Origin of the sequence: Leptospira barantonii, assembly GCF_002811925.1 — a bacterium.
Taxonomy (GTDB): Bacteria; Spirochaetota; Leptospiria; order Leptospirales; family Leptospiraceae; genus Leptospira; species Leptospira barantonii.
The window spans coordinates 1-57,671 of sequence record NZ_NPDS01000007.1 but is presented as its reverse complement, the minus strand read 5'-3'; the positions used below and the strand labels follow the sequence as shown (position 1 = coordinate 57,671).

General features: G+C 43.6%; 55 protein-coding genes and 2 pseudogenes (1 of these 57 running past the window's edge). 28 read left to right on the top strand and 29 right to left on the bottom strand.

The annotated features are described in order from the left end of the window. Positions 1–990, top strand: partial view of a mucoidy inhibitor MuiA family protein gene (locus CH367_RS15315; RefSeq protein WP_244284593.1) — the 3' portion only. It extends 648 nt beyond the left edge of the window; the window shows 990 of its 1,638 coding nt (coding positions 649–1,638); the start codon falls outside the window, past its left edge; the stop codon is at positions 988–990. 12 nt (positions 991–1,002) lie between these two features. Here CH367_RS15315 and CH367_RS15310 read toward each other — a convergent pair whose 3' ends face one another. From CH367_RS15310 to CH367_RS15280, 7 genes are read right to left on the bottom strand one after another with little or no spacing between them, the layout of a single operon-like run. Next, positions 1,003–2,073: a vWA domain-containing protein gene (locus CH367_RS15310; RefSeq protein WP_100763382.1), complete on the bottom strand. Its 1,071-nt coding sequence runs from the start codon at positions 2,071–2,073 to the stop codon at positions 1,003–1,005. A gap of 51 nt (positions 2,074–2,124) precedes the next feature. Then, positions 2,125–2,712, bottom strand: coding sequence for an alpha-ribazole phosphatase (gene cobC / locus CH367_RS15305; RefSeq protein ID WP_100763381.1), 588 nt, complete (start codon positions 2,710–2,712; stop codon positions 2,125–2,127). Beyond that, positions 2,697–3,494, bottom strand: a complete 798-nt coding sequence (locus CH367_RS15300; protein WP_100763380.1) for an adenosylcobinamide-GDP ribazoletransferase — start codon at positions 3,492–3,494, stop codon at positions 2,697–2,699. The genes cobC and CH367_RS15300 overlap by 16 nt, the downstream gene beginning before the upstream one ends. Next, positions 3,491–4,525 (bottom strand): nicotinate-nucleotide--dimethylbenzimidazole phosphoribosyltransferase, encoded by a 1,035-nt coding sequence (gene cobT, locus CH367_RS15295; RefSeq protein WP_100763379.1) that lies wholly within the window; start codon positions 4,523–4,525, stop codon positions 3,491–3,493. Before cobT ends, CH367_RS15300 begins: the two co-directional genes overlap by 4 nt. Continuing rightward, positions 4,522–5,127 (bottom strand): DUF6580 family putative transport protein, encoded by a 606-nt coding sequence (locus CH367_RS15290; RefSeq protein WP_100763378.1) that lies wholly within the window; start codon positions 5,125–5,127, stop codon positions 4,522–4,524. The genes cobT and CH367_RS15290 overlap by 4 nt, the downstream gene beginning before the upstream one ends. Positions 5,128–5,142: 15 nt before the next feature. Continuing rightward, entirely contained in the window at positions 5,143–5,982 is an 840-nt protein-coding gene (locus CH367_RS15285; protein ID WP_100763377.1) for an LIC_13355 family lipoprotein, read from the bottom strand. 60 nt (positions 5,983–6,042) lie between these two features. Next, positions 6,043–6,609 carry an LIC13354 family exoprotein gene (locus CH367_RS15280; protein WP_100763376.1) on the bottom strand — a complete coding sequence of 189 codons (567 nt, stop codon included), beginning with the start codon at positions 6,607–6,609 and terminating at the stop codon, positions 6,043–6,045. 476 nt (positions 6,610–7,085) lie between these two features. Between CH367_RS15280 and CH367_RS15275 the strand changes: the two genes are divergently transcribed. After that, entirely contained in the window at positions 7,086–8,432 is a 1,347-nt protein-coding gene (locus CH367_RS15275; RefSeq protein WP_100763375.1) for a flavin monoamine oxidase family protein, read from the top strand. Between the two features lie 277 nt (positions 8,433–8,709). On the opposite strand, the gene CH367_RS15270 is transcribed toward CH367_RS15275, so the two are convergent. Together CH367_RS15270 and CH367_RS15265 are read right to left on the bottom strand one after the other, a co-directional pair. Then, a complete protein-coding gene (locus CH367_RS15270) occupies positions 8,710–10,845 on the bottom strand; it encodes a toprim domain-containing protein (protein WP_100763374.1) in 2,136 nt (711 codons plus the stop codon). Continuing rightward, complete coding sequence (locus CH367_RS15265) at positions 10,842–12,230, bottom strand: DNA gyrase subunit A (RefSeq protein ID WP_100763373.1); 1,389 nt, start codon at positions 12,228–12,230, stop codon at positions 10,842–10,844. The genes CH367_RS15270 and CH367_RS15265 overlap by 4 nt, the downstream gene beginning before the upstream one ends. 202 nt (positions 12,231–12,432) lie before the next feature. On the opposite strand from CH367_RS15265, the gene CH367_RS15260 reads away from it, so the two are divergent. The 9 genes from CH367_RS15260 (at position 12,433) to CH367_RS15220 (ending at position 20,438) form a co-directional block, all read left to right on the top strand. Beyond that, a complete protein-coding gene (locus CH367_RS15260; protein ID WP_100763372.1) occupies positions 12,433–13,365 on the top strand; it encodes an LIC_13346 family putative lipoprotein in 933 nt (310 codons plus the stop codon). Beyond that, complete coding sequence (gltX, locus tag CH367_RS15255) at positions 13,362–14,924, top strand: glutamate--tRNA ligase (protein WP_100763371.1); 1,563 nt, start codon at positions 13,362–13,364, stop codon at positions 14,922–14,924. The genes CH367_RS15260 and gltX overlap by 4 nt, the downstream gene beginning before the upstream one ends. A 72-nt stretch (positions 14,925–14,996) precedes the next feature. Then, entirely contained in the window at positions 14,997–15,584 is a 588-nt protein-coding gene (locus CH367_RS15250) for an ATP-binding protein (RefSeq protein ID WP_100763370.1), read from the top strand. Positions 15,585–15,586: 2 nt separating this feature from the next. Further along, positions 15,587–16,423, top strand: coding sequence for a ferritin-like domain-containing protein (locus tag CH367_RS15245; protein ID WP_100763369.1), 837 nt, complete (start codon positions 15,587–15,589; stop codon positions 16,421–16,423). A 56-nt stretch (positions 16,424–16,479) separates the two neighbouring features. After that, on the top strand, positions 16,480–17,628 hold the full coding sequence (locus tag CH367_RS15240; RefSeq protein ID WP_165783307.1) for an LIC13341 family surface-exposed protein: 1,149 nt from the start codon (positions 16,480–16,482) through the stop codon (positions 17,626–17,628). Then, entirely contained in the window at positions 17,625–18,275 is a 651-nt protein-coding gene (locus CH367_RS15235) for an FFLEELY motif protein (protein WP_100763368.1), read from the top strand. Before CH367_RS15240 ends, CH367_RS15235 begins: the two co-directional genes overlap by 4 nt. Then, positions 18,272–19,000: a flagellar motor protein MotB gene (locus tag CH367_RS15230; RefSeq protein ID WP_100763367.1), complete on the top strand. Its 729-nt coding sequence runs from the start codon at positions 18,272–18,274 to the stop codon at positions 18,998–19,000. Before CH367_RS15235 ends, CH367_RS15230 begins: the two co-directional genes overlap by 4 nt. Positions 19,001–19,011: 11 nt before the next feature. Continuing rightward, positions 19,012–19,437 carry an LA_2478/LA_2722/LA_4182 family protein gene (locus CH367_RS15225; protein WP_100763591.1) on the top strand — a complete coding sequence of 142 codons (426 nt, stop codon included), beginning with the start codon at positions 19,012–19,014 and terminating at the stop codon, positions 19,435–19,437. Positions 19,438–19,448: 11 nt separating this feature from the next. Beyond that, the gene (locus tag CH367_RS15220) at positions 19,449–20,438 is read left to right on the top strand and encodes a M14 family zinc carboxypeptidase (protein ID WP_100763366.1); all 990 of its coding nucleotides are present in this window, start codon (positions 19,449–19,451) and stop codon (positions 20,436–20,438) included. A gap of 10 nt (positions 20,439–20,448) precedes the next feature. Here CH367_RS15220 and CH367_RS15215 read toward each other — a convergent pair whose 3' ends face one another. The 5 genes from CH367_RS15215 to CH367_RS15195 form a co-directional block, all read right to left on the bottom strand. Continuing rightward, entirely contained in the window at positions 20,449–21,654 is a 1,206-nt protein-coding gene (locus tag CH367_RS15215; RefSeq protein WP_100763365.1) for a pyridoxal phosphate-dependent aminotransferase, read from the bottom strand. Next, on the bottom strand, positions 21,651–21,890 hold the full coding sequence (locus tag CH367_RS15210) for a DUF2905 domain-containing protein (RefSeq protein WP_100763590.1): 240 nt from the start codon (positions 21,888–21,890) through the stop codon (positions 21,651–21,653). The genes CH367_RS15215 and CH367_RS15210 overlap by 4 nt, the downstream gene beginning before the upstream one ends. A gap of 86 nt (positions 21,891–21,976) precedes the next feature. Beyond that, positions 21,977–22,702 (bottom strand): hypothetical protein, encoded by a 726-nt coding sequence (locus CH367_RS15205; protein ID WP_125226135.1) that lies wholly within the window; start codon positions 22,700–22,702, stop codon positions 21,977–21,979. 95 nt (positions 22,703–22,797) lie between these two features. Continuing rightward, complete coding sequence (locus CH367_RS15200; RefSeq protein ID WP_100763363.1) at positions 22,798–24,354, bottom strand: FAD-dependent oxidoreductase; 1,557 nt, start codon at positions 24,352–24,354, stop codon at positions 22,798–22,800. Continuing rightward, on the bottom strand, positions 24,351–24,920 hold the full coding sequence (locus tag CH367_RS15195; RefSeq protein WP_100763362.1) for a hypothetical protein: 570 nt from the start codon (positions 24,918–24,920) through the stop codon (positions 24,351–24,353). The genes CH367_RS15200 and CH367_RS15195 overlap by 4 nt, the downstream gene beginning before the upstream one ends. 87 nt (positions 24,921–25,007) lie before the next feature. On the opposite strand from CH367_RS15195, the gene CH367_RS15190 reads away from it, so the two are divergent. The 3 genes from CH367_RS15190 (at position 25,008) to CH367_RS15180 (ending at position 27,390) form a co-directional block, all read left to right on the top strand. Beyond that, positions 25,008–25,241: a ferredoxin gene (locus CH367_RS15190; protein WP_100763361.1), complete on the top strand. Its 234-nt coding sequence runs from the start codon at positions 25,008–25,010 to the stop codon at positions 25,239–25,241. Between the two features lie 219 nt (positions 25,242–25,460). Continuing rightward, positions 25,461–26,999 carry a PAS domain-containing sensor histidine kinase gene (locus CH367_RS15185; protein ID WP_100763360.1) on the top strand — a complete coding sequence of 513 codons (1,539 nt, stop codon included), beginning with the start codon at positions 25,461–25,463 and terminating at the stop codon, positions 26,997–26,999. Position 27,000: 1 nt separating this feature from the next. Continuing rightward, the gene (locus CH367_RS15180) at positions 27,001–27,390 is read left to right on the top strand and encodes a response regulator (RefSeq protein WP_100763589.1); all 390 of its coding nucleotides are present in this window, start codon (positions 27,001–27,003) and stop codon (positions 27,388–27,390) included. Here the strand turns inward: CH367_RS15180 and CH367_RS15175 are convergent. The 8 genes from CH367_RS15175 to CH367_RS15140 form a co-directional block, all read right to left on the bottom strand. Continuing rightward, positions 27,372–28,367 carry an NAD-dependent epimerase/dehydratase family protein gene (locus CH367_RS15175; RefSeq protein WP_100763359.1) on the bottom strand — a complete coding sequence of 332 codons (996 nt, stop codon included), beginning with the start codon at positions 28,365–28,367 and terminating at the stop codon, positions 27,372–27,374. The two genes, CH367_RS15180 and CH367_RS15175, sit on opposite strands and share 19 nt — an antisense overlap. Before the next feature lies 1 nt (position 28,368). Then, positions 28,369–29,835, bottom strand: a complete 1,467-nt coding sequence (locus CH367_RS15170) for an NADP-dependent isocitrate dehydrogenase (protein WP_100763358.1) — start codon at positions 29,833–29,835, stop codon at positions 28,369–28,371. A 336-nt stretch (positions 29,836–30,171) separates the two neighbouring features. Next, a complete protein-coding gene (locus CH367_RS15165; RefSeq protein WP_100763357.1) occupies positions 30,172–30,354 on the bottom strand; it encodes a hypothetical protein in 183 nt (60 codons plus the stop codon). A gap of 213 nt (positions 30,355–30,567) precedes the next feature. Next, the gene (locus CH367_RS15160; protein ID WP_100763356.1) at positions 30,568–30,981 is read right to left on the bottom strand and encodes a nucleoside-diphosphate kinase; all 414 of its coding nucleotides are present in this window, start codon (positions 30,979–30,981) and stop codon (positions 30,568–30,570) included. Positions 30,982–30,991: 10 nt separating this feature from the next. After that, positions 30,992–31,474: a pantetheine-phosphate adenylyltransferase gene (coaD, locus tag CH367_RS15155; protein WP_100763355.1), complete on the bottom strand. Its 483-nt coding sequence runs from the start codon at positions 31,472–31,474 to the stop codon at positions 30,992–30,994. Then, a complete protein-coding gene (locus CH367_RS15150) occupies positions 31,471–32,682 on the bottom strand; it encodes an argininosuccinate synthase (protein WP_100763354.1) in 1,212 nt (403 codons plus the stop codon). Before CH367_RS15150 ends, coaD begins: the two co-directional genes overlap by 4 nt. A gap of 75 nt (positions 32,683–32,757) precedes the next feature. Beyond that, positions 32,758–34,164: a DUF2779 domain-containing protein gene (locus CH367_RS15145; protein WP_208862008.1), complete on the bottom strand. Its 1,407-nt coding sequence runs from the start codon at positions 34,162–34,164 to the stop codon at positions 32,758–32,760. Positions 34,165–34,325: 161 nt separating this feature from the next. Continuing rightward, positions 34,326–35,483, bottom strand: coding sequence for an ACP S-malonyltransferase (locus tag CH367_RS15140; RefSeq protein ID WP_100763352.1), 1,158 nt, complete (start codon positions 35,481–35,483; stop codon positions 34,326–34,328). Between the two features lie 160 nt (positions 35,484–35,643). Between CH367_RS15140 and CH367_RS15135 the strand changes: the two genes are divergently transcribed. The 11 genes and pseudogenes from CH367_RS15135 (at position 35,644) to CH367_RS15085 (ending at position 47,191) form a co-directional block, all read left to right on the top strand. Then, positions 35,644–36,741, top strand: a complete 1,098-nt coding sequence (locus CH367_RS15135) for an AraC family transcriptional regulator (RefSeq protein ID WP_100763351.1) — start codon at positions 35,644–35,646, stop codon at positions 36,739–36,741. A gap of 42 nt (positions 36,742–36,783) precedes the next feature. Beyond that, a complete protein-coding gene (locus CH367_RS15130) occupies positions 36,784–38,691 on the top strand; it encodes an AMP-dependent synthetase/ligase (RefSeq protein ID WP_100763350.1) in 1,908 nt (635 codons plus the stop codon). Positions 38,692–38,946: 255 nt separating this feature from the next. Next, positions 38,947–39,876: an ABC transporter ATP-binding protein gene (locus CH367_RS15120; protein ID WP_100763348.1), complete on the top strand. Its 930-nt coding sequence runs from the start codon at positions 38,947–38,949 to the stop codon at positions 39,874–39,876. Positions 39,877–39,881: 5 nt separating this feature from the next. Next, positions 39,882–40,610, top strand: a complete 729-nt coding sequence (locus tag CH367_RS15115) for an ABC transporter permease (RefSeq protein ID WP_100763347.1) — start codon at positions 39,882–39,884, stop codon at positions 40,608–40,610. After that, positions 40,607–42,175, top strand: a pseudogene (locus CH367_RS15110) (hypothetical protein); the annotation flags it as partial. The gene CH367_RS15115 and the pseudogene CH367_RS15110, both read left to right, overlap by 4 nt. 72 nt (positions 42,176–42,247) lie before the next feature. After that, a pseudogene (locus tag CH367_RS21175) lies at positions 42,248–42,643 on the top strand (hypothetical protein); the annotation flags it as partial. Continuing rightward, entirely contained in the window at positions 42,640–43,737 is a 1,098-nt protein-coding gene (locus CH367_RS15105) for a hypothetical protein (protein WP_100763345.1), read from the top strand. The pseudogene CH367_RS21175 and the gene CH367_RS15105, both read left to right, overlap by 4 nt. Further along, entirely contained in the window at positions 43,734–44,351 is a 618-nt protein-coding gene (locus CH367_RS15100; protein ID WP_100763344.1) for a hypothetical protein, read from the top strand. The genes CH367_RS15105 and CH367_RS15100 overlap by 4 nt, the downstream gene beginning before the upstream one ends. Then, on the top strand, positions 44,348–45,745 hold the full coding sequence (locus tag CH367_RS15095; protein WP_100763343.1) for a UDP-N-acetylmuramate--L-alanine ligase: 1,398 nt from the start codon (positions 44,348–44,350) through the stop codon (positions 45,743–45,745). Before CH367_RS15100 ends, CH367_RS15095 begins: the two co-directional genes overlap by 4 nt. Next, complete coding sequence (pheS, locus tag CH367_RS15090) at positions 45,742–46,767, top strand: phenylalanine--tRNA ligase subunit alpha (RefSeq protein ID WP_100763342.1); 1,026 nt, start codon at positions 45,742–45,744, stop codon at positions 46,765–46,767. Before CH367_RS15095 ends, pheS begins: the two co-directional genes overlap by 4 nt. 1 nt (position 46,768) lies before the next feature. Continuing rightward, entirely contained in the window at positions 46,769–47,191 is a 423-nt protein-coding gene (locus tag CH367_RS15085; RefSeq protein ID WP_100763341.1) for an acyl-CoA thioesterase, read from the top strand. A gap of 131 nt (positions 47,192–47,322) precedes the next feature. Here the strand turns inward: CH367_RS15085 and CH367_RS15080 are convergent, their stop codons facing one another. Further along, positions 47,323–49,257 (bottom strand): gamma-glutamyltransferase family protein, encoded by a 1,935-nt coding sequence (locus CH367_RS15080; protein WP_100763588.1) that lies wholly within the window; start codon positions 49,255–49,257, stop codon positions 47,323–47,325. A gap of 180 nt (positions 49,258–49,437) precedes the next feature. On the opposite strand from CH367_RS15080, the gene CH367_RS15075 reads away from it, so the two are divergent. After that, positions 49,438–49,992: an MORN repeat-containing protein gene (locus tag CH367_RS15075; RefSeq protein WP_100763340.1), complete on the top strand. Its 555-nt coding sequence runs from the start codon at positions 49,438–49,440 to the stop codon at positions 49,990–49,992. Here CH367_RS15075 and CH367_RS15070 read toward each other — a convergent pair. From CH367_RS15070 to CH367_RS15045, 6 genes are all read right to left on the bottom strand, one after another. Continuing rightward, complete coding sequence (locus CH367_RS15070; protein ID WP_100763339.1) at positions 49,989–50,426, bottom strand: hypothetical protein; 438 nt, start codon at positions 50,424–50,426, stop codon at positions 49,989–49,991. The two genes, CH367_RS15075 and CH367_RS15070, sit on opposite strands and share 4 nt — an antisense overlap. Positions 50,427–50,428: 2 nt before the next feature. Then, a complete protein-coding gene (locus CH367_RS15065) occupies positions 50,429–51,694 on the bottom strand; it encodes an acetyl-CoA acetyltransferase (RefSeq protein WP_100763338.1) in 1,266 nt (421 codons plus the stop codon). 20 nt (positions 51,695–51,714) lie between these two features. After that, a complete protein-coding gene (locus CH367_RS15060; RefSeq protein WP_100763337.1) occupies positions 51,715–53,025 on the bottom strand; it encodes a 3-hydroxyacyl-CoA dehydrogenase family protein in 1,311 nt (436 codons plus the stop codon). Positions 53,026–53,327: 302 nt separating this feature from the next. After that, entirely contained in the window at positions 53,328–55,310 is a 1,983-nt protein-coding gene (locus CH367_RS15055) for a M48 family metallopeptidase (RefSeq protein WP_100763336.1), read from the bottom strand. Positions 55,311–55,442: 132 nt separating this feature from the next. Next, positions 55,443–56,039 carry a DUF4269 domain-containing protein gene (locus CH367_RS15050; protein ID WP_100763335.1) on the bottom strand — a complete coding sequence of 199 codons (597 nt, stop codon included), beginning with the start codon at positions 56,037–56,039 and terminating at the stop codon, positions 55,443–55,445. A 63-nt stretch (positions 56,040–56,102) separates the two neighbouring features. Beyond that, entirely contained in the window at positions 56,103–56,630 is a 528-nt protein-coding gene (locus CH367_RS15045; RefSeq protein ID WP_100763587.1) for a helix-turn-helix transcriptional regulator, read from the bottom strand. Positions 56,631–56,830: 200 nt separating this feature from the next. Here CH367_RS15045 and CH367_RS15040 point away from each other — a divergent pair, with 200 nt between their 5' ends. Continuing rightward, the gene (locus tag CH367_RS15040) at positions 56,831–57,361 is read left to right on the top strand and encodes an ankyrin repeat domain-containing protein (protein ID WP_100763586.1); all 531 of its coding nucleotides are present in this window, start codon (positions 56,831–56,833) and stop codon (positions 57,359–57,361) included. Beyond that, positions 57,361–57,671 (top strand): hypothetical protein (locus CH367_RS15035; RefSeq protein WP_100763334.1); only part of this gene is annotated, 311 nt, incomplete at its 3' end. The genes CH367_RS15040 and CH367_RS15035, both read left to right, overlap by 1 nt.

Here is a 57,671-nt window from a genome sequence, read left to right as displayed (position 1 = left end):
AACGGCGCGGAAAAAAAGGAAGCCAAGTTGAATCTTACGTATCAATCCGGAGGAGTTTCGTGGAAACCTTTCTATTCGGTGCGTATGGATGGAAGGGAGAAGATAGAACTCGAATATCTCGCCGAGATCAATCAGGAAAGTGGAGAAGATTGGAATAATATTAATCTTTTATTATCTACATCCAGCCCCGACGTAAGCGGTAGAAGACCTCGCCTTTCCAGTCAAAAGTTATACGATCAGAAAAAACAAACGAACAAAGACGGGCTCGTCGCAGTACAAAATCAAAGTTCAACCGCCGGAGAAGCGAACATCGCACCCGAAGTGGAATCTCCCGAAGCGGGAACCGATCCGACTACGGGAAACAGCGAAGAATCGGGAAGCGGCTTTTTGTTTCGTTATTCCAAACCTGTGACCCTTCTTTCCAGAAAAGAATCCAAAAAGTTATCCCTCGCTTCGTTTTCAACTGACGCAGTGTTTAGCGCTCTGTATGTTCCCGCGTTGAAACGTTATCCGCTCATTAAAGGAAGTTTTAAAAATCTTTCAGGCTTTCCGATTCTTCCCGGCGAGGCGGCCGTGTTTCGCCAAGCGGGAATGGTGGGAACATCCAGTTTCGGTTATATAAGTCCGGGTGAAAAAGCGGAAATATCTTTCGGCTCCGAAAACGAAATCCGCGCGATCTACAGAAAAGAATCGAATCAAACCAAAGAGGGTCTTCTTTCCGGAACCAAGGTGATCGAAAAGTTGATTCGAGTGGAACTTGAAAATTTCGGAAAAGAATCCAGATCGATTTCGTTTCAGGAATCGATTCCGGTTTCGGGCGTGGAAAGTGTAAAGATTTCGATCGATTCGGAAACAACTCCCGGTTACGCGGAAACAAGAAAGGATTCCGGAATTTTAGAATGGAAATTGGATCTAAAACCGAATCAAAAACGGGAAGTTAGACTGAAATATAAGGTGAGCTTTCCGGCTGAATTCGATTTACATCTGTGACGTCTAACGTTCTTAACGGAGTTCCTCTTCCTCGGAAACACCGAGCGCGGACGGAACTCCGGTCATATCCCACAGTTCTAAAACTCCGGTTAACGAATCTTCCGCCGGAACTTGGATTTCGATCTTTCCCTTACCTTCTGAAAGATCGAAACATACACTTTCGGTTCGGATTAAATTCTCCGGCGAAGAAATTCTTTTCGGACCTAAACTCTGACGGGGAGAATTCGCTTTCCGTTTTACGTTGAGCACTACACAATTCTTAGGACTGTTTCCCGCTTTAAAACCGAAGTCGATTATATACATAACTTGGGTGTCGGATATACGGGGTTTTCTATGGATCTTTTCAAACCAAACCATCAAATCGTTGTTAGGTTTTGGAATCGGATTCTTCTGCGGTTCTTTGACGGCCGCGACCGTATCGGATTGAGTTTTCAGGGAATCCAGGGCCGTATAAAACGAAGAATCGTCTTCGATTCCGAAATAATTTCCGTTTCCTTCTTCGGTAAGAATTCTCATTTGTTGTTCTTCGTTCGGTTTTAAACCGAGCCCGAAGATGTGAAATTTAAACGGAATTCCTTTTTGTTTTAGAACTTGAAGTTCCTTTTTCGGATCTCCGTAACAACTTTCCACTCCGTCGGTAACGAGAATGATTTCGGTTTCTTTTTTTCTTTGAGAGATCAATGTCCCCGCGATTCGAATCGATTCCGCGAGAGGAGTCGTACCGGAAGGTGTTAAACCGAATAGACGAGATTTGAATGCCTCGTGATTGCCCGCTTCCAAGGGTTGATACAAACGCGAAGAGGAACAACCGGGTACTCTGTTTCCGTATGCCATAAATCCGACGTCGGTTTCCGAAGGTAGGCCGGCGATATAATGACTGACGTGTTTTTTTGCGAGATGGATTTTCTGATAAATTCCGAGATATTCGTTCATCGATCCCGAAGCGTCTATGATAAAGAGTTTGGATCGTTCCTTATTTTCAGACGAGACTTCGTTTACGAAGGATAAAAAAAACAAGATCAACGCGAACGTATATGCGATCCTTTGAATCTGAATAAAAACGGAATGAACAAAAAGTCGCATGTTAAGAATTCTATCGGAAATTCGCGTAAAAACTATAGCGTTAAGGTCGTATCAGCGATTCCAAAAGATCAATTTGGAAAAAAATTCTGTCCCATTCTTTTGAATTACGATCTTACTCAAAGAGCCGTAGTTCAACTCGAATGAAAAACTTCGTTCCAAGGGAATCTCCAAAAGTTTACAAAGAATGATTCGAATCACTCCGGCGTGTGTGACGATTCCGATTTTACCGCTCGGATCGGATTTCAAAATTCCGTCCAAGAACTCGGAAACCCTTTGGAACATTTCAAGATAACTTTCCCCGTTTGGAGTTTTTTCGTTTACGAAGTTTTTCGTCCAGGAATCGGATTCTTCTTCCGAAATATCGGACCAGAGTTTTCCTTCCCAAATGCCGAAGTTCAACTCCATCAGACAAGTCGAATATTCTAATATACCTTTCGGTTCTTTTTCGATTAAGAATTCTGCGAGAAGTTTGCAACGCGAGCTCGGACTTGAGTAGATTCTTTCGGGAACGGTTCGGATTTTTTCGAAAACGGAATCGAACTCGGATTGAAAACCCGGAATCAAAGGAACGTCCGTTCTTCCGTAACAGGTTCCTTTGGGAACGTCGGGGGTCGTATGTCGGATTAAATAAAGTTCCAAGAAACGATCATTCCCAAATAGAGAAGGAGCTCGACGCCTTGTTGCGTGAAGCCGAGGCAATCCCCCGTAAAACCTTCGATCCATTTTTTGAAATAACTTCGAAAGTATAGAACGAATGCGAATGAAAGAAAAAATCCCAAAAGAATATTCGGCAATCGATCCTTATGTTGAAACGCAAAGTAAACCGCGGGTGAACATCCGAAAAATACGGAAAGAAGAAAGTCGGGCAACGGCAATTTCTTTACCATAGGTTTTGATTTGGAAAGATCGTTGTCCCTCGCATACGGAATCAACATCATCATCACGAGAGCGAACCATCGACTTGCGGCGTGTGCGAACCAGGAAGTGAACAAAAAGATCCAAGGAGAAATTTGAAACAACTTCACGAGCAAAAGATATTTCAAACCCAAAGAAAGAATCAAACCCAAGGAACCGAAGGTTCCGATTCGACTGTCTTTCATGATCTCCAGAATTTTTTCCTTACTCCAACCTCCGCCGAACGCGTCGCAAACGTCCGCAAGTCCGTCTTCATGAAATCCTCCCGTGATCAAAACACTCGCGATCATTCCGAGAATTACGGAAATTTCAACGGGAAGAATCCAGGAAAGAAAGTAAGTAAAAAAGGAAGCGCCTGCCGAAACGATCCAACCGATCAAAGGAAAATAACGTGACGATCTTGAGACTGAGGATTCCGAATAAACGTAAAACGGAGGAACGGGAAGTCTTGTATTGAACATCCAAGAAGCGCAGAAACGATTCCACTCTTCTCGGAATCGATTCAACGTTTCTGATCCACTTTTGCGGATTCGAAAGAAGCCATGTCTTTTAAGAAAGTCACTGCGGACAAAAGAATCGGAAACGCGACGGCGCATCCGGTTCCTTCGCCGAGTCTCAGTCCTAAATCGAGAATGGGTTTTGCATTCCATTCTTCTAATAGATATGTATGGCCGGGTTCGACCGACTTATGACAAAAGACTGCGTTTTTGATGATTACCGGTTCCATTCTTTGTGCGATTAAGAATGCGGAGGTTGCGATAAATCCGTCGACCATAATGATTCGTCCCTTTTTCGCCGAATCGATCATCGCTCCGACCATCATCGCGATTTCGAAACCTCCGAAAATTTGCAAAACGTCGAAAGGCGTTTCTAAAGAACTTTGGTATTTACGAAGACATTCTTCTAAGATCACGATCTTTTTCTGAAAACCCTGATCGTTCAATCCGGTCCCTCTTCCGGTTACTTCCTTTAAATCCTTGTTCAATAGACTGGCGGTAATCAGACTCGCGGAGGAAGTGTTTCCGATTCCCATTTCTCCGAATCCGATCACATTACAATTCTTTGATACAGATTCGGTGGAAACCCAGGCGCCTCTTTCGATCGCCTGATTGCATTCTTCCTTGGTCATCGCGGGTTCCATGAGAATATTCTTGGTTCCGAACCCGACCTTTGCGCCGATAAAATCCGGATTGATGGAAACCGAATCCAGAGGAAAAGCGAAATCGACTCCGGCGTCCACGACTTTGAGTTTGATCGAATTCTGTTTGCAGAACGCGTTGATCGCCGCTCCTCCATTCAAAAAATTGAATACCATTTGATAGGTGACTTCTTTCGGATAAGCGCTCACGCCGGAGTTGGCAAGACCGTGATCTCCGGCAAAAACAAGAATGTGTGGGTCTGAAAGTTGGGGAGAATCGGTGTTTTGGACAAGACCGATTTGAAGCGCGAGAGATTCCAAAGCTCCCAGCGAACCGGGAGGTTTTGTTTTTAGATCGATTTTACTTTGTAATTTGGTAAGAAGTTCATTAGGATTCAAACGGAAAGTTCCTTCTCAGTCTCGTCGATAGGATTCGTAAAATTCGTTTTCACTTTTAATTCAACCCGATCCAAAATTCCGAAAAGAATCGGAGTGTAGATCAAGTTTCCGAGTAGAGTACCACCAAAATAGGGGATAGCGGCGATATAGCAAGTCAATAAACCTTCGGAAGTTTTCGGATAGATGGAAGAGAATGCCCATACTGAAAAGTTGGAAAGAATAAAGAATTGAGTGCTCGCAAGTAAGGTCACAAGAAATACCGAAGCGATCTTTGTGCTATCTTTCAGAAAAATTCTTCCCAAAGCTACGCAGATTAGATGAGCCGCATAAACTAAAGGAAGTCCTTCATAAAACCAATCGTAACCATGAACCTTGGAAAGAATCAGATCGGTTACAACAAGCATTAACAACGGATAGGCGAAGGCTTTCCAGCCCTGAACTCTCGCTCCGGAGTATACTGTCATCGCACCGACCGAAGTAAAGTTGGAAGGATGCGGTAAAAATCGGGAGATTCCGGATAGGATTACGCCGATGGATGAAATCGTATCGTTTGCCGCGAGTTTTGATTTCAGATTTTTAAGAATACGATCGAGGTTTAACATTCTATTCTCCTAATATTATGGGCTGAGTTGTTTCGCGATAACTCCGTCTATGTCGGGGTTTTCATTTGCTCCCGGAATAGGAAGCGAAGTTAAAATCGCTTTTGCCGATGTGAGTTTTACGTAAAGAAATCCGTTTGTCTGAAGTTCGGTTTTCAAAGCTCCGTTACAACCCGTTCCGGAGTTTCCGAAGTTCGCATCACCGAGATCAAAGGAATCTCCTCCACCCGAAGCGAAGAGCGTGGTCGAATTCATCGGGTTTGTGATTTGATTGTAATCCACGTATTTCAATCCGGCAAATCGAAGCCAGTTTGTGGGGTTGTTCGAGAAAGTTCCACCGCCTGTATAAGTTGGATTCCATCCGCACCAATTCGTTTGATCGTTACCGACTTCCACGATGACTGGTTCCAAGTATACAGTGGTCGCATTTCCGCCTTGTTGAAACGGATTTTCAAATACGATGAAATCGGCGCCGGTTGCATTCTGAACTTTTTTGCCGAACCATCCTAAAATCAAAGACGCTCCGGCTCCGTTCGTATCCAACGTGAAAACATCCAGCGATCCGTTGAAACTTCCCATTCCCATAACGCCGTCAACGGCGCAAATCGAATCTTGAAATCCGCTTCCAACGTTTGCGGGAGCGCTTACGATTTCTTTGGCGTTATAAACGCCTGTTTGATCGATTGCAATTCTATCTTTGCAAGGTCTGGAAGCGTTGGCGGAACTTCCGGTTTGCGCTATAAATAACAATGCGGCTAAAGAAGAATCGTCTTTTGACTCTGGCTTACAATCAGAAAGGAATAAAATAAGAACGATGATTAGAATGGCTCGTATATTGCTGAAGATTTTATGTTTCATAAAGTTGCTCGAAACGAGTAAGACAAAAATTCTTTCGTCTTACTCGTTTATCAATTTTGATTATCTAGCTTCGAAACGATTCCAAATGGATCCGGTTCCCGGAGTGAACGTGTTGTTCGTATAACAACCAGTATTCATGTTCGTTTTATCGTTTGATTGTGTGCTCGCTTTGACCGCGTCCAAAGTAGTTTTATTTCCGGTAAGATCCGCGCAAAGATAGAACTTATTATCGGTAAAGTAATTCCAATAATAAGCAGAAAATTTTCCGGCCGCACCGAACGGGTGAGCGGTAAACTGGACGTAGATCGCTTGTTTAGAATTATCGTATGCAAGAATATTCGCTTCGTAAGTTGAAGTACCGCTTACTTGTTTAAACGTGTAATTGGTAATCGTATATTCTCCGGTCTTAACGGTTCCCGCCGAGCTGAATGCGTCCCCAGCAAATGAAGGAGTTCCATTATACGCGCTCCAATTTCCCGCGATCTGAAGGTTAGAAGCGTTGACGACCGCTAAGATCGCGCTGATCTGATCGTTGTTATCTTCCTTCTTCGTTTCAAAACAATTCACCAATCCGAGAATCAGAAAGGTTGCCGCAAAAAGTTTCCAATGTGTTGAAAGTTTCTTCATGTTGTTACCTGCAAAAGTTTTCCTTTGTCAGGGTAGAGAAAATCCTAAATGAAAAACGTATTGAATTCGATTTAGAATTCTCCCTAAACGAATGGATCGAAAAGTTTGAATTTTCCACTCGGGTCCCCCGACGTTCGTCTTTCGGGACCCCATCGCGGACGCATGAAAAATGCAAAGGCGAGTTTCGAACTGTCCCTACCTCGAGGACGTTGTTCGCGGGGAAGATCTGGCTTATCGAAACTCATCGGAGAATCGAAATCACAGTTGCGGGTCAGCGTGGGAATTTCACCCAACTTCCTCCCTGAAAGCTTAAGGACAGGTGAAAATTGGAACCTTTTGCGCGCAAGGGTTTTTCTAAGGATCGAGAATGCGACAGATTTCGGGCGAACCCGTTCAAATTCTTTCCAAGAAGGCAAGATTTTGACCGAAAATAAAGAAAGGAATCTAACTTTTCCAAATTCAAATCGGACAATTCAATGAAACTAAGCAGATCGGAGTTTATCAAACTTGGAATATTGACCGCTACGGGCATTTCCGGCCTTCCTGGAATGAAATTATCGGCCCAAGGGTCTTCTTCCTCTCAGAAGACCGTGATCGTGCTGGGTGGAGGAATTTCCGGTCTGTACGCATCCTACCTTTTGGGAAAAACCGGAATCAAAGTTAAACTCATCGAAGCCACGGATCGTTTGGGTGGGAGAATCCGAACCGTCGCCGATGGAAGCGGAAACTTTTTGGATCTTGGAGCGGAATGGCTTCAAGCGGAACATAGGACTGCGAGAAGTTTAATCCGCGAATTGGGATTGAAGACGACGGACTTCGAAGTTCAATCGGATTTGTTTTTCGGAACCTATCAGAAGTTCGGAACCTGGGACATATCTTCGAAGTCTCAGGAGATTTTGAACAAACTCGTTCAGATGAATTCCAAAATCAACTCCACACAACAACAGGAATTGGATAGAATCAGTTTTTATAATTTTCTAATATACCAAGGGATGACTCCCGAAGATCTAAACGTATTGAACTTTAAGTATTCCTTATATTATGGGGATTCTCTTCGTTCTTTGTCCGCGCAGAAGGTTCTTTCGGATCTCGTCAACTTTCCGAAATACAACACACGTTTGGAAGGGGGAATGGAAGCGCTCGCAAAAGCTCTCGTGTTCTCTTTGGAAAACACGGAAACGATTTTCGCCGACCCGGTCGTGTCCGTCGTTCAGGCGGAAGGAAAAGTTTCGGTTACTACCGCTTCCGGAAAAAAGATAGAAGGTAACTCGTGTATTTCCACTTTGCCCGCAAATCAGCTAACGTCGATTCAGTGGGACCCCGAGTTGGACAAAGAAAAGAAATTATCCGCGCTCAGAATTCGTTACTCCAGGATCTATAAGACTTTTCTAATGTTGCGAGAATCTCCTTGGTCAAGGGAGAATTTTTCGGCTTATTCGGATTCGGCCGCCGGTTTTATCTACGACGCGGGAACGAAAGCGAATGCGGAGGATAAAGTTCTCGGAATGATTTCGACCGGAGATCGTTACGACGTACTGGCTTCTTCCACGGATGCAATGAAAGTGGAATATATCCGTCTCGCGCTGGAACGTCTGGGACAAAAGAAAGATCTGCAGGTTTTGAGAATTCAAAGTAGCGACGTTTCCCAATCTAAATATGTTCCTGCGGGAATTGCGACGTTTCCACCGGGAAGTTACGGATCGATCATCTCCCTTTTAAAACCGATGGATCGAATTTTTTTCGCGGGAGAACACACAGCAGAAATCAACGGGACCGTGGAAGGCGCGCTCACTTCCGCGATCCGAGCCGTGAATCAGGTTTGATCGGCTTGTCGTTGTTCCGACTATTTTAGTAAAACAAACTGGCCCCCACCCGCATTGGGTGGCGGTGGTGATGACGAGCGATCCGTAGTGAGCGAGGCGCTGAGTTCTACTTTGTGGGAATTCTTCGGCAAATCCGCTTATATCAGAAAAACTTCCGGATGTCAACGCCATCTCGTCCCACGATTTTGTAGGAACTCCAACAAAATAAAAAAGGGCTCGTGGCCCTTTTTAAAAAATCAGAATATTCTACTTTTCTAATTCTTTACTTAAATGAAAATCAATCCTCGATCACGCTCATCGCGTATTCGGAAATCGCGTCCCTTCTTTGTTCCGCAAAGTCTTTGTGGAACCAAAGGCTTTGGACTTTCGAAGCCTCTTTTTTGTTTCCGATCGTGATCTTGGTCATACATTCTTCGACTGCGAACTTCATGGCTTCTTTTCCGGTTTCCCCAAGCCCTTTGTTCCGTTTTTTACGAGTGATTTCTCCTCCGCCTTTTTCAACGCGTTTGATCAATTCATCGTAATCTTTGTCGTCGATACAGAATACGGTTTCCTTTTTCTTATCTCCCAATTTCACATCCACTTCGTAAAGAGGCGCGCTGGAGATATGAATAAAACCCAGTTCAAAAAGTTCCGGCCAATATTCGTAAAAGAAAGAAAGCATCAAAGAACGAATCGCATATCCGTCGAAGTCTGCATCGGTGATGATGCTGATTTTTTCGTAATTGAGTTCGTCGATCGATTTTACTTTTTGATCCAAAGGCAAACCTACGATCGCTACGATGTTTTTTAATTCTTCGTTTGCAATTGCCTTTGCGATACTCATTCCTTTGCAGTTGAGCGGTTTACCGCGCAGAGGAAATAGACCGTGCAGTTTTGGATTTCTTGCAGGACGTAAACCCGCGATTGCGGAATCTCCTTCCGCTACGAACAAAACTCGCCCCGGATCTCCCGGTTTTCCGGTAGGAGGCATGAGCTTAGGAATATTCATACGGCTCGCTTTTTTAAGACCTTTTTGCGCGTCTTCAAAAGCTTTGAGCTGGGTGCGTTTTTCCATCTGAAGTTTGATTTCTTCCAGAAGCCCGGTCTTCTTGATGAACTTTTCAAGATGTTTGTCGACGGCGTTCCGAATCTCTTCGTTCAAATCGTTGATTAAGTAGGATTTATCCTGAGATTTAAAACGAGGATTTAAAAGTCTCGCGTTCACATACATATGAAAACAGTTTCTCACGTCGTTTCGAGTCGAACTGGTTTTGAGTTTTTTCTCGAGCGAGGTGATCTGACTTTTTTTACGAACCTCGTCGCAGATTCTATTCTCCAGATATTCGATCGCTGAACCGCCTTGCGGAGCGAAGATGGAATTCACCCAAGTCAGGTTCTTATTTTGTCCGATGACTAAGTAGGTTTCCAGATGCAGTTGAGAAGCGGCACCCGGAGCGGTATAATCCATCTTGTAGTAAACGAGATCGGAATGGGAAAAAATCTCGTCGAGACCTTTCTTGAACTTATACTTATCCTTCTTTCCTTTAAAAACAAACTGAACTTCCAGACCCGGATTGGTCATCGCGATGTCCTGAAGATACTGCTTCATCAAATCCACGTTGAACGAAACATCCAGCTTGTTGAAATACTGAGGATTCAGTTCGAATTCCACGGAAGTTCCATGGTCTTCTTTCGAAGCTTTTTCGATCAATTCCTGCATGTTCGTTTTCTTCAATAGAGGTCCGAGTTTGTCGATCTGGTCCTTTGTAAGAAGGTTGCAATCCGTGAACTTTCCGTGTTCGTCGAAGTAGAGAAAAACACGATCCGTATCTTCTTTGGAAAGTTTATAAGAACGGATTTGTTTTTTGACGTCGTCGTGAACGGTGAATAATTTTTTAAAAGAATTTCCGTTGTTTACGGTTTTTACTTTGAAGTAGTTGGAAACCATTCTCACGAGAGAAATACCGACTCCGTTCTGACCCGCGACGTGATCTTGTTTTACGTGATCGTCGAAATTTTCCCCATACATCAAATGGAGATAAACTCCTTCCGCGTTGGTCGCCGGAATTCCGCGTCCGTTATCCGTAATCGTAACACATTTACGATCGGAAGAAAGTTGAATGATCAACTTGGACATCTTATCCTTTTCGGGAATCGTTTTGTCCTTTTGATTTTTGCGGTATTCGTCCACCGCGTTCATACAAGCTTCGTCCAAACATTTCAGTTTCGCCGGAACGTCTTCGAGTTCTTCGTGAACGATTTCGTATTTTCCTTCGTTGTTTTTACGGAAGAAATGCTGTTCGAACGTGGACGCGGAGTTTTGCCCCAACCACATACCGGTTCTCATCCGAACGTGTTCCACGTTGGATAACTTTTTAAAATTTCTTTCTTGGGATGTTTTATCTTTTACTTTGTTCTTATCGGCGCTCATACTTTATCCCATTTATTTTGAAGTTCGTCCAACTCGGTGATCATATAGTCGGTCAGTTTTTTGTCTTCTTTGACCAGACCTTGGTAACGAGCCAGAGTCGTTTTTGCTTCTACTATGGCTTCTTCGCATTTGCGAACTTCTTCGATCGTCATTCTATACACGGGAATCGTGGACAACCATTCGAAGTATTTGAATTTGGAAGCTTTGAGTTTGTCTTCGAAGTCCTTTTTGGATTTGATCCCGATTACTTTTTCGTTCCATCTTTCTTTGATAAAACGGATCAGCTCGGAGTTTCTTTCGATCTTCTCTTCTTCCAAACCGGAAAGACGTTTGAATCTTCGGATCAAATGCGTTTTGCGGAAGTCGCAGAAACGTTTGATGATTTCTTCGGGTTTAAAATTCTTCAGTTTACCGTCGAAGGTAATCACGTTCATCGCAAGAGTTTGAACGTCTTCCTTATTGAAGAGGGCCATAATTTCTTTTTGGGTAGGCTTTTCTCCCTTCTTGTATTGAAGTTCGACCTTAAAAGTCTGGCTGGAATAATCCACATAATCCTTTAACCAAGAATCCTTTCTTTCAAGAATGTCGTCGAGTAAGGAGACAACTTTTTCGCGATTCCAGTTCATCGGAGAATCGGTAAGATACAAAGTGTCGCCTTCCCATTTGAACGCGAACGTCGTCGACATCGAGATATTGCCCGTTTCGGTTTCGGCCATCTTCACTTCGCCGCCGAAATCTTTGTACCAAGGTTTCAATGGAAGAGGTTTTTTCGTTTTGAGATAATTCACCTGAGACTTAACGATATCCGCAAGTCTATGGCCCGGAATAAAACAACGAAATCCGGTTGCGATTCCTTGAATGTTGTTCAAAAGGACGATCGGAACTTTTCCGACAAAGTGAATCGGTTCTTCTTCCGTCTCGTCGTAGTTCTTAACGTAGTCGATGTCCGGCAAACTTTCAAAGAATCCCAAATCTTTTGCAAAGTCGGACAATTTAACTTCGGTATAACGCGGAGAAGCGATCGCGCTCGGATCCAAAACGTCTCCGAAGGTTCCTTCACCGGAAACTAAGGGAATATTATTGGCAAAAGTAAAGTCTTGAGCCATTTGTGAAAGCGCATCCTGAATGGATTTATCTCCGTGAGGGTGATATCCCATCGCAAGACCTGCGACTTTTACGGTTTTTGTATAACGGTTTCTTGCGTCCGAGTTCCACATTGCCCAGAGAATTCTTCTCTGAACGGGTTTCAGACCGTCGATTTCATGCGGAATTGCCCGCGAATCGCATACGTAGCGAGAATATTTTCTCTGATCGTCATTGACTTGATCTTCAAAAGGACGTTTTGGAAACGATTCTTTTGATTTTGGTGGATTGGAATTCTTCATACGGTTTTGGCCAACGAAATTCTAGAAGACTATCCTGTCAAATGTAAAAAGTTGACTGGCTTAAATACAGTGTTTTGAGAGTGAATATTTGAACAATCCGCTTTCGGCCACTTTGCATATCAGACCCCCTGTTTTTGTAAAGAAAGTTTAAATTTTGGCTTTTTCCTTGCAGGTTTTTTGGAAAATCAAGATCTACAATTCAATGAAAACCGTTTTCAGACATTTGCAAATGTTTCCGCTCCGATTCGAGAATCTTAGAATTCAGAGTTTCATACTCGTTCTTTCCCTCCTTTTGTTTCACTGCGGAAGTATCGAAGAGATACTATCGAAGGTTTCCAAACCTCTTTCCGAAAACTATTCCTCTCAAATCTTCTTCGTTTCGTCTCCGATCGTTTCTCCGTACTACGAAACTTCCAGTTTTCAAGCGCGCTACGCGATCCTGAAAAACCGTCAGGGTAAGGACGAGATGGTTCAAGGAATTCTAAAATACTTGGAGTTATCCGGAAAGACCGAACAGCAAGAAAGAATTCTTTTCGAAGTTTCGGAATGGATCGGACCTATAGAAAAAGATCCGAACGATAAAAGCAGAATCGGATTTTTCCCGAAATTTATTACGAAACGTTCCGAGGTTTCGAACGGAAAATCCTTGCCGGAAGTTTTGAATCTCGAACCCAAAAGGGAAGTTTTCGAAGATGTAAAAAAAGAATTTGTGATCACCTCCGAAGGAGGTTTGAGAGAAGCCGAAGAGATTCGAGTAGTTCCCGGGATCGGAACTCTCAAGTGGAAACACAGTTTGCGCGGAATTTTAGTCAAGATCATGCAAACCGAATTCGTATCCGCAAACGGAACCGTAACTTCTTCTCGAGATTACGATTATGATTCTCTCGAATATCCGCCCGCGATCGGATTGACCGGATCGATTCCGATTCTTCCACTTAGAAAAACGGATGCTTATGTCGAATACTATTGTTTGGATTTTCCATCCGAGATCGACTTATCCGTTCTCAGGAAGAAGGAAGGAAAAAAATCCGTTTCATTTTACGATCTTACCGCAAATAAACCATTTACCACAACGGCCAATTTCAAAAATTATCCTATCATAAGAATTTCCAACGAGAAGAACCAATCCCCATGAATCAAAGCAAAGAAGTTCGCACACGATTTGCTCCGTCCCCGAGCGGATTTTTACACGTAGGCGGAGCAAGAACCGCACTTTTCAATTATCTATACGCGAAGTCCCAGGGTGGAAAATTCATTCTAAGAATCGAAGACACGGATCAAAACAGATCCACGGAAGATTCTTTCAAAATCATATTAGAATCTTTGAAATGGTTGGGAGTCGATTGGGACGAGGGTCCAGAGGCCGGTGGAGAATTCGGTCCTTACATTCAAAGTCAACGTCTCGGAATTTATAAAGAATACACCGAAAAACTTCTGAAGGAAAAAAAGGCTTATCGTTGTTTCTGTACTCAAGAAGAATTGGAAGCCAAAAAGAAACAAGCCGAAGCGATGGGAGTTCCGTATGTTTACGACGGACTTCACGCGAACATGTCCGACGAAGAGGTCGAAGAGAAACTCAAACAAGGAACCCCGTATTCGGTTCGATTTAAAACTCCCGCGAAAACTTTAATCATCAACGATATCATTCAAGGGAAAGTAAAATTCGAAACCAAGTTGATCGGCGATTTTATCATCGTGAAGTCGGACGGTTTTCCTTCCTACAACTACGCGGTCGTAGTCGACGACGCGTTGATGAAGATCACACACGTCATCCGCGGTGTGGGACATCTTTCCAATACGCCGAGACAAATTTTGTTATACGAGGCGCTCGGTTACGAGGTTCCCGAGTTCGCGCACGCATCCGAAATCGTAGGGATGGACGGGAAAAAACTTTCTAAACGTGCGGGTGCGACTTCGATTCTTGCGTTCCGTGATTTGGGTTATCTTCCCGAAACGTTTCGAAATTATATGGCGCTTCTCGGATGGACTTCTTCGGACGGAAGAGAATTCTTACCCGGAGAAGAACTCGAAAGAATTTTCGACGTTCATCGTTGTTCCAAATCGCCTTCGACGTTCGACGTATTCAAAAAACCGAAAACCGAAGACGAAGTCGTGACTAACTTTTCGGATCTGGCTCAAATCGCAGAAGCAATGAATCCGAAATCCAAACTGAACTGGTTATCGAATCGAACAATCAGAGATTTGAATATATCCAAAGTATTAGAAAACCTTCTTCCTTTTCTCAAAGACAGGAACGATATTCCCGCAGACGTAAAAAATGTAAGTAACCCTGTACTTACTTCTATCGTCGAATCTGTTAGAGTATATCTGGATAACCTGACCCAGGCTCCCGATTACATCGCGGAATTCTTTGTTACCGATCTTAAGATTCAGTCGTCCGAAGCGGCAGGATTTATGAAAGACGGGGACGGACCCAAGGTGGTTCGGGAATTCTACGGAATGCTGAAGAATAGCGATCCGAAAACCGATGAGGACTATAAGAACTTAATGTCCAAAGTCGGTGAAACGACCGGCCAAAAAGGAAAAACACTCTACATGCCGATCCGGGCCACAACCACCGGAAAATCGGCCGGACTGGAGTTACCGATTCTATTTCCGCTTTTAGGGAAGGAAAAACTCCTACAGAGAATTGAAAAAACGGCCGGTGAAGCAGGAATTTCGTTGTCGTCCTGAAAAAAAACGGTATATTTTGCTCAAATCGCCTGCTTTAGGCTGTTAAATTGGAAGGCGGGCCCGGGAACGGAAATGAGAGATTCCGAAGATTCATTACTGGTTAAACACAACGGGGGATCGTACGTTATGTTTCTCCCTACAGATTTAACCAGTATCAAAGAGCTCCGAGTCGCGCTTAGAAAATCCCTGTCGGAAAACTGTTTTTCATCCAAAGACATTCTCAATATCGAATTAGCCGCGGACGAGGCGATTACCAACTCGATTTCGGCTAACGTGAAAGTCAGCTCCGACGAAACGATCATCTGTCGTTGGGTCATTAAAGATTGTAAATTCACGATGTGGATCATGGACTACGGTTCCGGACTCAAATCCGAAAAGTTAGAATGTATCCCCGCCGACGTTCGAGTTTCCAATCTCAAAGACTATCTCACCTGCGTTAAAAACCATCAAGAAAAGAAATCCGAAATTCTTCCCTGGAAAGGATCACAGGTCCCTCATAGAAATATCGGAAGAGGACTTCAAATCATTCAATCCTTGATGGATACGTTTAAGATCATGTATCATTGCGGAGAAGGTAAGATCTCCTCGAACCCGGACGAAAAAAACATTCAGGGTTCCATCATCGAACTCAGTTTCGACGCATCCAAACATACAGCTTAATCATGACCCTCAACGAGTTCGCCAGACAGGTGCTTCTCGGCCCGAGCCTCGAAGATAAATTATTCATACCCATCATTCCGCCCGTAGACGTTGTTTCATTAGAATTTTCTGATATTCCTTCCTTGCCGATTCGGGAGAAAAAAATCCAAACCTCCGAACACAAAAGCAAGATCCCGAGACTCGAACAACTATTCAACGAGGAGAATCGTTACGTCACTCTCCATCATTTTGCGAATCACGAGTTGATGGCCATCGAACTTTTCGCTTGGGCGATTCTTAAATTTCAAGATGCGCCTCCTTCGGTGCGGTTCGGTTTGTATCGAACCCTTCTCGAAGAACAAACCCACCTGAGAATGTATCTTTCCGAAATGAAAAAGGGAGGAATGGAACTCGGGGATCGTCCTCTCAATTCCATCTTCTGGAAACAGGTCCCGAGAATGCAAACCCTCGAAAAGTTTTACGCGGTGATGGCGATTTCTTTCGAAGGCGCCAATCTGGATTTTTCAAAAATTTATACGATGGCGTTTGAACGTTTCGGAGATACGGAAAAAGCTGGGATCATGCAAAAGGTTTACGACGACGAGGTCAAACACGTGCGTCGCGGTTATCACTATATCAAAAAACGAATTCCCGATTCGAGTAGCGAATGGGATCACTATCTTTCCTTGATCGAGTTCCCGTTTACACCGAGAAGAGCCAAAGGTTATCATTACTTTCCCGAAACCAGGATTCAGGCCGGATTTTCCGAGGAATTTGTAACCGAATTGGAACGATACGAAGACGAATTCACCGGAAGAGTAAATTCTCGGATCTTAAAGGAAGTCTTGGATCTAAATTAGAAGTCCCGGAAAATCATAGACAGACAATTTTCCCTCCCGGATTCTGTAATCGAACCATGAATCCATTCTCATTTCGTTTTCTGAAAATTCTATTCAGCCTAATCGTACTTTTACTCTCAGTCGGTTGTTCTTCCAAGACGCCTTCCGATTCTCAAATCGTGGAACTTCTATTTTCCGCGGCCGATAAAAAGAATCCCGATGTCTTATTAAAAAAAGTCGGAAACTTGGACGAGGATCCCGAACTCGAATCTTTCGCTCTGGTCCGGAACGGAACCGAAGAAGTTCTCGGAGTTTTTAAAAAGAAAGGGGGAGAATGGTCTCTGCTCGGTAAATTCTCCTTTTCGTTATTGAACATAGGTCCTCTTCATTACGACGCGGGCAAATCCTCTTGGCTTCCCGGAGAAGCGGAATCGGATAAACAGACCAAGGAAGCCGGTTACGTAGTTAAGAGAATCCTAATGGAAGAACTTCCCGGAGACGGATTCAACACCTTGTTTTTGGAAGTGTTGAGCGAAGAACCTCCGCTCGGTCTTTTTTCTGTTCCTTACGCGATCCGAAAAGGCCAAAAGATTTTGGACGGTCTTCTTTCATTAAAAGATCATGAATTTCTAATTAAGTCTAAACGAATCGATTTTGATTACAACAAAACCGAAAAGAACATCACCATCTTTCCGTCCAATCGAAGTTACGCTCAGAATTTTATCTTCAACGGATGGGAAATGGTTCCCGATATACCGAGGGTGGCCGTACCTTCTCTTCTTTCTTTGGAAGCTCCTAAAGAATGGAAAAAGGGCATCGCAAACGAAGCGATTCTTTGGTTTAAGAACAGAGGTTCTTATGCGGGTGTGACCTATCTTTCTCTTTCGTTTCCGGACGGAGGCAAGGTGATCGTCGACACGACCAAGGAAGGACAAAGATTTTATTCTCCCGGTTCGAACGTTTTTTCCTCCGCGGGTAAATACGTCAATTCTTCCGTTCCACTTGTTGAAATCACGAAAGAGGGTTGGGGAAGAAATCATAAATACGGAATTCGATTCTCCTTAACTCCGGATAAGGACGGAACTCCGCACGTGTTGTTTCGTTCTTCCACGAGAATGGGAAGGGAAGTCATCAATCTTCCGAATCAGTTCGGATCGATTCAAAAACAAACCGATCAACAAGGTTTTGTTTCCTATAAATTGGAATTGGTTTCTAAACAAGAATGAGCGATCTCGCGGGTAAAAAACTAAAAGCGGCAAAAGCGGAAGTCGTTCGCGCACAGGTCGAACGGTTTCGGGTTTTTTACGCGAGCTACTTTCATTTGGAAGAAACGATTCCCATGGTGGAATATTTTTTCGAAAAGATTTACAATCTCGAAGGTAGAGAAGTTTGGCTTCAACTTGCGATGGACACGTATCAAAAAGTGAAAGGTATGATGAAGGAAAGTTCGAGAGAAAACATCGAATACCTCATCGAGCTTAACAATCTCACCGAAGAGATGGATACGATTCTCGCCAAAAATCTCGTCGATTCCGGTTGGGACGGCAAACGTCTCAGCAGAGAAGAATATGATTTTCATTACGGTCAAATGGGTCATTACAAGGAAAGAACGAGACAATTGGAAATCGTTCTGAGAAATCTGAAGGTTTTTTACGAACTCGCTCACAAACCTATCAGCGCATATTTAATCAAACCCGCGCGTTTTATGGCTTCTCTTTTGGGAGTGTCCGCGTTGTTTCAAAGCGTGGAAGAGGCGTATAACGCGACGCTTCCCGTTTCTTCAAACATATTCAATTCTTTTTATGAAGAAGTGGAAAAACGCGAAACCGAATACATCCATTCCTTACTCGGGGAGAATCGGAAGGAAGCATGAGTCGTCTTCGAAGACAACTTCTGGAAAGAGGTCGCCGTAAGGACGAATCTCACGAAAACAGAGAGCGTTGGCTTTTGACTTATGCGGATATGATCACCCTTCTTTTGGGTTTGTTCATCATTATGTATTCCATTTCGCAAGTGGATCAAGCGAAGTTGAAACAGGTCGCCGACGTCATTCGAGGCGGTTTCGGTTTGGGAGAATCTTTCTTTCAAGGAAGTACGGTCACCATCGAAGACGATCCTCTGCTTCAACCTAGAACTCAACTTTACCGTTTTTGGGAACGCGTTAGTTACGCTTTAAAACGTCTGAAGGAAAAAGCAAAGTTAAACATAGGCATTCAGGAAACCGAGGAAATCAAAATCGTTCTTTTCGGTTCTTCCTTGGGAGAAGGTCAGTTTCAGCCCGACGAGGATATGATCTTCGCCTTTCAAAAAATTTCGGAAATGTCTTCTGCGATGGATGTGGACATCGTCTTGAAGGTACAGATTCCGTATGGAAACGAAGCCGCACAAAAAGGTTTTAGAAACGCTTGGGAATACAACGCGTATCGCGCCGAACTCATTGCGGGTTCCTTATCGAAGAATTATAAAATTCCCAAAGAAAGGATTTCAATCGAAGCCTCCAGTTCTTATAAACCTACGGAAACCGCGGTCTCCACACCGGAAGGAAAAGCCTCCGGAGAAAGAGTGGAAATATTCATTCGCAAAAAATCGGAACATTGATCAGAGGAAACATGAAACAAAAAAAGTTAAATCTACTATTTGTTACTTTTGGAATATTCTTTTTTTTGAATTTTATAGATTGTAAAAAAGCGTCCGCGCCGCAGGGAATTCAAGACGATGTTTGGAGGGAAGAATCTTCGGAACTCGTTTCCTCTTATTGTCAAAAACTCGCGACGTGCGCCGAAAAAAAATCCGGCGAGTTAAAAGATTCTTCCAAAACATTGATTCAAGAACGATTGAACCCGGCCAACTGCGCTGAGAAGTTCCGTAAATCGAACGCTTATTTGCTCGCAAACGAAAATCCGGATACGATCAAAAAGGCGGTCCGCGGTTGTTTTAAAACCGTGGCAGAGGAAACCTGCGAAAAAATCGAAACCGGTGTTCTGAAACTTTCCGAAGATTGCAATCAATTGCAGACGATTCAGGCGAAACGTTAATAGGATTCGAAATGTTACGGGGTTATAAAAGACTCAACCGATACGACAAAAAGATCCTGAAGATCTTGAAGCTGGGAGGCAAACTTGCTTCTCTCAGTCAGATCGGATTTTCCAGAAAGACTTCGGAAGGTTTTCGTTTTCCTCTTCATTCTTTAAAGATCGGAACGGAAAAAGGTTTAAGGGAACATCCAGTCGGAATCGTAGCGGGTGTTCACGGATTGGAAACAATCGGTATTCTGATCCTTTTGGATTTTTTGGAATACATTCTCCATCCGGATTCGGCGGGCTACTTACCTGAATTAAAAAAAGGTAAATTAGGAATTGTTGTTTTACCGATCGTAAATCCCGGCGGAGTCGTTTTAAAACAGAGATCCAATCCTGCGGGTGTCGACTTAATGAGAAACTCGGGGATCGACGCGGTGAAAGCGCTTCCGTTCTTCGGCGGTCAAAAAATTTCCAAACGTCTTCCGTATTTTCGCGGAAACGGATTGGAACCGGAATCGCGCGCGTTGTTTCGCCTTGTCCAAGAATCTTTTTTCAACGTGGAAGACGCGATCATTCCCGTTCTGGATTTACATTCCGGTTTTGGAACGATCGACAACGTTTGGTGGCCTTACGCATACACGAAAGAATCCTGTCCCGATCATTCTCTCTATGAAAAAATCGGGGATCACTTAAAAACTCACTGCGGGCACATTCATTTTCAATACGGTCCTCAAAGCGAAATCTATACGACTCACGGAGATCTCTGGGATCGTTTCTACGATCACTATAGAAATTTTCATGGGGAGAATTCAACGAATTGGAATTCCAAAATGTTGCCCTTAACTTTGGAAGTCGGAACCTGGTCCGATATCAAGGAAGATCCTTCCAAGTTGTTTCGCAAACGCGGAATTTTCAATCCCGCCTCGTTTAACAAAATCGAAACAGTGGGAAGATACAGAGGATTCTTGAGAGACTTCGTCCGTTTGGGACTTACAAAACCGAAAGACTGGCTTTAAAATTTCGTTTCTATTCTTCGTCCAATAGATTCAAAAAATCTAAAATACTTTTTACTCCGGATTCGAATTCCTCGGGTTCGGTCAATAAGCTCAAAACGATCGTTCCTGTATTTTTTCTTTCCGGAAAGCCGAACATTTCACCGGGATGAACGTAAACTTTTTTCTCTTTGAGTAAACTTAGGGAGAACGTTTCCTCGGGATAAAACGTTTCGCTTTCCAATACGCAGTACCACCCCGCATTCGGAAAATCACAATCGATCTTGGAAACGATATTCGGTTCGTTGAATACGGTTCTTAAAAAGAAAAGATTTCTTTGAATCCGTTTTAAGATCTGGGACTGGATGAGATTTTTCCATTCCAACAAATCGGAAAGGATGTTCTGAACCGGAGTATTCACGGATAAATACGTATCGGAGATCAATTCGAGATATTCTTTTGCTTTTTGTTTCCAAACCTCGGGTCCGCTGAGAAGAATCCAGGATAGTTTCATTCCGGGTAATCCGAGAATTTTCGAAAGCCCGTTTACGGTGATCACCGGAATCTCGGAATCGATCAGTGTTTTGTGAGATTCTTCTCCGTAGACGTAATCCGAAAAGACTTCGTCGATGATGATCGGTAAATTATATTTTTTGAATGTTTCTTTTAAGGAATTAAAATCGGATTCGGTTAGGATCGAGCCGGTCGGGTTGTTCGGGCTGACCACGAGGATCAACTTCGACGTTTCTAAGTCTTTCCGAGGAAGATCGGATTCTTTCAGTTTCCATCCGTTTTCTTTTTTAGTAAAATAAGAAACGGCTTCAAGGCCTTCCATCACCGAGAGAAATTCGAACAACGGATAACCCGGCGCGGGGATCAGAATGGAATCTCCCGGATTACAAAATAACTTAAACAAATACGAATATGCTTCCGAAGAGGAAGAGGTTAAAAACAAATCTTTCGGATCGATCTCCAATCCCTTGGAACGATAGTAATCGGAGATTCTTTTACGCGCTTCTATGTTTCCTTGAGGATCGGGATTGTATGTAATTAGATCGGCGGTTTCAAAGCTGTGACGGATCGCTTCCGTGGGATATTGAAATCCCGCCTTGGTCGGATTGGAAACGGTGAGATCGTGATAATGAATTCCATTTTTCTTATATTCGGATAAGATTGCGGAGAATTCGTTTTCGCCGTCCTGAAACGAAAAACGGGAACTGAAAGAATGGGATTCTTTCATGGAGAACCGCTTTTAAATTTCTGAATTAGAAAAAGGATCAATGAAATGAGAACGCTGATTAAAATCGAAGTCGTTAACGGGAAGTAGAATCTGAAATTTTCCCTTTCAATTCGAATATCTCCCGGAAGTTTGCCTAAATTATCGAGAAAAGGAAACTTACTTCCGTAAAGAAAAAATAAACCGATCAATAAGAACAAAACACCCAAAATCAGAAAGGGTTTGGCGAAGTTTTCCATGTTTGATTTCGATTCTAAGGATCGGATCGCCGAAGTCAAGAAGCATTCTGCGATCGAAAGGTATATGCAAAATTTATGATATATTCTTATTTGCGGATGGGGACCGCGTCGATCGTTTCGATATGAATTCGAGTGTCCTTTTCCGGACTTAAAAAAGGTACGTATGTTTTTACGAATATATCTCCTGATTTGACGACGGCTACGTTTTCCTTGGTCATGGCCATATAAATTTTAAAGTACATGTCCTTAACGCCGAACTTCCATTTCGACGTACTCCCCTCTATGTAATACGGGTGAAGGGAATTCTTTTCGTAATAAATTTTTCCCTTAAAATGTCTCGGAGAAAGTTGAAGAGGACTGATTTCCACCACGTAACAAAGACGGTTTTGAAATTGGATCGGGCCTTCTATGTTGAATAAGTAATGATCGTCCGATTGATTGTCGAAGATCGGATAGGTGGGCGAGGATTTTTCGGGTTCGAAATCCTTAGCAGGAAGATTGACTCCGTCTTTTACGTAATTCAAAACGACAACGACCGGTCTTTCGTAATAGTATTCCACTCTTCTCGTGGAAACCTTAGAAACGGAAATTTCTTTACCGGTTGTAGGATCGGTTTCGGTGATCGTTAGGTCGCGTTTGTAATCGATTCCCTTATAATTGAAGATCGAATTTCTGGAATTCTCGCGTATCTTTTCCAAAATCGGTTTTAAATCCTCTTTTGGGGAAGCCGTTTGGGTTTGAAGTCCCACGGATAAAAAGAATAAGGATAGAATTGCGACCTTCGTCCTTTTAAAGTAGCAAAAAATTTTCATGATCTTTTTCGGATAACGGAGCAAGATATTAAGTCTTCCATATCCAAATGCAAGAAATTATTTTCTAAAGAACGGATTCTTTGTTGAAACGTTTTTTACGATTCGCTTTCGAGAATGAATTTCGCCGCCTGTTTGCTGAAAGCCATGATCGTGTAACTCGGATCGACCGATACTCCGGTCGGAAACACGCTCGAATCGGAAACGTATAAATTCTTTAAACCGTGGACCTTATGTTTCCAATCTACAACCGATCTGGAAGGATCCTGTCCCATTCTACAACCGCCGGCCGGATGAGGGGCGGCCATCATCATAGATGCGGGACTGAGTTCGAGACGATCCACTTTATCGATTTCCTTTTCGGAAATAAGTTTTGTTCGTTTTAGATCGGGTAAAAGAATCCACTTGGCTCCCGCCTTAAAGTTCAGTTGAACCTGTTTGCGGATACAATCCTTCAGAAATTCTTTCGTCAACTTACCGAAGTTATACGTTACCGTACGTTTCCCCGAAGAACTTACGGAAATATTTCCGAGTTCGGAAGGAACGTCGTCGATCCATCCGATCGTACCTCCGACATGCGGAAGCCGTTTCATGATTTCCCTGTGTTCCGCACCGAAGCCGGGGATCAAGGCCGCAAGACTTCCCGGTTGCAATTGATTGGCCATGATTAAAAAGCCGCCTTCGATATAACTTCCGTCGTCTCGATAACGAGCTAAACGAAATTGTTCCACTCCGAATGCGGAAGGAATATTTCTCCATTGAACGATCGGTTCGTCGTAAAACGCGTGAACGAACGGAGAAGGATTGATCGCGAGATGTTCTCCGAGAGCCGGAAGTTTTTTCTTCCATCCGTTTCTTAATAAGAATGTGGAACTACCGAATCCGCCCGCGGCGATCGCGAACACAGGTGCTTCGAATTTTAAAGAGATTTCGGATTCTTTTCCAGAAGGACGATCGATCATAACCGCTTCCAAATATTCGACACGATCTCCTTTGAGTTCGAGACGAACCGCTTTACAATCAGCGTAGATATCGGCGCCTAACGCCATCGCTTTCGGAATATGAGTCACAAGCTGACTTTGTTTCGCACCGAACATACATCCTTGCATACAATGCCCTGACTTCTGACAATTCTTCCTTGCCTGAGGGACCGGATTGCCTTCCCAACCGAGGGACTTGCACGCCTTTCTCACAAGCTGATTCATTTTATTATGATATTCTTCTTTAGCCGGATGAACGTTTAACGTTTCGTCCAATTCTTTCCAATATGGATTTAAGTCCTCGGGAGAATGTCCGTGAACTCCGTATGTTTCCTTCCAGAGATTGAGTCTGTCATCGGGAGTTCTATAACTATCGGCCCAGTAGTGAACCGAAGCGCCGCCTACGTTTTTTCCGCATACGAGATTGATCGTACCGGTCGCGTCAGTCGCCATGTTTCTTTCGGCTGAAACCTTGCCGGCCATATTGAGTTCGTGATTGTCGAAGGTTCCGGTATGATAGTAACCGCCTTCTTCGATCATTACGACCTTCTTTCCGTTTTTGGAAAGTTCATAAGCGAGAGTCGCGCCTCCGCAACCCGTTCCTACGATGACCACGTCCGCCTTTACGGTTCTGGAATCTCCGAGATTCTTCCATTCGTAGACGCGACCGCTCATAGTTCCCCCAGCATTTTTTTATAATAGATTCTGGATTCGCTTAATCTTTCCGGAGGATTTCCGAATGGACCGTCATACGAAATCGCCTTAAAGGAAGATTCGTGTCCGTAATAAACCAAGTAAACGGGTAGTTTAAGATTTGCTAATGCGGCTCGGATCGTATCCGAATCGGTTCCTTCCTGAGAAAGTAAAAAATTCTTTCTATCCTCTTCGTTGAGTTTTGAAAAACGGCTCCAATAACCGCTGATCAATGGAAGATATTCTAAAATGAGAATGAGGGATTTGAAATCGTCCGTGATTCCCGGATCTACAAAATAGAATTCTTCATCCAATCTGCGGATCACTTCGGCTTTTTCAAGATCGGGAAATCCGGGTTCTTGCGGTAAAAGGGTTTGCGCGTATGCGAATAAAAATTCCGCCTCGGATGAAGAGAAGAATAACGTCTTCGGAACCGATGCGCTTTTGGAACGAATGAAAAACAAAGATCCGATTCCAATACTCAACAATCCGCCTAATCCGAAACCGAAGAGCTTGCGCCTCGATATTTTTTCCGTCCATACGCTCATAACTTCGGTGAGTATCCTTGGATTGGAATGTATGTCAATTCTGAAAAGGGGATTGACGAAACAATCGTTCGATAAACCTTGTTAAGCATGGCTGACAAAAACGATAAAGTCAAACAGAACGCGGCTGGCCGATTCTATATCGACAACAGTTGTGTTCCTTGCAATGACTGTGTGGAAGAAGCTCCTATGCTTCTTAAATATACGGATGACGAATCCAAAGTTTACTTTCATAGACAACCCACAAATCACGAGGAAGAAGTCGCCGCAAAGAAGGCGATGGAAATCTGTCCCGTCGAAGCGCTCGGAGACGACGGAGAATAAATTCAAAACCTTGTCGGATTCGTTTTTAAATCCGGCAAGCTTCTCGTTTTCTCGCTCGTTTCTTAATTTTCATTCTCCCCTTTTCCTCTTCGGATTTCCGTTTAACAAAATCATTCCTTTCGCTTCGTGATAAATTCGTAAAAATGTATGTTTTAAATTCGTAATGGATTGTCTTTTATGAAATAGGAACTATTTTAAGGAAAACAAACGGGGCGTATTTTGAAAGAATCGGATATTCAATCGAATGAATTCTATAAATTTCTGCTGGAAAAAAGTCCCGAGTTGATTTGTTTTCATGATCCTGACGGAATTTATCTTTATGTCAGCCCCTCCGTGACTTCTATGTTGGGTTATCGACCCGAAGACTTAATCGGAAAAAATCCTTACGACTATTTCAATCCTATCGATCGGGAAAGAATTTTCAAAAATTCTCATAAACCGGTTCGTGATGGAAAAGAGATCGAACACGTCGAATATCAATTCTTAAAAAAAGACGGAAAATACGTTTGGCTTCAGACGATTGCAAAACCCATTCAAGATGAGAATGGAAAAGTCATAGCGCTTCTTACAAGTTCCAGAGAATACAAAGGTCTCAATACGATTCTGGACGAAACGGAAAGAAAACAGGTTCTCGATGAGATTCGTCTTTCGGAAGAAAAGTTTTTCAATGCGTTTTATTATTCCGGTGTCGGCATGGCCCTTGTTTCTCTGGAAGGGAAATGGTTGGAAGTCAATCCGAGTATTTCCGATATCATCGGATATTCTCGCGAAGAAATATTAAAACTTACGTTTCAAGATATAACGCATCCCGACGATCTTATGGCGGATCTGACTCTTCTTCAGGAAACCTTGGATGGAAAACGAGACACTTACAAGATGGAGAAGAGATACTTTCATAAAAACGGAAGTATCATTTGGGTTCTGTTGATCGTATCGCTCGTAAGGGACATTCAAAAAAAGCCTTTGTTCTTTATCTCTCAAATTCAAGACATCACCGATCGAAAGAATATGCTTTCCGCTTTGATCGAAAAGAACGAAGCCTTGCAGGCCTTGAGCAATCACTTAACCGAAAGAAACGCACAACTCGAGGAATTCAACCAGATCGTATCACACAATCTCCGAGCGCCGATCGGAAATATATTCACGCTTTCTACGATGTTGCGGGAAAAAGACGGCACCGATAAGGACAAACTTCTCGAGTCCTTAGAAATCAGCGCCAAGGATCTGATGACTACGTTAAACGACATCGTAGAAGTCATCAAAATTCGTAGAAATCGAAACATAGACAAACAACAGGTTCTTTTTAAAGACGCGCTCAGTAAGGTGCAAAATTTGCTTTCTGCGCAGATCAAGGAGATGGAAGCGGAGATTCGGACGGAATTCGAAGCGGCCCCCGAGATTCTTTATCCTCGGGTCTACTTGGAAAGTATTCTTCTAAATTTATTGAGTAATGCGTTAAAATATTCCGATCCGAGCAGAAAACCGGAAATTTCGTTCGTCTCATTCTTGGAGGATAAAAAGGTCTTTTTGATCGTCCGAGATAACGGTCTAGGAATCGATCTGAGAAAATACGGTCATCAAATCTTTAAAATGAACAAGACGTTCCATCGTGAAAAGGAAGGTCAGGGGATCGGGTTGTTCATGACTAAGAATCAAATTGAGTCCCTCGGTGGTGAAATAACGGTTGAAAGTTCTCCTGGAAAGGGTACTTCTTTCATCATCAATTTCAATAAGTATAATGATTTTGAACAACGGTAATATGAACTTCTGGTTGATCGATGATGATTCCATTTATATCATGATCGCAAAGCGATTCCTGGAAAAAGACGGGAGAGCCACTAAGCTCCGCGATTTCCAAGATGGAGAAGTAGCTCTTCAGGAACTCCAAAGTTTAAGTTCTACGAGCGAAGAATTACCGGACGCGATCTTATTGGACATCAACATGCCCTTTATGGACGGTTGGCAATTTTTGGACGAGTTCAAAAAGATCCAGGGCGCTCTCGCTAAAAAGATCACGATCTTTATGGTAAGTTCTTCCGTGGATGAAAGGGATATCGTAAAAGCGAATTCTTTTCCGGAAGTCAAAGGTTATCTTTCCAAACCCCTCACTCAAGATCACATTCAAAAACTTTACAGCGAACTCGCGTAGAGTTTGATCCAATCCGAAGTTTTTTTCAAAGCTTCTTCGGTGGTTATCTTCGGCTGATAACCCAATTTTTTTTTCGCCTTTTCGATCGAGACCGGATGTTCGCGAAGAATGAAGTTCACTCCTTCTTTGGTTGCGGGCGGTTCCTTTCCGATCAATTTGTATGCCCCGCTCATCAAAACGATCAGACATTTTAACACCCAAGCGGGAGCAGAGAACGGTTTTGAAATTCCGGCGGAGTCGGCGAGTTTGTAAAAGTATTCTTTCCAGGTCATCGTGGTTCCGTCCGTGATGTTAAACGCTTCGCCCCATTCTTCTTTTTCAAGCGCGAGTAATGTTCCTTCCACGAGATTGTCCACGTAGGTTAGGTTGATTCTTCCTTTTCCTCCGTTTGGAAGCGAGAATAATCCCTTTTTCATCAGTTGAATCGGTCTTACTACCCAAGGTCCCGAACCGGGTCCGTAGACGTCTCCGGGACGAATGAACAAAACTCCGAACTTAGGCGGATCGTTGAGACGAATGAGAGCGGATTCTCCCTCGATCTTTGTAATACAATACGGATTATTTTCACCGCGGAACGGACCTTCTTCCGTGATAAACGGAGGATAAGAAAATCCGTAAACCATTACGGAAGAATAATGAACCATTCCCTTTGCACCCGAAGCCTTTGCGATTTCTGCAAGTTCCAGGGAAGAATGTACATTCACTTTTCTGAATTCTTCCAAAGAGCCGCCTTCTCGAACGATCGCGGCGGTATGTAAAACGTAATCCGATCCTTGGACGGCTTCTTCCAAGGCTTTGCGATCGGACGTACTTCCGACCACTACGTCGAATCCTTGTTTACGAAGTTCTTCCGCGCGGCGAGAATCCAGTTCGATTCCTCGAACATGAATTCCTTTTTCCTTTGCGATTTCGGCGAGACGTTTTCCGATAAAACCGCCGATGCCTGTGATACAAACGGTTTTACCTTTTAGTTTCAATTCATTCTCCTTGGCCTAAGGAGAACGCTCTTTTTCCGTCGAAGTAATATAGGTTTTCGGTTTTTACCGTATCGAAACCGGCCGCGTCCAGTTTTAAAAGAAGTTCAGCGACTTGTTTGTGAGAGATCGGATGATACGAAGGATCTTCCTGTTTGATGAGAGCGTCTTTGCTTACGAATCTGCATCTCCAGTGATCGATTAGAAACGTTTCCGGTTGACCGTCCGGGAAAACCTTCACTCCGCGATTGGTGATGATCTTGAGCATCAGATCGTCCGAAAGGGATTTGAGTTTGTTCCCGAGTTCGTTCGGATCGTTTCCGATCCAATCCAGAAAGATATCCACTCCTACCAGATCCTTCTTTTGCAGGGTTCTTTTATATTCAGGAATCGTAATCTTCTTCGCCTTTCCGAAGGAAACCGGTTTGAACTTTTCGGGAAGATGACCCAGGTTTCCGATTACCGCCTCGGCGAATTCTTTGGTGCCCACCTTGATGCGGCTTACTCCCGGTTTGAAAATATCTCCGGTGTGAATTCCTTCTTCGATCGTCAAAAGCCAAGCGTTGTTGATCTTTGCGGCGATGTCGGGTTGTCCGATATGAACGAGCATCATCACGGCCGCGTTGAGTAGACCGGAAGGATTTGCGAGATTCTTCCCTGAAATGTCCGGGGCCGAACCGTGGATCGCTTCGAACATGGAAACGATTTCGCCGATATTGGACGAACCGGCCATTCCCACCGAACCGGCGATCTGAGCTACGATGTCGGAGATGATATCCCCGTATAAGTTGAGAGTTACGACGACGTCGAAATTCTGAGGTCGATCCGCGAGATTCGCCGCGCCGATATCGATGATCTGAGAATTTGCTTCGAGTTCCGGATATTCTTTTGCGACTTCTTTAAAGATATCGTGGAACAAACCGTCTGTCTGTTTCATGATATTGTCCTTAACCATCGCGGTGACTTTTTTTCTACCGTACGCGCGCGCGTACTCGAAAGCGTAACGAATGATTTTTTCGGAACCGGGACGGGAGATCAATTTGAGACATTGAACCGTATCGTTCGTTTGTCTGTGTTCTATACCTGTGTAAAGGTCTTCTTCGTTTTCACGGATGATTACGATGTCTAGAAAAGGATGTTTTGTTTCGACGTATGGATAAAGGGAGAAGCAGGGTCTAACGTTTGCGAACAATCCGAGAGTGGTCCGAACGGTCACGTTTAAACTTTTATAACCTCCTCCTTGAGGAGTGGTGATCGGAGCTTTTAAGAAAACCTTCGTTTGTCTGAGAACATCCCAGGCCTCCGGTTTGATTCCGGAAGAATGTCCGTCCTTGTAGACTTTTTCGCCGATTTCGATTTCGATCGGATCGATTTTGGCTCCCGCCGCGTTTAAAATTTTGAGAGTCGCGTCCATGATTTCAGGACCGATTCCGTCGCCGTGTGCGATTGCGATTTTGGTTTTTTCGGACATTCTCGTCTCCTAATACTTCTAATAGAGCGGGAGCGGAGACGGAGGTCAATGATTATCGAGCGCTTTACAGATTCTTGTTTTTATGTCAAGGGAGAATGGAACGCGAGGAAAATGTAGGAACTCCTACAAAAATTCCAGCGACGACACGGCGACTTTCGAAGAAAATGTGGGAACTCCTTCACCCCGGATCATGTAATTTAAAAATGTAGGAACTATTACTTTTTGAAACGAGGACTTTGCTCAAAAAGCAAGAAAGGAAAGGATCGAATTCTAAGATTGGAAATTTAAAAAACTAAAAAGATCAGATAAGCGGTCGTAAATCGAAATGTAGAACGATCATTCGATTTCAAAATCCGATTCGGAATCCACAAGAAATTCTTCTCTGGAATAGATCAGCTCCATCACGTCGTCCATCCAATCCGGGGTTCCGTGATTCGGATCGCCGAAAGGATCGTTCGCTCTGTACTGTCTCATGATCTCGCTGTGCTTTTGAAGTTGTTCTCTTGTGCTTGCGTTCATATTAGAATTGTCGGTTTAAAGAACCTTTTAATAACAGATTTTGGTAAGAATTAATAATTTCTTTCCAAAAGTACAACCAAAAATTCGCTTATTTTTGAATCGGTTTAATCCGAAATCGCGAAAAGATTCGGAAATTTTAAAAAAAGGGTAAAAAATCGGAGCCTAACGGACGTCAGGTTGAATCGTCCGTGCGGCCCCGGGAAGGTTCAAAGTTTAGAACAATTCGTTTCCTTTGAAGAAGAATGAAACTTCGAGAGCCGCGTTATCGTCCGAATCGGAACCGTGTACCGCGTTTGCTTCTTTGCTTTCCGCATAAAGAGCGCGGATTGTGTTTGCCGCGGCTTCTTTCGGATCGGTTGCTCCGATCACGTCTCTCCAATGAAGAACCGCGTTGTCTCTTTCGAGAGCGGCCGCTACGATCGGACCGGAAGACATGTAGTTGCAAAGGTCGTTGTAAAACGGACGAGCGGAATGCACTTTATAGAATTGTTTCGCATCTTCGAGAGAAAGTTTGAGGTATTTTAAACCGAGGATCTTGAATCCTTCTTTTTCGATTCTCGCGAGAATGTTTCCGACGTGTTTGTTTTTTACTCCGTCGGGTTTGATCATGATAAACGTTCTGGACATTTTTTTTCCTTTATTGAGAGAGTTTTTTAAGTAATGCTTTGCTGACGATCTCGGGAACCTGATTGCTCACGTCTCTTCCGTGTCTCGCGACTTCCTTTACGATCGTGGAAGATATGAATGAATATTCGCTTGATGACATGAGAAACACGGTTTCCACTTCGGGGGCTAATTTTTTATTCATTAGAGAAATTGCATATTCATAGTCGAAGTCGGTTACGGCGCGAAGTCCGCGGATGATGCTCTTTGCCCCCACTTTGGCGCAGTAGTCGACCGTAAGACCTTGAAACGTATCGATTTCAAGGCCCTTGATCCCTTTGGTGACTTCGCGAATAAATCCGAGTCTTTCTTCGACGGAGAACAACGTGGACTTATTCGAGTTTACCGCGATCGCGATGATCACCTTATCGAAAAGTCCGATCGATCTTTGAAGAATATCCAAATGTCCGTTTGTCAACGGATCAAAGGAACCCGGATAAATCGCTAAGTGTTTCATTTTTTACGAAGCCTAGCCGTTTCTTGTGCGGGTAATCCGTAGATATTGATGAATCCTTCCGCGTCTTTTTGATTGTACAATTCTTCTTTTTCGAAGGTCGCCATTTCCGGGTTGTAAAGTGAAACCGAGGACTTTCTTCCAACGACGGAGCAGGTTCCTTTATAGATTTTTACCTTTACGGTTCCCGTAACGTATCTTTGTGTTTCGGTGATGAACGCGCGAACCGCCTTCATTCTGGATGAGAACCAATGGCCGTTGTAGATGAGTTCCGCGAACTCGATGGACAATTTGTCTTTGTGATGTTGTGTATCGCGGTCGATCGTAATCGATTCCAAATCGCGGTGGGCTACGAACAACACGGTTCCGCCCGGGGTTTCGTAAACGCCTCTGGACTTGATTCCTACAAGACGGTTTTCCACGATGTCCACTCTTCCCACGCCGTGTTTGCCCGCGATCGTGTTGAGTGTATCCATCACTTCGAGAGGATTCATTTTTTTACCGTTTACGGCGACACAATCCCCTTCTTGGAAATCGAGTTCGAGATATTCGGGAGCGTCCGGAGCTTTTTCTGGAGAAGTCGTAAGGAGGAACATCTTCTCGTCCGGTTCTCTATAAGGATCTTCTAATATTCCACCTTCGTAAGATATATGCATTAGGTTGCGGTCCATGGAATACGGTTTTTCCGCAGTGACCGGAACGGGGATTCCTTTGGACTTCGCGTATTCGATCAGATCGGAACGACCGCCGAAATTCCAGATTCTCCAGGGAGCGATGATCGTTTTTTCGGGAGCCAAGGACTTAACACCGAGTTCGAAACGAACCTGATCGTTTCCTTTGCCGGTCGCACCGTGAGCGAACGCGTCAGCTCCTTCTTTTTCTGCGACTTCCACCATCGCCTTGGCGATCAAAGGTCTTGCTAAAGATGTACCGAGAAGATAACGCATTTCATAAAGAGCGTTTCCTTGAATCGCGGGGAAAATAAAATCACGCGCAAATTCCAAACGAAGATCTTGAATGTAAACTTTGGAAGCTCCGGTTTTGATTCCTTTTTCTTCCAGACCGGAAAGTTCTTCCTTTTGACCCACGTCCGCGGTAAAAGCGATTACTTCGCAACCGTATGTTTCTTTCAACCAGGTGAGAATTACGGACGTATCCAATCCACCGGAATAAGCCAGGACGATTTTTTTGACAGGTTTGCTTTGCGCCATTCTGAGAACACTGAAAATCGGTCCAGGTCTGTGGACAACCGGATTTTCCTTGTTCCGAAACGGGATTTTAGAAAGCTATAATGGCTTTTCGATCCATTCTTTGATTTTACGAAGAATGAGAACCATCGCATACGTATCGAGTTTGCAGTATTCGATAAGATTCTTTTCGATCTCGGATTTTTCGGACTCGCTCATAGGTTCGGTTTTGGCTCTGAGAAACTCGGAGTTGGCGATTTGACCCGATTGGATTTCGAGATTCTTATACGTTTGGCCGGTGATTACGGGAAGAATCGTTTTTAAGGACGTACTTCCTTTTTGATCGGGATGATAGTAGTCGTATTCCCAGAAAGGTTTTGCAAGATCCACAAAATCCTCCTGAATCGATTTGAGCCAACCTTTGAACTCCGGAAAGGCGGCGGCGGATTCTTCCAGACATCTTCTTTCGAACTTATCGTTAAAACAGAGAATCGATCCTCCGGGGAGAATCCATTCTTGCAGTTTTTCTAATATTCCTTTTCTGGGATCTACGATTCCATCCTCTATGTAATAAAAACTTTCGGGTTCTTTGAAAAGATCGTCCCGTACGACGTGAAGCGAAAACAAAAAAGGAACGTGTTGAAACGGAAAAGAATTTTGATATACCGGGATCGGAGGATTGATGGATTCGAAATCCAGAAAATACATCGGATATTCGAGTTTCCCGAAAAATTCGTTAAACACTTTTTGATTCGTGTGAGGAAGTCCGGTCCGCATCGTTTGAATCTGAATTTTTTGACGAGGAGTTAAATTTTCAATTTCTTGAATGTCTTTTAAATGGAGAATTCCCTGATCGTAGAGCCTGCCCGATTCTTCCTTACCTTCTCGAAGCGTAAAAATATCTCCGGGAACCTTCGGGGTTAAACAAACCTCCGGATAAGAACAATTTCTCGGATGAGAACAAAGACGGCTTACATAACGGGAGGGAAGATTCTTCCGTGAAAGAAGATCGTATAAGGAATATGCGGATTCTTTCGTTTCCTTGTCCTTAAGCGCGACTTCTTCCGTTACGTCCTTGCGAACGAAAAAGGATTCGATTTTGATTTCGCCTTGAAACGGAAATTTGGAATTCACGAAAATTAAAGTGCATTTGGAAACGGGAAAACCGGATTCTTCCGTTACGAATTTTTGAAATGCGATTTCCGTTATATGCTGTTTTTTGAATGAAGTCGAGGCTTTGAGAACCACGATCTCGAACGTTCCCGGCTTTTCTTCGTTGGGGAGAATGTATTCGGTTTTGATGGAGAATTTATCCGTTTCCAAACAAGCGGACCTTACACCCTTTCCTGAATTGAGTATTTTTCTCGTTTCCGATTCTGAATAACGCACGTTCTTTGAATCCGGATAAAAAGAATTGGAAAGATCTCTTAAACGAGATTTTTGTTTGGGGGAAATGTATTGGTGTTCGTAAGGATCGAAGTCGGAACGACGTTGATATGTGTTCAACCAGAGATGGTATTCGCAGTGAAGACCGGTCGTGTAATCCGCTTTTGTGAGTTTGGGAATTTCTCCCTCGGGTCGTTTGAGGGAAAAGAGCGTCGAAACCCATTCCGGAAGAAATTTCCGAAATGGGTAAATCGTTTTTAGAATCGAGAATCCTCGGTTTTTCAGGCCAATAGAACCTTGATATCCTTAGGGCTGGAAACCGCGTAGATTTTATTCTCGGAAGTTCCCATGTTCGCTTGAGTCAGTTTTTGGCTCACAACGCTCGGCCCGAAGTCGATACCGGTAACGTTCGCTCCAGTAACGAAAGGTTTCACAGCCTTATCCCAGTAGAGAGTTTTGATTAACATCTCTCTAAAAAGAGGAAGACCGATCCCGTCGTCGGATTGCATGTTTCTTCCGTCGAAGATCGAGTAAACCGGAACCTTTAGATCGGAACCTTTAAAATCGAAACCGATTCTTTCCATATCGAGAGGAACAGTTTTGTTCGTATCTTCCATGTGTGGAGAATGGAAAGGTGCAGTCGTTCTGAGATAAACGAACTTCACTTTCTTTTCATCCATCTCCGCTTTGAATTTTTTACGAAGTTCAAGAAGAGATTCAGGGCTTCCCGAAACGATGTTAGAATCCGGAGTGTTAAAAAGACTTACGTAGATCGCTTTGTTTCCACTCAAACCGAGGGCATCGTTGGTTTGTTTTACTCTGTCTTCGAGTTCTTTCTGAGAATAACCGATCACGGCAACCATTGGAGAAGGTTGTTTGTCTCCTACTTCTTCGTTCGCCTTGAGTAATGCTTCGGAAGGATTGTATGGTCCCACGAGTTCTTGTGCTCTGTATCCGATATACAATACGAACTTTAAGAATTTAACGTAAGCCGCGTAGAAATCGGCGCCGTCTTTCCCGAGAGCGATTAACGCGGAAGAGATGACTCCTTGGCTATGTCCGGTAACTCCGATCGAGTTGGAGATCAATTCCGAAACCGGAAATCCTTTGTTTGTGAATGCGACGTAGTTTCCGATCTGTGCGAGAAAGATTCCCACGATGGAAACGGGAGCGCTACAGAGATAATTTTCATCGGGAGCGGTATCCGGGCTTTTTACCCAGCTTTCGAAATCGTATCCGCCGGAGATGATGTTTTTATCGAGTTTGGGAACTTCCTCGGCGATGGCTTTGAAAGAAATATCGAAGAATTCTTTGAGAGAAGGTTCGGATTCATAAAGTTTGGAGAGTTCTTTCAAGAACGGAGATCCTTGTCCTCCGAATTGCAGGAAGAGTTTTCCCCCGCTGGTCTTGACTTGATTCAGAAAATTTGCGATTGCCATGAACTTTTGTTTTCCTTAGGTGTTTAAGGATGGATCGCGTTTCATAGTTGGTTCCGCAATTCTTTTTTGAGGGTTGGAGTTCCCGAGTCTTCGAATTGACATAAAAAAGATACTATTGGCAGACTTAAACGGAACTCTACTCTAAAGAATCGGAAACCCAATGTGGATTGAATTATACGGATATTCGAGCGCTCTTTGTTCCGCGTTGATCGGAATCATGTTGGGATCCAATCGGAAAAAATCTCCCACGTTTAAGATCGGGGCCTTTTTGTTTTTGGCGATTTCCATCTGGCTCGCGCAACTTCATCTTTTCACATCCGGAAAGTTATTCGAGTTTCCCGAACTCGTTTTTTGGCATATCCCGTTTGCGATCGCGACCGGGCCCTTGTTTTATCTGTTTATCCAATCCATATTCAAAACGGAATATCTCTGGAATCGGGTTCAATGGTTTCACGTTCTTCTTGTTGTCGTATTCACGATTTTATTTTTACCCGTGGGTCTTCTTTCGACCGAACAAAAGATCGAACTTTTTAAAAAGAATCCCGAAGCGGTTTCACCTTGGTTTAGAAACTATATTCTATTTTTCTTAAATATGAGTTATGTGATTCCGGGGATCTACATCGCTTTTTCGTTTCGGTTTCTTTTTAACGCGAGAATTCTTTTCAACGCGGGTCAGGAAAAATCGCTTTCCGTTTTTTATCTCATACTCGGTTGGTTCGGCGTTTCGAAGCTCGTGACATTTACCGGATTTCTTTGGGGAGAATTTCATTTTTTAAAGACGTTAGGCGCGCTCGGTTTTTCGACCGGGGTTTTTTTGATCTTCGTACTTCTTTCCCGTTATCCCGACTTTTTGGAGTTGTTGAGAAGGGGAATCCGCGAAATCCGAAGAAAACAAAGTAGAATCAATTCCGATCTCAAAGACGAAACCGTGAAAAAAATCCGTCGTCTTTTCGAAGAGGAAAAGATTTATCTGAACGAGGAACTTTCTTTGAAGTCGCTCGGAAATCAACTTTCTCTTCGGCCGGATCAATTGTCGCAGGTGGTCAACGATTCTTACGGAATGAACTTCAACCGATTTTTAAACTACTATAGAATCCGCGAGGCGATCCGCATTCTCGAAAAAGATCCGGACGCCAAAATCATTCACGTCGCGATGAGTTGCGGTTTTAACAGTAAGAGTTCGTTCAACGAATCCTTTCGAAGAGAAACGGGAACGACCCCCACCGAATATCTCCGAAAAAAGAGTATGGAATCATGAATCCCGTCGACCCGAACCTTTTTACGGGTTATCGTTGGGGTCATGTCCAATGCAAACTTTAAGAACTATAAAAATTTAGCTCAGTTATTTCGAGATTCCGTTCAGAAAAACCAAAACGAAAAATCCTTTTTAACGAAGAATTCAAAAGGTGTTTTCGACGGACCCACCTATCAAGAGTTATACGACGACGCCCTTTCTCTTGCGTCCTATTTGATCGAAAAGTGTGGTTTAAAACCTCAGGAAAACGTGGCGATCATTGCGGACAATCGTTTGGAATGGATTCAAACCGATCTTGCGGTTTTGTTTTCAGGAGCCGCGGACGTTCCGAGAGGAAGCGACGCGACCATACAGGATATGGAATACATTCTTTCCCACGCGGACTGTAGGATCGTTTTTATCGAAAATCCGAACGTATTCAAAAAATTGAATTCGATTCGGGAAAAGCTGACCGGTTTGGAATATCTGATCCTCATGGACGGAAATCCCGAAATCTTCAAAGAAGGAAAGGTTCTTAATTTCAGAAAGGTTTTGGAAGAAGGAAGAACCTTATCGAAGGAAATGGTTCTATCCAGAATGGACCGCATCGAACCGAACGATTTGTTGACTCTCATTTATACGTCGGGAACGACCGGGAATCCGAAGGGAGTGATGCTGACGCAAGGAAATATTCTATCACAGATTCGGAATATACCTTTGGGACTTCAAAAAGAGGATCGGATTCTTTCCATTCTTCCCGTTTGGCATATCTTCGAAAGAATTTTCGAAATCGTATCGTTTACGTTCGGTTGTAAGACTTATTACACGAATATCCGTTCCTTAAAGGAGGATATGCAGATCGTTAAGCCGACATTTATGGCTTCCGCACCGAGACTTTGGGAAAGTATTTTCCAGGGAATTCAAACCAAACTTCAAGGAATGAAGGGGATTTCTAAAATTCTTTTTCAGGGTGCGCTCAAAACGAATCGAATCCGTTATCGTCATCTTGCGGTTTTGAAAAACCGGGAGTTAAAACTCCATCCCGAGTTTTGGCCCGTAAGTATATTCAAAAAATTGATTTCGTTTATCATTCTTACCTGGATCGTGTTGCCCGCGAAACTTTTGGACTTGATCGTATTAAAAAAAGTGAGAATGGCGACCGGAGGAAATCTAAAGGCGAGTGTTTCGGGGGGCGGCGCGCTTCCTCTTCACGTGGACGAACTTTTTAACGCGATCGGAATTCCCGTTCTCGAAGGTTACGGTTTAACCGAAACGAGTCCGATTCTGTCTATGAGAACCCCCGAACAATTGATCGTGGGAACGGTCGGAAAGATATTTCCCGAAACTCAGGTTCGTATCGTGGACGTCGCGACCGGAAAAAACATTTATCCGAGCGCCAAGCCGTTCGGCAAAAAAGGGGAACTGATCGTAAGAGGTCCCCAAGTGATGAAGGGTTATTACAAAAACGCCGAAGCGACCGAAAAGGTTTTGCAGGACGGATGGTTTAAGACCGGAGATCTTGCGGTGCTCACGGCAAATTCTTATTTGAAAATCGTGGGAAGAATCAAGGAGACAATCGTACTTTCCAACGGAGAAAACTTGGAACCGGTACCGATCGAAGCGAAACTTCAGGAATCTCCTTTGATCGAAGCTTGTATGGTGGTCGGTCAGGATAAAAAATTTCCGGGCGTTCTCGTAGTGCCGAATCTGGAAAATCTAAAGGCGTACGGTTCCGATTTGAAAACGATCAGTTCGAATCCGGAAGTCAAAGCGTTGATTCGTTCCGAAATTTCAAAGATGATCAGCGATCAGAACGGGTTTAAATCCTTCGAAAGAATCGGAGGTTTTAGTCTTCTGGATCGTCAGTGGGAAAAAGGGGAAGAACTTACCGCAAAACTTTCCCTCAAACGCTTTTTGATCGCCGAAAAATATTCCAAAGAAATCGAACAGATCTACGGTTCTTCTCAAAATTAAGTTTTCGCTCTTCGCTATCCGAATCCATTTTTCGGTAGAGGCACTTTTTTGGACGCGTCCTTCCACGGGGCGCGTTTTTTTTGCTTCCTTGAAACGCCTACGTTAACGGTTCTTCGGAAAAGGGTTGACCCGATCCCGTAAAATTTTTTCCATTTTGTCTTGAATCCTACGTTCGAGTAGAATTCGAAAATCCACCGTGTCGGACTTCCAAGTAACTTAGAAACAACGAACGTCCCGATAACAGTTTTAACAAAGATGATCAAAGTCAAAAATCTATCCAAATTCTATGGCAAGAAACTCGCTATAGACCGTCTGAATTTTGAGTTGGGAGAAGGCGAGATCGTGGGGCTTCTCGGTTTGAACGGAGCCGGAAAAACGACCACGATTCGAATTCTTACGGGATATCTAATCGCGTCCGACGGAATCTGCGAGATCGACGGAATCAACACTTTCGAAAATGCGATCGAAGTAAAAAAGAAGATCGGTTATCTTCCCGAAACTCCTCCATTATATCCCGAACTTTCGGTGGAGGACTATCTCAAGTTCGCCGCAAGAATCAAACAAGTTTCCGCCGAATCGATCGACTCGGAAATTTCGAGAGTTTGCGAAAGAACGTTTCTTTCCGACGTTCGCAAGAGCAATATCGAAACTCTTTCCTTGGGATTTCGCAAACGAGTAGGGATCGCGCAGGCTCTTCTTGGAAATCCGAGAATCATCATTCTCGACGAACCGGTTTCGGGACTCGATCCGAAACAAATCGTAGAGATCAGAAATCTCATCCATTCTTTGAGAGAAGGACATACGATTCTTTTATCGAGTCATATTCTTCCCGAAGTTTATAAAACCTGCAACCGCTTCCTATTCTTACATAAGGGAAGAATGGTGTATCAAAGAGATAGAAAACAACTCGAAGAGGAAATGGAAAAACTTTCCGGTTTGGAAGTCACTCTTTCGGGAGCCGATGCCGAGTCGGGTAAAAAATATCTTTCCTCTTTTCCGGGAGTTGATGCGAACAAGATCCAACGCATCGGAGAAGATTCGAGAGGAAATACCTTTCTTGTTTCCACTTCGACAGAAAGGGAATTTAAGGAAAAACTTTTCGCATCCGCTTCTTCTTCTCCGCGTTTGGAATACATTCGCAAACAGGAAGTAACCTTAGAACAGATCTTTATGAATCAGGTTTAGAAACTATGTTTCAAAATATTAAATGGATTTTTTTCAAAGAAGTCAAAGTGTTCTTCGGAACCTTTATGGCCCCTTTGGTTTTCGGCGGAACCGCCTTCTTGAATTCTCTCTTCGTGTTGATTCTGAATTTTAACTCGGGCACGAACTATGTGGATACGACCGTGATCACGTTTCTTTCCTTCATGTCCACGATCATCATCGCGATGTTGATCCTTGCGATGGGAAGTATCACGGAAGAAAGAAACCGCGGAACTCTGGAGTTCTTGTTTACGGCTCCGATTACGGATTTGGAAATCGTCGCGGGTAAGTTCGCGTTTGGAACGCTGATCTGTTTGTTGATTTCTGTTTTCGTAAACGGATTGTTTCCGATCTTCTTATATTCTTTTTGGAAGGCCCCGCTTTACATCGTCGTTTCGGGAACGATCGGAGTTTTTTTACTGGGAATTTTTTCCTTCGCGATCGGACTTTTCGGAAGTAGTCTCGGTAAGAATCAGATGACTTCTCTTTTGATTTCGATCGTGATCGTTTTAACCCTTTGGGTTTCGGGATATTTTTCGTATCTGTTCGATTCGGTTACGAGAAAGATTCTCTATCACCTTCATATCTTTTCGCACTTCATCGCGTTTTGTAAAGGAGTTCTGCCTTTGAACGGAATCGTTTTCTTTGTGAGTGGATCGATATTCTTTCTTTATCTCACCGTGAAAGTTTTGGAATCTAGGAGATGGAGAGGATGAAAGAATCCGTTTTGTTGAGAATTTTTCCCTGGGTTTCGCTCGCTTCCCTGTTTTTATATTTTCCGGTTCGAGACAGCATTCAATTGCCCGCAAATCGCTGGCTCTGGATGGGTTTCGTATTAACGGTTTTGATTCTCGAACCAGCGTACCGTTGGTTTCAAAAAAAGAATATTAAAGAAGAATGGAATTCTTATATAGCCGCTGGATTGGGTCTTGTTTCGTTCGGGATCTATCATCTTCGCGTATTCCTGGAAGAACTCGCGCTTAAGTCCGGTTCGACCGGATCCGGCAACGAAAGAATCCGCGAAATCCTTTTGGTGTTTCTCGTTTTATCCGTGTTCGGATTTTTGATTCTTACTCTTTTGAAGGAGTTAGGAAAGGATTCGGCCGGAGCGCAGAGTGTTTTGAAAACGTCCAAACAGGCGCTCGTACGTTATTTTATTCTGAATCTCGCGATCGTATTCGTGGCGCTCGTGATTGTAAATTACGTTTCCGTAATGCGAAATCACAACTTCGATCTGAGTTCGAAAGGGCAGTATTCGTTCAGCGCTTCCGGAACCAAAATTCTCAAAAGTGTGAACAAAGAAGTGGAAGTGATCGCTTTTTATCCAAGACCTCTGGAGAATTCTTCCTCGAGTGATAAGGCGAATTCTTTTTCCTTACGGAGAATCCGTCCCGATCTTGAAATTTACTTGGATCAACTCAAATCCTTGAGTCCTCAGTTTAAGGTTCGTTTTATCAACGCGGACGTGGAACTGGACGATCTCGCGGAGCTTGGTCAGGTATCGAATGGGATCATTCTTCTTAGAACCAAAAAACCTTTGGCCGAAGACGGAAAACAATACGCGGAACAAAGACTTGCAATCCGCGAAAAAACAGACTTGGAAGATTTGGAACGTAAGCTCATTCAAGCGGTTGTAAATATCACAACCGAAGAAAAGAACGTTTACTTCACGCAATCCAACGGAGAAAGATTTTCGCCGATCTTCCAGAATCTTCCGAACGAAAAAGTGGGAATTCTTTCCAACTCGTTGAGCTTTTTAAACTTCAAAGTGAAAGGGCTCGGAATCGCGGAAGGTTGGCCGGGAAGAATTCCCGAAGACACGGACGTATTGATGATCACCGGACCGACGGTCGCGTTTTCCAAAGAAGCGCAGAACGCGATCCTCGATTTTATCGAAAAGAAAAAGGGAAAAGTTTTCATTACGGTCGATCCGAAGGGAACCGAAAACTTTCAATGGCTTTTGGAAAAATCCGGTTATGAATTTTCAAAAGGACCTCTTTCACAAATTCAAGGACAAGCGGGAATGGTTCTCGCAAAGTCTTTTAGAAAACATCCGATCGAAGAAACTCTGACTCGCAAAGATATGGGTTCCATGTTTCCGTTCGCGGGATTTTTCGTTCCGTTGTCCGCGCTCGGACCGGGCGGAAAAAATTTAGAAGCTTTTACTTTGATGGAATCCGGCGGAGATTCTATATTAGATAAGAATAATAATGGAAAACAGGACGCGGGCGAGGAAAAGAGAAACGTAATCTTAGGAATGATTTTGAAAACGGTTCCGAAGTTTCAAAACGCCCAAAACACGTCTTCCGAAAACAAAAAAGAATCTCCGATCAACCTCGGAACTTCAGATTCAAACGCACAAAACGATTCCAATCCTTTATCGGTTCCGGGAACAAAAACGGAGAACGGCGATTCTCAAAACGTGGATGCAAATTCGCAAAGCCCAAGCGTAAACTCGAAAGAAGAAGGAAGGGTCGTGATCTTTTCGGGAACATCCTGGATCACCGATCAGTTTATTTCTTACGGAGCGAATTACGAACTCGCGACTTCGGCGATCACTTGGATGTATCAGGATCTTTCCTTGTCTTCGATTCAGCCTAAAAAGGAAGAAGTCAACACGGTATCGTTGACCGACGTTCAAAAAAGATCCGTTTGGATTTTGGGAATGTTTATTTTTCCCGGTTTGATCGCCTTGATTTCCTCGGCGGTTCTGATCCAAAAACGAAGAAGGGAAGGAGAAGAATCTTGAAACGAATTCTTCTTTTAGCGATTGCGTTAGTCGCTCTTGTAGGCATCTTTTTCTTTTTGGATGAAAGGAAAGAGGATCAAACCGAAATTTCCGTTTGGGAAATCGATATAGACGAAATCGAATATCAGCCGCCGAAAGAAGCCTGGAACGGGGACGACACTTCCGCGTTTTATCGCTCGCCGATCTTTCTCAAGAAACAAAAAGGAATCAGCGAAAGCGGAAATTTCCTTACCGTCGAATCGAAGGATTTGGAAACCGGAGAAGCAGTGATCTTTGAAGGCGGTTACAATGTGGACAATATCTTTCGCGAACTTTCCGTTCTCAAATCGAAAGGTGTGGAACCGATCGTGGACGGAAAGATTTCCACCTCACTCCAGTTAAACGAAAATTCTCCCCGAATCCTTTTAAAAAACTCGGGGAAACTACTGAAAGAAATCCGCATCGGAAAAAAGAAACCTTCGGATTCTACGAGAATCGTAAGCGTGGATCAAGATATTCTTGTGATGCAGGGAAATACTGCGGAACGTTTTACGAGAGGCATCGGAGAATTCAGACAAAAACAACTCGTCAATCTTAAGGACGAATTCGCGGCGGAAACGATCTGGGAAGAAGAGGGAAGAACGCTTCGTCTAGACAATCATCCGTATAAAGAGAATACCGTTCGTAAAAATTTCTGGAGAAGACTTTCCGGAAAGCTCATCGTTTTGGAACAACATCTTGGAGATTCTTGGAACAACCAAGTCGTGGGGCAACTCGCCGAATTATATCCCGATGATCCGAACGGTGCGGGTTATGCGGTCGCAAAAAATTTGATTGCGGTTCCGGCGGACGCTTCTTTAAAAATCAAAATCTCAAACGGAGATTGGATCACGTTGCGTTATTATCCGAAGACCAATATCAATTCCGTGGAATACAGACCTGCGGTTCGCATCGTAAACGGAAAATTTTCCGAACCCCCTTTTTATATCCGTGAAGATAGTTTCTTGCGGTTAAAAGAAATCGCGGGGAATTTGGACAAAGCGGAACAAAGAAGGGAACCTTTAAATCCAAACCAGATTCCTAAGAATCAGAATTCCGTTCTCCCCAAAAAATGATCGTAGATAAAGAACAAGATTTCTCCGGAACAAGAACCGGACTTCTGCAAAAAGTTTTTCAATCGCCCGAAACCGCTTTTGATCTTTATCAAAAGACGGACGGGTTCGGTTACTCGGAAATTATAAGAACCCATTTTCTACTTTGGCTTCTCGCGCCGGCCGCGAAGATCGTTTCCAATTTTATCTTTTCTATTCTTTCTTTTGTTCGTTACGACGAGGGAGAATGGAGTTTGTTCTCCGGAGTCGTGTTTTCCTTCGTGATTTATCCGGCTGTGTTGTTTTTGGTCGCACAGTTCGACGTCTTTCGGATTTTTATGAAAAAGGCCGATCGAACCAAAGGGGAAACTCTTCCGCCAGCGAATATCCTTTTGGTTTCGTTTATTCCGTTCAGCGCGTCTTCCGTATTTTGGATTTTACCTTCTCCTTTGCAGGCGGTTTTTATCGCGATTTCGTTTTTTCTTTCCTGCGCTCTTTCCGTTCGGAGTTTGAAAAAAATTCTCGGATGGAATGAGAAGGAAGTTCTAATGTTCTTTCTGTCCGGTTCCGCGTATCTTTTGACCGGAGTTTTATTTTTAACAGTGATCTATAATATATTTAGGACCATTCTCAATTGAAGATTTTTTTGATCGGAATCGGCGGCATAGCTATGGGTAATCTCGCCCATATGCTTCAGAAAAGCGGACACGAGGTTTCCGGTTCCGACGCCGGAGTTTATCCTCCGATGTCCGATAAATTAAAAGAATGGAATATTCCATATTTTGAAGGTTTTAAAGCCGAGAACATCAAAGGCCAGGATCTGATCATCGTAGGAAACGCGATCTCCCGAGGAAATCCCGAAGTCGAAGAGATGCTCAACTCCGGGATGGATTATCTTTCCATGCCCGCCGCGATCAGCGAATTTTTTCTCAAGGGAAAAAAGGTGATCGTAGTCGCGGGAACTCACGGAAAGACCACGACTACATTCTTAATTCATCATATACTCAAAGAAAACGGAGTTGAACCCGGTTTGTTTGTCGGTGGAATTCGCAAGGACGGTTTTCCCGGATTCGAACTCGGGAACGGTTCTTATTTCGTCATCGAAGGCGACGAATACGACACCGCGTTTTTCGATAAGTCCTCCAAGTTTTTACATTATAGACCCACCTACGCGGTGTTAAACGCTTTGGACTTCGACCACGCCGATATTTTTCCGGACATCGCCGCGATCGAAACCATGTTCAAACGTTTGATCAATTTGGTTCCCGGGAACGGTAAGATCTTTTTCTGGAACGGTTCGGGTTCTTTGAAAAAACTCGTGCAACACGTTAAGTTCACCAAAACCGAAGGTTTTGAATGGAACCGTAAGGATTCTTCCCTTACTTGGAAAAAACACGAGCTCGTATGGGACGATCAAAAACTGAATCCGTCTCTTTTCGGAGATCATAACTACAGAAACATCGAGGTTGCGATTCGTGTTTGTTCCGAGATTTTAAAGGAAAAAAATCCGAGTGGTTATAAACAGGGGATCGCAAAGGCGATCGATTCGTTTCCGGGCGTTAAAAGAAGACAGGATATTCTTTTCCAATCTCAGACCGCTCTTGTGATGGAGGACTTTGCTCATCATCCGGTTGCGGTTCACGAGACGATTCACGCGGTCAAAAAAAGATTTCACGGTTATAAGATCATTTCCCTTTTCGAACCGAGAAGCGCGACCTCGCATCGTAACGTTTTTCAAAAGGAATATTCGTATTCTTTTCTCGGTTCCGATCTGACCATTCTGACCGAAATTCATAACCTGAAAAAAGTCTCCAAAGACGTTCGCCTGGACGTCAAAAAACTCGTTCAGAAACTTCTTAAGAATTCCAAAACGATTCCGGTCTATGCAAAGGATCCGGCGGAGTTGCTTGCAAAACTTGAGAAAATGATTCCCCAATTTACGGGACAGAAAATTCTGATCTTAGCCATGTCCAACGGTTCCTTCGGCGGTATTTATCCGGGGTTGGTCGAATTGGCTCGGAAACACGTATGAACTTATCTCAGGAACTCGATTCCATTTATCAAGAAGCGATCCAAAAAATCGGAGCATCCGTTTCCGAAGAGGATTTAGATAAGAATAAGAACGATTTTATCGGTAAAAAAGGAAAGCTGACGGCGGTTCTTAAGAACGTCGCTTCTCTTTCTATCGAGGAAAAAAAGACCGTTGGTCAAAAGGCCAACGAACTTTCCAAAAAGCTCGAGACTTTCGTAGCCGAAACCAAAACCTCTCTGAAGAAAAAACTTTTTGAAACTCAGGCGGCTTCCGAATTTTTCGATGCGCTCAGACCTCTTCCCGGAGTTTCCAACGGAAGTTTACATCCGATCACTCAGATCCAATACGAGATCGAGGATATCTTCGCGTCCATGGGCTTCAGCGTTATGGACGGGCCGGAAATCGAAACAGATACGAACAACTTCGGCGCCTTGAACTTTACGGAAGATCATCCCGCGAGAGAAATGCAGGATACGTTTTATCTTGAAAACGGAAATCTTTTAAGAACTCATACATCCGCGATCCAAGTAAGAACATTAAGAAAATTGAAACCTCCGTTTCGCATCATCGCACCCGGAAGAGTTTTTCGTTACGAGGAAGTCGACGCTTCCCACGAACATACGTTTTATCAGATCGAAGGGATGGTCGTCGGTAAGAATATTTCCGCGGCAAACCTGATCGACACAATGCAAGTGTTGTTATCCAGAATTTTCGAAAAGGAAATCAAAACCAGACTTCGTCCCGGATATTTTCCTTTCGTCGAGCCGGGTTTCGAATTGGATATCAACTGTCTTGTCTGTGAAGGAAAGGGTTGTCCAGTTTGTAAACATTCCGGATGGTTGGAGCTTCTTCCTTGCGGTTTGATCCATCCGAACGTTCTTTCCCACGCTGGACTCGATCCGAAAGAATGGACCGGCTTCGCGTTCGGTCTCGGTTTGGATCGTCTTGTTATGATGAGATACGGAATTCACGATATTCGTTATTTCCAATCCGGCAATTTGAGATTCTTAAAACAATTCTAATATGATTTCCACTCCGATTCAGACCCGATGGATGGATATGGACCCGTTCGCTCACGTGAGCAATTCCGTTTTCGTTTCTTATCTCGAAATCGGAAGAGTGGATTATTGCAAACGTCGTTTTAACGTGAAGGAAGTTTTCGAAGTTCCGTTTATTCTCGCGAGAATCGAAATCGATCTTAAAAAATCCATCGAGATTCATCACGTCGTCGAAGTGCAAACGAGCGTAACTCGGATCGGCAACAGCTCTTGGGATTTTCAATCCAAGATTTTAGAATCCAATACGAAGGAAGTTTTTGCGGTCGCGAGAACGGTTCAAGTCACGTTTGATCATAAAACGAAGGCGAGCGTTCCGATTCCTCCCAAGGTTCGCGCGGTGTTGGAAGAGGATCTTAAGATTTTCCAAAGACAAAGCAAAGAAGGCTGAAAGGGCGGTCAAAATCTTTTTGTAAATCCGTTTTGTGGGAACTACTTCATGATTTTTTTGTAAAACAAAGAATGTAGGAACTACTACTTTTACAAAAATCTCCTACAAAGCCCGTTCCTCCTAAGATGCGCTCAACGTCCTTCCGCCCAGGATTCTTTCCGTGGATCGGCTCCACCGTAGAGTTTTCCGTTTTTAGGATCTTTGAAAGAAATACAGGGCGCTCCGAAGTCGTATTCCCAAACATCTCGACCGATTACGTCGTAACCTAATTCTTTCAACGCCTTGCCGCTTCGATCATAGATATCCTTTTCCAGTTCGATTCTCCCTGGATAATAAGCGTGCGGAGAAAAAGAATCCGACCAGTTCAACGAACGGAATCGAGGCGCGTTGACCGCTTCCTGCGGGTTCATACCGAACACGATCATATTCAAAAAAACTTGTATAGTCGCCTGGGTCTGCATGTCTCCGCCCGGCGTTCCGAGGCTCATCAGAAATTTTCCGTTTTTATAGACCATGGACGCGTTAGGCGTAATGGTAGGACGTTTTCCCGGAACAAGAGCGGAAGGATGATCCGGATCGAGTCTGAATTGAGTCATACGAATCCCGAGTGTGATGTCTCCTTCGATCATAGGGGATTGAGGAAAATCGCTCGGCGTGAGTGATAGAGAATTTCCTTGCGGATCGATGATGCTGAGATAAGTCGTATCTCTTCCTACTTTGCCGTTTTTTTCCCAGAAAGAAGGTTCTCGATTGTCGCTTATCGCGAGCGCGTTCTTGTTTGGTTTCGAGTTTATCAAAGACGTCTTTGTATTTCTCGTTTCTATTTTGTGACGGATCGCCGCTGTGGAACTCGTTCCGTTCGGATTTCCGTGAGCCGGAGTTTTTCCGAACGCGCGCGGTTGTAAGAGTTTTCTTCGTTCCGCGGCATAGGACTTGCTTAAAAGTCCTTCGATCGGAACGGATACAAAAGAAGGATCTCCGAAGAATTTTTCGCGATCCGCCATCGTAAGTTCTATCGCTTGAATCACCGTATGAACATACTGAGGAGAATTGTGTCCTAAAGACTTTAGATCGATTCCATCCAAAATCTGAAGTACGATCGGAACGACCGCACCTTGATTCCAAGTTTGATTCGCGAAGATCGTATAATCCCCGTATTCTCCTTGAAGAGGTTTTTCCCATTCGCCTTCGTAAGCGGACAAATCTTTTTGTGTGAATGTCCCGTCGTGTTCTTCGTGCGCTTTTAGAATTTTTTGTGCGATCGGTCCTTCATAAAAAAATTTTCTCAAAGCGTCTAAGGATTTGTTTCGATCCGCGCCGGAACGTTTCGCTTGTGATTCGGCGTTTGCAAGTTCTCGAAGAGTTTGACCTAAGAATGGACGTTTGAAAATTTCCTTGTGATACAACGGTTTCCACCAACGATTTTCCAAATAGACCTCGGAGTTATACGGAAGAAGAAACGTGAACCCCATTCTTTTGAAGACGTTCATGTTCAGATTTCGCATTAATATCCGATGGACCGGAAAACCTTCCTCTGCGATTCGAATCGCGGGTGCGCTGACTTCCTCGAAACTCATCGTTCCGTATTTTTTCAATAGTGCGACGATGACGTCAGGCGATGCCGGAACGAGTTGGGAAGAATATTTCAAAGTCGGAATATACTTATGACCTCGGGATCGAAAGTAGTCGATCGTGGCTTTGCTCGGAGCCTTTCCCGCGCCGATATAACTTTCCACTTTCTGGGTCTTTGCATCGTGATAAAGCAAAGGTGCGACTCCCGGAAACGAAGCTTCTTCCCCTTGTGTGACGTTTAACACGAGTAAGGCGGCGATTCCCGCGTCGGCGGCGTTTCCCCCACGTTCTAAAATATCGATCGCGACTTTTGTGGCGAACGGATGTCCCGTTGCAACCATGATTTTGGAACCTTCGGCCACAGGACGATCCTCGTGGTAAGGATCATAAAATTCTAATATTTCTTTGGGTCTGGAAAAGGCGAAGTATAAGACGTAGAGTAACGCGGCTCCGATGCCGACGCTAAGGGCGAAGTTTTTTAGAATCCGATTCATCCGTATTCTCCCTTTGAATTTTTCGTTGTGCGGTTCTTGCCGAAGTCGCTTTCCCGATTTACGCAAGTAAATTTCGGTCAAAGTATAATTCTTCCGACAAATGAATCCAGTGAAAAAATGGGATGGAAAAGAAAGACGAATGAACGCCTAATGTATGAGTTCCTACATTTTACGGTTCCAATGTTTAAAATTAAAATATTCATTCTAATTTGTTTTATTGTTTTCTCCATTCTTTCCCAAGCCCAATCAGTAAGGGGTTGCTTATCCGGAAATTGTCGGAATGGAAAAGGTATTTTCATCGATTCATTCGGAAACGAATTCAAAGGAATTTTTAAAAACGAAAAACTAGAAGGATATGCGGAAGTTAAATTCAAAAACCACGGAACGTTTTCGGGAGTTTATAAAAATTCTTCCATAAAAGGTAAGGGTCAATGGACCGATCCTGAAACCGGAAACGTCGTATATGGTACCTGGGTTGAAGACGGGGATTGCAACGAGAATGGATGCAAAACCTGGGCGAGGTTTATCCCGGATTCCGACGATGTGGAATGTATCTTTCGGGGAAACTTTCGAGAAAACCGAAAAGTGGGAAAGGGCGGTTATACTTGTATAAACGGAGAAAGTTTTGAAGGAATCTACTCGAACGATTTAGCGAATGGATACGGAAAATTAAAATATTCCGATGGAACCGTTTTCGAGGGAGAATTTAAAAACGGTCGCCCGGTTTCAAATTAAATTTCTTCGTCGGTCGTATAAGCCAAGATCAAGGAAGAAATCAACGTCAGTAAAAACTGAGAGAAAACCCAAAGCCAAACGATCATACTCGGAAGAACATTGATGAAGTTGAGAATGGAAATTGCCGGACCGACATAGGCCGCGAGGGAAAAACAAATCGCAACGATCAAACCGCCTACGATTCCAGTCGGAAGAGAATCTTTTGCGAGGCGAATCAGAATTCCTAAAAAGAAAACCTGAATGAGATCGGCGACGATCGGCCCCACCCAAAGGATCATTCCAACGGATTGAAAAAATCCTTTATAGGTAGGGTCGTAGTAAAAACGGGAAAAGAGCAGACTGCGAAGCGGTACGGAGATCACTTCCCAAAAACCGAAAGCGATAAACAATCTTAATAGAAATTGATTCCAATCTTTCGCAGTCCTTAAACTCATTCTTATTTTCCTACGATGAAAACCACGTTAGTCGTTGCGGACCCGCCGATATTCAGCATCAGTCCGTTCTTAGCGCCTTCTACTTGGTAGTTGCCCGCAGTTCCGGTAACTTGTTTGTAGAGGTCGAGCATCATTCTCACGCCGGAAGCACCAACCGGGTGTCCCACTCCGATAAGTCCGCCGGATGGGTTAATCGGTTTTTTACCGTTGATGTCGATCACGCCGTCTTCGATCGCTTCGTGTTCCTTTCCGGGTTGGGTGATTCCAAAAGCGGAAATCGCCGCATACTCGGAAGAAGTGAAACAGTCGTGAGTTTCAAAAACGTCGATGTCTTTTACTCCGAGTTCCGCTCTGTCGTAAGCGTCTTTTACGGTTTGTCTGGTCCAAGGGAGAATGTATTTGTCTCCTTTAGATTCGGCAACCTTCGCGTCGAAAGTGATCGGAGCCACTCTGTGTCCCCAACCTTTCAGTCTTGGGATGGAAGTGATCTTCTTTCCTCTTTTTTTCGCGTATTCTTCTGTATAAGATTTATTCGCGAGAACGACCATTGCCGCACCGTCGGTTACTTGAGAACAATCGGTGATACAAAGTCTTCCACCCACGGCCATATTGTATTCTCCGCCGCGCGCGTCTGCGTGTTCTTTGTTCATGAACCAAGAACGAGTTTGCGCTTTCGGATTTCTCTTCGCGTTGTCGTAGTTGATTCTGGAAATTTCGGCAAGAGCTCCCATGAATCTTTGTTCCGGAAGTTTGTATCTTTCCAGAATTACGTCCGCGAGTTTTCCGAAAAGTTTAGGGAAAGGAAATTGAACTCCCTTCGCTTCTTTTTCGTAATAAGCCGCAGTTCCTAAAAAGTCTCCACCTACGGAAGAACTTACTGTTTTCATGATCTCGATTCCGAGAACGATGGCAACGTCGTAGTCTTTCGCACGGATTTTTGTAGCCGCCGCGTCGAGCGCGATCGAACCGGAAGCACAAGCGGCTTCAAAACGACCGCCAGGAATTCCGTAGAACGCAGGATCGACTTCGGTTAAGAATGCGCCCAAGTGACCTTGAGTTGCATACTGTTCCGCATCGAAGTTTCCTACGAAAATTCCGATTCTATTTTGTTTGTTCAGTTTTTTGATTTCATCGGGAGTAATTCCGACGGAAGCGAGTCCGTCTTGAACGGCTTCGCGCATCAAGGACATGAAGGTCTTTCCTTCTTTGGTCCAGTTTCTTTGAAAATCGGTTTGTTCCCCGCCGAGGACGTAAATTTTATCGCTCATGGTGATCCTGCCTCCGTAAATTATCCTTTGAAAAGTGAACGAGCGTCAAGCTTTTCCTTCAGCTCGTAAAACGGCTTCCCTGGTTTCGCTTTTGCTAATACTTCAGGAACCGGAAGTTTTGCTTTTTCGATCAGTTGAATCGCATCCTTAGGTCCGCCTAAGAAATCGACGAATGCGGAAGCGGGAGCCCAGTTGAATCCTGTTCCCATCGCGAGATCCGCCATTTCTTTTGTGTCTACGACTTCGCCCACGATCGAAAGAGAGTAACTAACGTATCTTGCGATGAAGTATCTCGCGAGGTCCGCTTCGAAACCTTTTGCTTCTTTTACGATGTTCATTGCGCCTATGTAGTCCGCTTCTGAAATTCTTCTGTTCGCCTGACGAATAAAATCGATGTCGAATTTTGGAACCGGCTCGTAGAGATCGGCGCCTATATTATAGACTAATTTTTCTTTCTTACCGTCCGGAGTTTTGGACATCTTGTAGAGTCCGCCTCCCGCTTTTCTTCCAAGATCGCCTTTATCGATCAGCTTTTGGAAGTAACCCGGCATTTTAAACGTGGAATGAGCCGCGTCTTTTGTCATCTCGTAGAGGTTATCCACGATCGCTTTGTGAACGTCGAGACCTACGAAATCCGCAGTATCCAGAGGAGCCATTGCTCTTCCCGTATAACCGCTCATGATCGCATCCATAAGAGCGATCCCGCCTTTATCAGAATACTTTTCAGCAATCTGAGCGACTTCGTTGATGAGCTGAAATCCGATTCTGTTTCCGGCAAACGCGGGAGTATCGTTTGTATAAACGACCGCGCGGCCTAAAACTTGATCCAGATATGTGCCGAGTTGTTTAAGAACTTTCTTATCCGATCCTTTGTGTGAAACGAGTTCGCAAAGAATCATTTTGTAAGGAGGGTTAAAGAAGTGAGTTCCGAAATAATGCTTTTGTCCGTCCTCATCGAATGCTTTCGAAAGTCTTTCGATGGAAAGACCGGAAGAAACCGTTGAAACGATGGTTCCAGGTCTTCTTGAACTTGCGATTCTTTTGTTGATCGGTTCTTTTACTTCGTAGCTTTCCGCAACGAGTTCGAAAACCCAATCGGATTCCGCTACCGCTTTTTCCAAATCCGCGTCATACGAACCCGGAATCAGTCTTGGACGAATCGTATCGGTCTTAACTGAACCGATCGCTTTCTCGATACCTTCTTTCGCTTTGCTTATGTCCCGTGCAAGCATGTGGACTTTTGCTTTTCCGAACGAGGCAACGATTGCCGCTGAACCGGCGCCCATAGTACCGTTCGCGCCTAATACTGTAACTGTTTTTATCTCTCTCATGAAACTATACCAATTCTTGGATTTTCAATGGAATAGAACCTGTTTAAAACAGCTAGGTGAGGAGGAAAGGTTTTTTTCACGCGAAACGGGGATAGAATTGTTCTAAAACAGAACGAATGTTCTGCTTAAAATGGTTAAAAACGTAGAACGAACCGATCAGAACGACTGGAAAATGGCCATAGTAACATTCTAAAGCTTTCTAAAAGAATTTATCTATCAGGGAAGAATCATTTTGAGAAGTCGAAAAGAGGAACAAACCGCCGAAGAATTTCGGCGGCGCGACTAAGAAAGAATCGTATCGATCACTGAAGAATGATCTGATCCACTTTATTCTTTCTGTATTTAACGAATGCATTTCCGTTTAAAGAATATCCTAAATAAGGACCGTTCTTCTGAAACTGTTTACCGAAAACTTTTTCAGCGGAACCGCGATCCGCTCCGATAGGAACTCCTTTGTCTATGCCCGGACTGTTGTTTCCGTAAGCGTTGACTTGAAGAACGGAACCGATGCTGAGTAAGAATGAAGTTTCCTTCTTCGTATAAATGTAAAACTCGCTTCCGGAAGATTTATCGACTTGGATCTTATCCGGTTTTCCCCAAAGTTTGAGTAAGTCTTCGAGTTTATCACCCGGACCAACCCCTCCCACTTTAAAGAAGTTTTGTTTCGTATTTTGAGAAGGATCGGGTAAAGTAACTCCGTGTAAATCCGCAAGATATTTCGCCCAACCGGAGGTTGAATCGTAATTCTCCAGATAATACGTCGCGAGCTGTTTTGTTTTCGGAGTTTTTTCCTTATAAGATTCGAGAAGAACGTAATTTAAAATCGGTGTGAAGTTTTCGTAAACGTAGTCCGGATCCAATTGCGTTTTCTGACGAATCGAATTGCCGATTCCCTGAAGATACGCTTGGATGTCCGCGTTCGATTTCGCTTTTTCACCGAAGGATTGAACTCGTTTATCGACCATCGTAGCGACGGATTTAAAGACTTCGAGTGCCTTCTCCTGATCGTCCGTCCAATACAAAACCACTCCGAAGTTGTTTGCGAGTGGAATCGAATTTTCAGCTCTTACCGTATTTCCCGCCAAGGATTTCGCGACGTTCATATCGTTTTCTTCGGTGGAGTAAGAAAGAAGAACCGCGTAGTTCGAAATGAAATAAGGATCTTCGGTCTTAACGATTACTTTTTGATACGCTTCTTTTGCTTTTGAATACGCGGCTTGATTTCCCGGAATCGCCCGCATAACGGCTCTTTTGCGAAGTCCGCCCGGAAACACCATCGAATCCCGGAAAGAAGGCATGTCGATCACCGGTTTGATTTTAAGATCGTCGTTGCTCGCGGTAGCCATCCAAATCTTATGAAGACAAACCGCATAAGATTTTTCTAAATGAGTGTTTCCGGGAAATTTGGAAAGAGCTCGTTCAAGATTCGATTTCGCTTGATCCAAATTCTTACCAAACTGAACGTCATCGTAGGTTTTTTCCAAGGTCGCAAGCAAAGAATAAAGTTCCTGTTTGTCTCCGCTGAATCTGGAAAGACGATCGTTCGGAGAAGGATGACTCGTAAAATACAAAGAAGTCATGGATTCCGGGCTGACCTTATCCAATTTTTTGCTTACGATATATTCTTTGTACTGATTGTCGATGTCGCTCATCAACTCCAGAGTGCGGATCATATATTCTCCGCCGTAACCCGCTTTGTTGAGAAGTTGAAATCCGGTTTGATCCGCATCCACTTCCTGTTCCTGAGAGAATTTAAGATTATCTAATACCGCTTCTCCGGTAGGATTGTCCTTCAATTGATAGAATTTTTTTACCGAGTTAAACGTATGTTTGTTGTAGTAATGAGAAAGCTCGTGGGATAAAACTCCCGCGATATATCTTTCTCTATAGAAGTTCATTCTATCTTTTGCATCAGCTTCCGAATTCGTGATCACTTGATCCAAGATGTCCAAGGTTCCTGAGTTGATACAAAACTGACCGCCCGCCATCGCGAACGCGTTAAACGAATTGTCCTGAATCAAATTGTAAACGATCGGAAAGGAAGGATTGCCGGAGGAATCGGCGAGTTTTCGAAAAGCCGTATCGATCGGTTTTTTCCAACTGTTATGATCTTTCAGAACTTTTCTCGATTTGAGAATCGCCCCGTATTGATAAGCGCTTTGCCGAACGATTTGCGCGTAAAGTTCCGCGTCAAAATTGATTGTATTATTCTTTTGAGCTCCGACCGAAAAACAGAACGTCAGCAATGCAACGAAAAAGAAAACGGATTTTAAGGATCTTTGCATAATTCTTGCAACCTTTAGAAATTATTTATCGATTGGAAAAACAAGATCGTTTAAAAAATTCGATTGTCAAGCTGGATTCGGCTTTCCCGTTAATACGAAAATCCGCCCCGTAGAACGCTTCTTAACTGCCGATTATTTATCCGAATTTGAAAAGAACTCGGACGAAAAAACGAAATTTCTCAAGTCTTGATCGGAAAAAAGACGCATATCGTATAATGCGTGATAGGGGCTTTCTTGAATTCCAAGGAGATGCGCGAACGCAGGTTCAGTTTTCCATCCTTCGTTTTTCAAAACGCGAATTCTATTCTTAAAATTTTCTCCAGCGATGCAAAGAATCTTATGTTCGACTTGAAGATGGACGAATCCCATCTGCTCGACGATCGGAAGATTCTGTCCGAAAACTTCATAAGAAAATTCTTTTGTTTGAAAACGCGCTAAAACGGACGGAATCCCTTGATGTTGACCTTCTTTCAGTTCGAAATTTAAAAAATCGGAAAAGGCGGATTCTAAAACGGAGGAGAATTCTTCGGGTGTTTTAAAACAACAAAGAATATCCGCGTCGCTTGCAGGATGATCGATGTCCAAAGGAATCGTTCCCGCAAGAACAGGATCGAATTTTGAAATTCTCTCCAAAATTTTATGTTCGGAAAGATCGCGGTGAAGACGTTTTTGTTTTGGATTTCCATTCTCCAGGAAATCGGAGGATAAAAAATAAGTTTCAAAATCCATAATATGAATTTTTGATCCGCGTTAGACGGTTTTGCGAGAGGTTCAGTCGTAAATCGAACCGAATCACTCTTCTTCCGGTAAAAGAGGAGATATAAAATACGCGATGAATTCGAGTTTTCCGGTTGTTCCTGATTTTTGATAGATCGAAAAAGTTTGGTTTTCGATGGTCTTTAAACTTTTTCCCCGAATAGCGGCGATTTGGTGATTGGACATCCCTCGAAGAAGTAGTAGGGCGATTTCTTTTTCCTTATCGGAAAGATCCCATTCTTCCAATTGTCTTTGAAGAGATTCCCAGAAGGATTGATCGGTATGAACCAAAAGTTGATTTTTATTTTTGAGTCCTTCGATCGCGACCTTTGCGGATTCTATGTCCGCTTGTGTATGTCTGATTTCCTGGAATAAAAAGTAAATTCCAACGATGGATAAAAAACCGAACGCGGCTTCGATCGTTGTGAAGTAGGCTTGGGATCTTTCGATCCAGTTGATGTCGAACGCGAACGTTAGGATCTCTTCTAGAATCCAGAGAAAAATTAGAAAAACATAAATCGAAAAAAAGTAGAATCGTTTTTCTTGGGGAAACCAGAGTCTCATTTTTACCTTCTCGGAAGAATCCAATGAAAATTAGAAATTCTTCCCTTTCCGAGTCAAGTCGTATAAGGACCTCCGAGAATTCTTAGGTAAAAACCACTAATCTTAAAAACGTTTCTGAGTAATTTCCGCAATTGCAGGGAACACCTATTGCGACGAATTTCAAAATCGATACACTGATCGGGCATTTGAGGAAGAATTCCATGAAACTTTCATTTTTTGTTTTCGGAAAATATGGAAAAAACTTTTTTCATAAAATTATCGAAACGACGATCGCCCTGGTTTTCGTTTCGAGCCTATTCTTTACGGGCTGTATTTTTCCCCAGGAAAGATACGCTTCTTATCCCGGTCCGAGTCCGACCGACTACGTTTATAAAGGTGATCTGCAAGGTTTGGAAAATTCTCTTCGATCCGGTCAGGGTATCAATCAAAGAGATTCTTTTTTTAGAAATTACACTCCTCTAATGGTCGCCGCACGCGAAGGAGAATATCTGATCGCGGAATATCTCATACAACAAGGAGCGGATGTTAACGCGAGAACCAGAGACGGACATACCGCTTTGATGATGGCGGCTTTCAATCGTTATCCCGAAATCGTAAAACTTCTCATCCGTTCCGGTGCGGATCTGCACGCGACTACGACTCAAGGACATACGGCCTGGTCCGAAGCCACATTAGAAGATTCTAAAAGAGTACAAGAAATTCTACTCCAAGCGGGGGCCGGTAAAAGATAATGAAACGAATTCGATATTTTTTACCGGGAATTCTCGTTTTGTTTTTCGAATCCTGTACGATCGACACTTCCGGTTGTGAAAAGAATTGCGACAATCAATTGTCCACTTGTCTTCTCGTCGCAGTCAATACGGGAACGGCGAATCAATCGATTGCGATTCCTTTTGTTTGTTATCAGATTTGTGAAAACTGCAAGGACAATTGCAGAGTAAGAACCTCTTCGGGAAGCTCGGGCGGACCGAGTGCAAGAACCGGAGGCGGTAGCGGAGGAAGAAGTGGTGGAGGTGGCGGACACAGCAGTGGGGGCGGGGG

Coding starts and splice junctions, on each gene's coding strand:
- CH367_RS15260 (WP_100763372.1), top strand. CDS start 12,433: ATGAAAACCGTTTTCAGACATTTGCAAATGTTTCCGCTCCGATTCGAG.
- pheS (WP_100763342.1), top strand. CDS start 45,742: ATGAACTTATCTCAGGAACTCGATTCCATTTATCAAGAAGCGATCCAA.
- CH367_RS15195 (WP_100763362.1), bottom strand. CDS start 24,920: ATGAGCGTATGGACGGAAAAAATATCGAGGCGCAAGCTCTTCGGTTTC.
- CH367_RS15220 (WP_100763366.1), top strand. CDS start 19,449: ATGTTACGGGGTTATAAAAGACTCAACCGATACGACAAAAAGATCCTG.
- CH367_RS15100 (WP_100763344.1), top strand. CDS start 43,734: ATGATCGTAGATAAAGAACAAGATTTCTCCGGAACAAGAACCGGACTT.
- CH367_RS15140 (WP_100763352.1), bottom strand. CDS start 35,483: ATGGCAATCGCAAATTTTCTGAATCAAGTCAAGACCAGCGGGGGAAAA.
- CH367_RS15200 (WP_100763363.1), bottom strand. CDS start 24,354: ATGAGCGGTCGCGTCTACGAATGGAAGAATCTCGGAGATTCCAGAACC.
- CH367_RS15115 (WP_100763347.1), top strand. CDS start 39,882: ATGTTTCAAAATATTAAATGGATTTTTTTCAAAGAAGTCAAAGTGTTC.
- CH367_RS15190 (WP_100763361.1), top strand. CDS start 25,008: ATGGCTGACAAAAACGATAAAGTCAAACAGAACGCGGCTGGCCGATTC.
- CH367_RS15060 (WP_100763337.1), bottom strand. CDS start 53,025: ATGAGAGAGATAAAAACAGTTACAGTATTAGGCGCGAACGGTACTATG.
- CH367_RS15235 (WP_100763368.1), top strand. CDS start 17,625: ATGAGCGATCTCGCGGGTAAAAAACTAAAAGCGGCAAAAGCGGAAGTC.
- CH367_RS15205 (WP_125226135.1), bottom strand. CDS start 22,702: ATGAAAATTTTTTGCTACTTTAAAAGGACGAAGGTCGCAATTCTATCC.
- CH367_RS15250 (WP_100763370.1), top strand. CDS start 14,997: ATGAGAGATTCCGAAGATTCATTACTGGTTAAACACAACGGGGGATCG.
- CH367_RS15050 (WP_100763335.1), bottom strand. CDS start 56,039: ATGGATTTTGAAACTTATTTTTTATCCTCCGATTTCCTGGAGAATGGA.
- CH367_RS15165 (WP_100763357.1), bottom strand. CDS start 30,354: ATGAACGCAAGCACAAGAGAACAACTTCAAAAGCACAGCGAGATCATG.
- CH367_RS15275 (WP_100763375.1), top strand. CDS start 7,086: ATGAAACTAAGCAGATCGGAGTTTATCAAACTTGGAATATTGACCGCT.
- CH367_RS15270 (WP_100763374.1), bottom strand. CDS start 10,845: ATGAGCGCCGATAAGAACAAAGTAAAAGATAAAACATCCCAAGAAAGA.
- gltX (WP_100763371.1), top strand. CDS start 13,362: ATGAATCAAAGCAAAGAAGTTCGCACACGATTTGCTCCGTCCCCGAGC.
- CH367_RS15045 (WP_100763587.1), bottom strand. CDS start 56,630: ATGAGACTCTGGTTTCCCCAAGAAAAACGATTCTACTTTTTTTCGATT.
- CH367_RS15040 (WP_100763586.1), top strand. CDS start 56,831: ATGAAACTTTCATTTTTTGTTTTCGGAAAATATGGAAAAAACTTTTTT.
- CH367_RS15240 (WP_165783307.1), top strand. CDS start 16,480: ATGAATCCATTCTCATTTCGTTTTCTGAAAATTCTATTCAGCCTAATC.
- CH367_RS15135 (WP_100763351.1), top strand. CDS start 35,644: ATGTGGATTGAATTATACGGATATTCGAGCGCTCTTTGTTCCGCGTTG.
- CH367_RS15265 (WP_100763373.1), bottom strand. CDS start 12,230: ATGAAGAATTCCAATCCACCAAAATCAAAAGAATCGTTTCCAAAACGT.
- CH367_RS15245 (WP_100763369.1), top strand. CDS start 15,587: ATGACCCTCAACGAGTTCGCCAGACAGGTGCTTCTCGGCCCGAGCCTC.
- CH367_RS15215 (WP_100763365.1), bottom strand. CDS start 21,654: ATGAAAGAATCCCATTCTTTCAGTTCCCGTTTTTCGTTTCAGGACGGC.
- coaD (WP_100763355.1), bottom strand. CDS start 31,474: ATGAAACACTTAGCGATTTATCCGGGTTCCTTTGATCCGTTGACAAAC.
- CH367_RS15225 (WP_100763591.1), top strand. CDS start 19,012: ATGAAACAAAAAAAGTTAAATCTACTATTTGTTACTTTTGGAATATTC.
- CH367_RS15160 (WP_100763356.1), bottom strand. CDS start 30,981: ATGTCCAGAACGTTTATCATGATCAAACCCGACGGAGTAAAAAACAAA.
- CH367_RS15055 (WP_100763336.1), bottom strand. CDS start 55,310: ATGCAAAGATCCTTAAAATCCGTTTTCTTTTTCGTTGCATTGCTGACG.
- CH367_RS15290 (WP_100763378.1), bottom strand. CDS start 5,127: ATGTTAAACCTCGATCGTATTCTTAAAAATCTGAAATCAAAACTCGCG.
- CH367_RS15170 (WP_100763358.1), bottom strand. CDS start 29,835: ATGTCCGAAAAAACCAAAATCGCAATCGCACACGGCGACGGAATCGGT.
- CH367_RS15285 (WP_100763377.1), bottom strand. CDS start 5,982: ATGAAACATAAAATCTTCAGCAATATACGAGCCATTCTAATCATCGTT.
- CH367_RS15065 (WP_100763338.1), bottom strand. CDS start 51,694: ATGAGCGATAAAATTTACGTCCTCGGCGGGGAACAAACCGATTTTCAA.
- CH367_RS15210 (WP_100763590.1), bottom strand. CDS start 21,890: ATGGAAAACTTCGCCAAACCCTTTCTGATTTTGGGTGTTTTGTTCTTA.
- CH367_RS15180 (WP_100763589.1), top strand. CDS start 27,001: ATGAACTTCTGGTTGATCGATGATGATTCCATTTATATCATGATCGCA.
- CH367_RS15075 (WP_100763340.1), top strand. CDS start 49,438: ATGTTTAAAATTAAAATATTCATTCTAATTTGTTTTATTGTTTTCTCC.
- CH367_RS15080 (WP_100763588.1), bottom strand. CDS start 49,257: ATGAATCGGATTCTAAAAAACTTCGCCCTTAGCGTCGGCATCGGAGCC.
- CH367_RS15085 (WP_100763341.1), top strand. CDS start 46,769: ATGATTTCCACTCCGATTCAGACCCGATGGATGGATATGGACCCGTTC.
- CH367_RS15130 (WP_100763350.1), top strand. CDS start 36,784: ATGTCCAATGCAAACTTTAAGAACTATAAAAATTTAGCTCAGTTATTT.
- CH367_RS15070 (WP_100763339.1), bottom strand. CDS start 50,426: ATGAGTTTAAGGACTGCGAAAGATTGGAATCAATTTCTATTAAGATTG.
- CH367_RS15310 (WP_100763382.1), bottom strand. CDS start 2,073: ATGCGACTTTTTGTTCATTCCGTTTTTATTCAGATTCAAAGGATCGCA.
- CH367_RS15150 (WP_100763354.1), bottom strand. CDS start 32,682: ATGGCGCAAAGCAAACCTGTCAAAAAAATCGTCCTGGCTTATTCCGGT.
- CH367_RS15230 (WP_100763367.1), top strand. CDS start 18,272: ATGAGTCGTCTTCGAAGACAACTTCTGGAAAGAGGTCGCCGTAAGGAC.
- CH367_RS15120 (WP_100763348.1), top strand. CDS start 38,947: ATGATCAAAGTCAAAAATCTATCCAAATTCTATGGCAAGAAACTCGCT.
- CH367_RS15280 (WP_100763376.1), bottom strand. CDS start 6,609: ATGAAGAAACTTTCAACACATTGGAAACTTTTTGCGGCAACCTTTCTG.